At 62.0% G+C, this 46859-nt stretch carries 46 protein-coding genes and 2 pseudogenes; 21 read left to right on the top strand and 27 right to left on the bottom strand.

Features of this window, described 5'->3' with window-relative positions; translation table 11 throughout:
* The 3 genes from ACMV18_RS07375 to petA form a co-directional block, all read right to left on the bottom strand.
* Window positions 1-760 (bottom strand): cytochrome c1 (locus ACMV18_RS07375; RefSeq protein ID WP_374259017.1); only part of this gene is annotated, 760 nt, incomplete at its 3' end.
* Between the two features lie 20 nt (window positions 761-780).
* Window positions 781-2181 carry a cytochrome b gene (locus ACMV18_RS07370; RefSeq protein ID WP_420817302.1) on the bottom strand — a complete coding sequence of 467 codons (1401 nt, stop codon included), beginning with the start codon at window positions 2179-2181 and terminating at the stop codon, window positions 781-783.
* 13 nt (window positions 2182-2194) lie between these two features.
* The gene (gene petA / locus ACMV18_RS07365; protein ID WP_374259098.1) at window positions 2195-2791 is read right to left on the bottom strand and encodes a ubiquinol-cytochrome c reductase iron-sulfur subunit; all 597 of its coding nucleotides are present in this window, start codon (window positions 2789-2791) and stop codon (window positions 2195-2197) included.
* 456 nt (window positions 2792-3247) lie between these two features.
* Here petA and ACMV18_RS07360 point away from each other — a divergent pair, with 456 nt between their 5' ends.
* Window positions 3248-5770 carry a DUF1631 family protein gene (locus tag ACMV18_RS07360; protein ID WP_420817301.1) on the top strand — a complete coding sequence of 841 codons (2523 nt, stop codon included), beginning with the start codon at window positions 3248-3250 and terminating at the stop codon, window positions 5768-5770.
* Here the strand turns inward: ACMV18_RS07360 and pdxA are convergent.
* Complete coding sequence (gene pdxA / locus ACMV18_RS07355) at window positions 5743-6765, bottom strand: 4-hydroxythreonine-4-phosphate dehydrogenase PdxA (RefSeq protein WP_420817303.1); 1023 nt, start codon at window positions 6763-6765, stop codon at window positions 5743-5745. The two genes, ACMV18_RS07360 and pdxA, sit on opposite strands and share 28 nt — an antisense overlap.
* Before the next feature lie 142 nt (window positions 6766-6907).
* Here pdxA and hisI point away from each other — a divergent pair, with 142 nt between their 5' ends.
* The 6 genes and pseudogenes from hisI (at window position 6908) to tatC (ending at window position 9254) form a co-directional block, all read left to right on the top strand.
* On the top strand, window positions 6908-7297 hold the full coding sequence (hisI, locus tag ACMV18_RS07350) for a phosphoribosyl-AMP cyclohydrolase (protein WP_374259100.1): 390 nt from the start codon (window positions 6908-6910) through the stop codon (window positions 7295-7297).
* Window positions 7294-7668 (top strand): phosphoribosyl-ATP diphosphatase, encoded by a 375-nt coding sequence (locus tag ACMV18_RS07345; RefSeq protein WP_420817300.1) that lies wholly within the window; start codon window positions 7294-7296, stop codon window positions 7666-7668. Before hisI ends, ACMV18_RS07345 begins: the two co-directional genes overlap by 4 nt.
* A 43-nt stretch (window positions 7669-7711) precedes the next feature.
* Window positions 7712-7942 carry a Sec-independent protein translocase subunit TatA gene (gene tatA, locus ACMV18_RS07340; RefSeq protein WP_374259102.1) on the top strand — a complete coding sequence of 77 codons (231 nt, stop codon included), beginning with the start codon at window positions 7712-7714 and terminating at the stop codon, window positions 7940-7942.
* Window positions 7943-7978: 36 nt separating this feature from the next.
* Window positions 7979-8225 (top strand): annotated as a pseudogene (tatB, locus tag ACMV18_RS07335) (Sec-independent protein translocase protein TatB); the annotation flags it as partial.
* Between the two features lie 98 nt (window positions 8226-8323).
* Window positions 8324-8449, top strand: a pseudogene (gene tatB, locus ACMV18_RS07330) (twin-arginine translocase subunit TatB); the annotation flags it as partial.
* Between the two features lie 25 nt (window positions 8450-8474).
* Window positions 8475-9254 carry a twin-arginine translocase subunit TatC gene (tatC, locus tag ACMV18_RS07325; RefSeq protein ID WP_420817299.1) on the top strand — a complete coding sequence of 260 codons (780 nt, stop codon included), beginning with the start codon at window positions 8475-8477 and terminating at the stop codon, window positions 9252-9254.
* A gap of 20 nt (window positions 9255-9274) precedes the next feature.
* Here tatC and ACMV18_RS07320 read toward each other — a convergent pair whose 3' ends face one another.
* On the bottom strand, window positions 9275-10459 hold the full coding sequence (locus ACMV18_RS07320) for a S1C family serine protease (protein WP_374259104.1): 1185 nt from the start codon (window positions 10457-10459) through the stop codon (window positions 9275-9277).
* On the opposite strand from ACMV18_RS07320, the gene ACMV18_RS07315 reads away from it, so the two are divergent.
* Window positions 10458-11237 (top strand): Nif3-like dinuclear metal center hexameric protein, encoded by a 780-nt coding sequence (locus tag ACMV18_RS07315; RefSeq protein ID WP_420817298.1) that lies wholly within the window; start codon window positions 10458-10460, stop codon window positions 11235-11237. The genes ACMV18_RS07320 and ACMV18_RS07315 overlap by 2 nt on opposite strands.
* A gap of 26 nt (window positions 11238-11263) precedes the next feature.
* On the opposite strand, the gene ACMV18_RS07310 is transcribed toward ACMV18_RS07315, so the two are convergent.
* The 13 genes from ACMV18_RS07310 to ACMV18_RS07250 form a co-directional block, all read right to left on the bottom strand.
* Window positions 11264-11851 carry a CBS domain-containing protein gene (locus ACMV18_RS07310; RefSeq protein WP_420817297.1) on the bottom strand — a complete coding sequence of 196 codons (588 nt, stop codon included), beginning with the start codon at window positions 11849-11851 and terminating at the stop codon, window positions 11264-11266.
* Window positions 11852-12024: 173 nt separating this feature from the next.
* Window positions 12025-12804: an imidazole glycerol phosphate synthase subunit HisF gene (gene hisF / locus ACMV18_RS07305; protein WP_374259107.1), complete on the bottom strand. Its 780-nt coding sequence runs from the start codon at window positions 12802-12804 to the stop codon at window positions 12025-12027.
* 1 nt (window position 12805) lies between these two features.
* A complete protein-coding gene (gene hisA, locus ACMV18_RS07300) occupies window positions 12806-13552 on the bottom strand; it encodes a 1-(5-phosphoribosyl)-5-[(5-phosphoribosylamino)methylideneamino]imidazole-4-carboxamide isomerase (protein WP_420817296.1) in 747 nt (248 codons plus the stop codon).
* A 51-nt stretch (window positions 13553-13603) separates the two neighbouring features.
* Complete coding sequence (gene hisH, locus ACMV18_RS07295) at window positions 13604-14290, bottom strand: imidazole glycerol phosphate synthase subunit HisH (protein WP_420817295.1); 687 nt, start codon at window positions 14288-14290, stop codon at window positions 13604-13606.
* Window positions 14291-14324: 34 nt separating this feature from the next.
* Window positions 14325-14948 carry an imidazoleglycerol-phosphate dehydratase HisB gene (hisB, locus tag ACMV18_RS07290; protein WP_374259316.1) on the bottom strand — a complete coding sequence of 208 codons (624 nt, stop codon included), beginning with the start codon at window positions 14946-14948 and terminating at the stop codon, window positions 14325-14327.
* Window positions 14945-16045 carry a histidinol-phosphate transaminase gene (gene hisC, locus ACMV18_RS07285; protein WP_420817294.1) on the bottom strand — a complete coding sequence of 367 codons (1101 nt, stop codon included), beginning with the start codon at window positions 16043-16045 and terminating at the stop codon, window positions 14945-14947. Before hisC ends, hisB begins: the two co-directional genes overlap by 4 nt.
* A 6-nt stretch (window positions 16046-16051) precedes the next feature.
* Window positions 16052-17365, bottom strand: coding sequence for a histidinol dehydrogenase (hisD, locus tag ACMV18_RS07280; protein WP_420817293.1), 1314 nt, complete (start codon window positions 17363-17365; stop codon window positions 16052-16054).
* Between the two features lie 73 nt (window positions 17366-17438).
* Window positions 17439-18077, bottom strand: a complete 639-nt coding sequence (hisG, locus tag ACMV18_RS07275; RefSeq protein WP_420817292.1) for an ATP phosphoribosyltransferase — start codon at window positions 18075-18077, stop codon at window positions 17439-17441.
* A gap of 5 nt (window positions 18078-18082) precedes the next feature.
* Entirely contained in the window at window positions 18083-19381 is a 1299-nt protein-coding gene (murA, locus tag ACMV18_RS07270) for a UDP-N-acetylglucosamine 1-carboxyvinyltransferase (RefSeq protein ID WP_420817291.1), read from the bottom strand.
* 81 nt (window positions 19382-19462) lie between these two features.
* Window positions 19463-19708, bottom strand: coding sequence for a BolA family protein (locus tag ACMV18_RS07265; RefSeq protein WP_374259311.1), 246 nt, complete (start codon window positions 19706-19708; stop codon window positions 19463-19465).
* 42 nt (window positions 19709-19750) lie between these two features.
* Window positions 19751-20524, bottom strand: coding sequence for an ABC transporter permease (locus tag ACMV18_RS07260; RefSeq protein WP_420817290.1), 774 nt, complete (start codon window positions 20522-20524; stop codon window positions 19751-19753).
* Window positions 20521-21438 (bottom strand): ABC transporter ATP-binding protein, encoded by a 918-nt coding sequence (locus ACMV18_RS07255; RefSeq protein ID WP_420817289.1) that lies wholly within the window; start codon window positions 21436-21438, stop codon window positions 20521-20523. The genes ACMV18_RS07260 and ACMV18_RS07255 overlap by 4 nt, the downstream gene beginning before the upstream one ends.
* Before the next feature lie 51 nt (window positions 21439-21489).
* Window positions 21490-21798, bottom strand: coding sequence for a polyhydroxyalkanoic acid system family protein (locus ACMV18_RS07250; protein ID WP_374258805.1), 309 nt, complete (start codon window positions 21796-21798; stop codon window positions 21490-21492).
* Window positions 21799-21912: 114 nt separating this feature from the next.
* On the opposite strand from ACMV18_RS07250, the gene ACMV18_RS07245 reads away from it, so the two are divergent.
* The gene (locus ACMV18_RS07245) at window positions 21913-23130 is read left to right on the top strand and encodes a M20 aminoacylase family protein (protein ID WP_420817288.1); all 1218 of its coding nucleotides are present in this window, start codon (window positions 21913-21915) and stop codon (window positions 23128-23130) included.
* 6 nt (window positions 23131-23136) lie between these two features.
* Here ACMV18_RS07245 and ACMV18_RS07240 read toward each other — a convergent pair whose 3' ends face one another.
* Entirely contained in the window at window positions 23137-23841 is a 705-nt protein-coding gene (locus tag ACMV18_RS07240) for an RNA ligase family protein (protein WP_420817287.1), read from the bottom strand.
* A gap of 16 nt (window positions 23842-23857) precedes the next feature.
* Window positions 23858-24436, bottom strand: coding sequence for a hypothetical protein (locus ACMV18_RS07235; RefSeq protein WP_420817286.1), 579 nt, complete (start codon window positions 24434-24436; stop codon window positions 23858-23860).
* Between the two features lie 66 nt (window positions 24437-24502).
* Here ACMV18_RS07235 and ACMV18_RS07230 point away from each other — a divergent pair, with 66 nt between their 5' ends.
* Entirely contained in the window at window positions 24503-26260 is a 1758-nt protein-coding gene (locus ACMV18_RS07230; protein ID WP_420817285.1) for an AAA family ATPase, read from the top strand.
* 3 nt (window positions 26261-26263) lie between these two features.
* Window positions 26264-26926, top strand: coding sequence for a general secretion pathway protein GspB (locus ACMV18_RS07225; protein ID WP_420817284.1), 663 nt, complete (start codon window positions 26264-26266; stop codon window positions 26924-26926).
* 6 nt (window positions 26927-26932) lie between these two features.
* Here the strand turns inward: ACMV18_RS07225 and ACMV18_RS07220 are convergent, their stop codons facing one another.
* The 3 genes from ACMV18_RS07220 to cphA (ACMV18_RS07210) are packed head-to-tail and all read right to left on the bottom strand — an operon-like array spanning window position 26933 to window position 32670.
* Complete coding sequence (locus ACMV18_RS07220; protein ID WP_374258812.1) at window positions 26933-27781, bottom strand: ModD protein; 849 nt, start codon at window positions 27779-27781, stop codon at window positions 26933-26935.
* A gap of 44 nt (window positions 27782-27825) precedes the next feature.
* On the bottom strand, window positions 27826-30396 hold the full coding sequence (gene cphA, locus ACMV18_RS07215) for a cyanophycin synthetase (RefSeq protein WP_420817283.1): 2571 nt from the start codon (window positions 30394-30396) through the stop codon (window positions 27826-27828).
* Window positions 30397-30450: 54 nt separating this feature from the next.
* On the bottom strand, window positions 30451-32670 hold the full coding sequence (cphA, locus tag ACMV18_RS07210; protein ID WP_420817282.1) for a cyanophycin synthetase: 2220 nt from the start codon (window positions 32668-32670) through the stop codon (window positions 30451-30453).
* A gap of 147 nt (window positions 32671-32817) precedes the next feature.
* Here cphA (ACMV18_RS07210) and ACMV18_RS07205 point away from each other — a divergent pair, with 147 nt between their 5' ends.
* Together ACMV18_RS07205 and ACMV18_RS07200 are read left to right on the top strand one after the other, a co-directional pair.
* Window positions 32818-35088 (top strand): ABC transporter ATP-binding protein, encoded by a 2271-nt coding sequence (locus ACMV18_RS07205; RefSeq protein WP_420817281.1) that lies wholly within the window; start codon window positions 32818-32820, stop codon window positions 35086-35088.
* Window positions 35089-35103: 15 nt separating this feature from the next.
* Entirely contained in the window at window positions 35104-35574 is a 471-nt protein-coding gene (locus ACMV18_RS07200) for a DUF1854 domain-containing protein (protein ID WP_420817280.1), read from the top strand.
* Between the two features lie 85 nt (window positions 35575-35659).
* Here the strand turns inward: ACMV18_RS07200 and ACMV18_RS07195 are convergent, their stop codons facing one another.
* The gene (locus ACMV18_RS07195; RefSeq protein WP_420817279.1) at window positions 35660-36019 is read right to left on the bottom strand and encodes a hypothetical protein; all 360 of its coding nucleotides are present in this window, start codon (window positions 36017-36019) and stop codon (window positions 35660-35662) included.
* Window positions 36020-36218: 199 nt separating this feature from the next.
* Here ACMV18_RS07195 and ACMV18_RS07190 point away from each other — a divergent pair, with 199 nt between their 5' ends.
* Entirely contained in the window at window positions 36219-36773 is a 555-nt protein-coding gene (locus ACMV18_RS07190; protein ID WP_420817278.1) for a hemerythrin domain-containing protein, read from the top strand.
* Between the two features lie 87 nt (window positions 36774-36860).
* Here ACMV18_RS07190 and ACMV18_RS07185 read toward each other — a convergent pair whose 3' ends face one another.
* Entirely contained in the window at window positions 36861-37238 is a 378-nt protein-coding gene (locus tag ACMV18_RS07185; protein WP_420817277.1) for an HU family DNA-binding protein, read from the bottom strand.
* A 127-nt stretch (window positions 37239-37365) separates the two neighbouring features.
* Window positions 37366-38184: an NADPH-dependent oxidoreductase gene (locus ACMV18_RS07180; RefSeq protein WP_420817276.1), complete on the bottom strand. Its 819-nt coding sequence runs from the start codon at window positions 38182-38184 to the stop codon at window positions 37366-37368.
* 200 nt (window positions 38185-38384) lie between these two features.
* Between ACMV18_RS07180 and ACMV18_RS07175 the strand changes: the two genes are divergently transcribed.
* The 7 genes from ACMV18_RS07175 to ACMV18_RS07145 all read left to right on the top strand — a co-directional run bounded on the left by ACMV18_RS07175 (window position 38385) and on the right by ACMV18_RS07145 (window position 45490).
* Window positions 38385-39161 carry an ABC transporter substrate-binding protein gene (locus ACMV18_RS07175; protein ID WP_374258826.1) on the top strand — a complete coding sequence of 259 codons (777 nt, stop codon included), beginning with the start codon at window positions 38385-38387 and terminating at the stop codon, window positions 39159-39161.
* 18 nt (window positions 39162-39179) lie between these two features.
* A complete protein-coding gene (locus ACMV18_RS07170) occupies window positions 39180-39968 on the top strand; it encodes an amino acid ABC transporter permease (RefSeq protein ID WP_374258827.1) in 789 nt (262 codons plus the stop codon).
* The gene (locus tag ACMV18_RS07165) at window positions 39965-40705 is read left to right on the top strand and encodes an amino acid ABC transporter ATP-binding protein (RefSeq protein ID WP_420817275.1); all 741 of its coding nucleotides are present in this window, start codon (window positions 39965-39967) and stop codon (window positions 40703-40705) included. The genes ACMV18_RS07170 and ACMV18_RS07165 overlap by 4 nt, the downstream gene beginning before the upstream one ends.
* Before the next feature lie 28 nt (window positions 40706-40733).
* Window positions 40734-42221 (top strand): DcaP family trimeric outer membrane transporter, encoded by a 1488-nt coding sequence (locus ACMV18_RS07160; protein WP_420817274.1) that lies wholly within the window; start codon window positions 40734-40736, stop codon window positions 42219-42221.
* Between the two features lie 51 nt (window positions 42222-42272).
* Complete coding sequence (locus ACMV18_RS07155) at window positions 42273-43178, top strand: DMT family transporter (protein WP_420817273.1); 906 nt, start codon at window positions 42273-42275, stop codon at window positions 43176-43178.
* A 16-nt stretch (window positions 43179-43194) separates the two neighbouring features.
* Entirely contained in the window at window positions 43195-43812 is a 618-nt protein-coding gene (locus ACMV18_RS07150) for a MarC family protein (RefSeq protein ID WP_420817272.1), read from the top strand.
* 142 nt (window positions 43813-43954) lie between these two features.
* Window positions 43955-45490, top strand: coding sequence for a diguanylate cyclase domain-containing protein (locus ACMV18_RS07145; RefSeq protein WP_420817271.1), 1536 nt, complete (start codon window positions 43955-43957; stop codon window positions 45488-45490).
* A 24-nt stretch (window positions 45491-45514) separates the two neighbouring features.
* Here the strand turns inward: ACMV18_RS07145 and ACMV18_RS07140 are convergent, their stop codons facing one another.
* The gene (locus tag ACMV18_RS07140; protein ID WP_420817270.1) at window positions 45515-46735 is read right to left on the bottom strand and encodes a sensor histidine kinase; all 1221 of its coding nucleotides are present in this window, start codon (window positions 46733-46735) and stop codon (window positions 45515-45517) included.
* Window positions 46736-46859 lie beyond the last annotated feature (124 nt).

Here is a 46859-nt window from a genome sequence, read left to right as displayed (position 1 = left end):
ACTTCACGTCTTTCCAGAACGCAGCGTTCATGCGCCAGGCGATCACAAAGAAGATCGCCAGGAAAGCCAGAACGCCAACGCCCAGCTTGGTACGCTGCGTTTGAACGGGCTCACCCATCCACTGCAGGTAGGCCACCAGATCAGCCACGGCGCTGTCGTACTCCTGAGCCGACATCTTGCCGGGGGTCAGTTGCTCGAAGCCTTCGAGGTGATGGGTCTTCACGCCGTGCGAGTCGGTGACCTCTTCGAACTTGGCGGCACGCTGACCTTGCAGTTCCCACAGAGCGTGAGGCATGCCCACGTTGGGGAACACGATGTTGTTCCAACCGGTCGGACGGGTGTCGTCACGGTAGAAACCGCGCAGGTAGGTGTACAGATAGTCTGCACCGGTACCGGCGTGGCTGGCACGCGAACGCGCCACCAAAGTCAGGTCAGGAGGCACCGCACCAAACCAGTCCTTGGCGTCCTTCGTGTCAATCGCAACCTTCATGACGTCACCCACCTTGTCGGTCGGGAACAGCAGGTTGTCCTTGATCTGTTGCTCGGTCAGGCCGATGTCCTTCAGGCGATTGAAACGCATGAAAGCGGCAGCGTGACAGTTCAAGCAGTAGTTGACGAACAGCTTGGCACCGTTTTGCAAGGCAGCCAGGTCAGACACACGCTCCTTGGGGAACTTGTCCAGAACCAGGTCACCACCGGAGGCTTGGGCGCCCGTCACCAGGGTGAAGGCGGCCAGCAGGGAAGCAAGAATCTTTTTCATGTCTGTTTTTCCTGCAACGATCAGTGGGGCTTGAAGTTCACGCGCTCAGGCACTTTCTTGAAAGTACCCAGCTGGCTCCACCAGGGCATCAGCACGAAGAACCCGAAGTACAGCAGCGTACCAACTTGGCTGACCTTCTCGCCAACGGGAGAAGGAGGCTGCACACCCAGATAGCCCAGGATGCAGAAGTTGATCACGAACACCGCGTACACCAGCTTGTGCCAGTTCGGACGGTAACGGATGGACTTCACAGGGCTCTTGTCGAACCAGGGCAGGCCCGCCAGGATCACCACGGCGCCACCCATCACGGCCACGCCCCAGAACTTGGCTTCAAAAGTCTTCAGCAGACCGATGACCACAGCCGCGACCACCAGACCGGCGACCTTGGTCTTGCCATCGCCCTTGCCCTTGATCAGGTTCAGCACAGCGCCCAGACCAATGATGCCAGCCAGCACGGTGACCATCAGGTCAGTCGTGGCACGCAGCATGGAATAGAACGGGGTGAAGTACCAGACCGGCGCAATGTGAGGCGGCGTCTTGTACGGGTCGGCTGGGATGAAGTTGTTGTACTCCAGGAAGTAGCCGCCGAATTCAGGCATGAAGAAGATCACAGCCGTGAAGACGATCAGGAAGCCCACCACACCCACGATGTCGTGCACCGAGTAGTAAGGATGGAAGGGAATGCCATCCAGAGGGATGCCGTTCTCGTCCTTCTTTTCCTTGATCTCGACGCCATCAGGGTTGTTGGAACCCACTTCGTGCAGCGCGATGATGTGCGCCACGACCAAGCCCAGCAGGACCAGGGGCACGGCGATCACGTGCAGCGAGAAGAAACGGTTCAGGGTGGCATCGCCCACAACGAAGTCGCCGCGGATCAGGATCGCGAGATCAGGACCCACAAACGGAATCGCTGCGAACAAGTTGATGATCACCTGAGCGCCCCAATAGGACATCTGGCCCCAAGGCAGCAGGTAGCCCATGAAGGCTTCGGCCATCAGGCACAGGAAGATCAGGCAACCGAAGATCCACACCAGTTCACGTGGCGTACGGTACGAACCGTAGATCAGACCACGGTACATGTGGAGGTACACCACGATGAAGAACGCGGAAGCGCCCGTCGAGTGCATGTAACGGATCAACCAGCCCCAAGGCACATCACGCATGATGTACTCGACCGAGGCGAAAGCCACAGCCGCGTCGGGCTTGTAGTTCATGACCAGGAAAATACCGGTCACGATCTGGATCACCAGCACCAACATGGCCAACGAGCCAAAGAAGTACCAGAAGTTGAAGTTCTTCGGCGCGTAGTACTCGGACATGTGCTCCTTGTACATCTTCGTGGCCGGGAATCGATTGTCGATCCAGGTCATGAACTTCTCGCCTGCCGAGGCGCCCGCAGGCGCTTGCTTGAATTCAGCCATTGTTTATCTCCGATCAGGCCTTCTTGTCTTCACCAATCAGCAGCTTGGTGTCAGACAGGTACATGTGGGGAGGAACTTCAAGGTTGGTGGGCGCGGGCTTGTTCTTGAACACGCGGCCAGCCAGGTCAAAGGTCGAACCGTGGCAGGGGCACAGGAAGCCACCTTGCCAGTCGTCCGGCAGCGAAGGCTGAGGACCGGTCTGGAACTTCGACGAAGGCGAGCAACCCAGGTGCGTACAGATGCCGACCGTCACCAGGTACTCTGGCTTGATCGAGCGGTGCGCGTTGCGGGCGTACTCGGGGCACTCTTCAGGCTTCAGCTCGGACTTGGGGTCCGTCAGCTGACCTTCGATCTTGGCCAGAGCAGCCAACTGCTCGGGCGTGCGGCGCATGATCCACACGGGCTTGCCGCGCCATTCGACTGTCATCATTTCGCCCGGTTTCAGGGCGCTGATATCAGCCTCAACGGCGGCACCGGCAGCACGAGCACGCTCGGAAGGTTGGAATGTCGAAACGAAGGGGATGGCGGTGGCCACGCCGCCCACGCCACCGGCGGCGCAGGCCATGGTCACCCAGGTCCGACGGCTTTGATCCACTGGCTTGTTGCTCATGGGTATCCTCAGGGACTGATGGGACGATGACAGAGGTTTGGGGTCAACCTCGTATTCTAACGGACGCCAACAGGGTTAATTACCCAGTCTCATCAAGGTTGCTCAAACATCGCACAAAACAGCCTGCAACTTTTTCGCAACAGCCGGCACCAGACGAGACGCATCCCGAGAGGCTACCTCGTCGTCACCCCACCGCTGCCATCCTCATGCGTTTTTTCACCAATGCACACGAATTTGATGCACTCAAAAGTGAAGGGATGACCTGAAATGGTTAACCTTTACAAAGTCGGGCGCTTGGTCGGCGGACTTGCGCAGCTTTCATCATTCAAAATTGGTGACAGTTTGCAAAAGCACGAAAGCCGCAGCGCCGACGGTCGATAACCTACGATAACGGGGCTCCGCGTGGAGCGCTCCGTGCTTCTCACCTCATCAACTTTGCAGTGATTGGATGTTTGCGTGACAGACCATCGTCTCGAAACCGTTTTGCAGGCCGCCGTGGGCCGCATCAAGGTGACGGTGTCGTCCACCCTGGACAAGCTGGCCACGCAGTTGGGTCCCTTGGCCTTGTCCGCCACCAATAACGCCCAACGGCAGGTCCTGAACGAGGCTGATCGCGTCTTGCGCCTGAAGGGCAGCGCGATCAAATCATCGTTTGATCGCGCCATCGAAAGCCAGGTGACCCGAGGGGGGCGCAACAGCCAGCAAGGCACTTTGAGCAACGGCCCCGATGCAACAGACTGGGCTTCGCTCTCGCTGGTCGACAACGACGAGGTGGAACGGGGCGTGATGGCCGATCGCATGGCCCGCACCGTTCTGGCCGACTGCGACAGTGCTTTCGAGGCCGTCGGCAGCTTCATCGCCTCGTTGGTCGGCGATGCCAGCCCCGATCGCAACCCCCTGCGGCCACAGAAGATCACGCGCGCACTGCTGGATGCCATGGCCGAAGCCGGCTGCGACGAAGAATCGCTCCAGGTCCTGGCAGGACAGTTGGCACGCACACTCGGCCCGGAACTCGACGCCTGCTACAAGCAACTGGCGGCCGACATGCGGACCCAGGGCGTGCAGCCACTGGCCATGACGCTCCAGCGTACGGCGGCCCCCAACAACTCCATGTTCGCCGGACTGAGCGGTACGTCGGCCGCGGGCACCACCAACTCAGAGCAAGGCGAGTTGGGCGCGTCGTCCACTCGCAGTGGCGCTTTTGGCGAAACGCAGTCTGGCCGGACGACCTCCTCCGCCCCGCCCGAGGCCCATCTGCGCGCCGCACAGGCGCTGGGTGAGATGTTCGGCGTCAGCATGCCCAACACCACCTCTGGTGCGCAGTCCGGGCTCGCACCATTGGGCTGGGCACCCCGCACAAGCGGCGCACCTCTGCCTCCGGTGAGCGCCGACTTTCAAAACCTGCTCCGCCAGATCACGCAACAGGCAGGGCCGTCCGGTTGGGACACGCTGGCTGCTGCCGGGTACTCGACACCCGGCATCGGTTTCCCGGATGCGTCGGCTGCCGATGCCGCAGGAACTGCCGGGTTTGCCGGCCCCCTGATGGCCGCCAATCTGATCAGGGTTCACCGCGATGAACTGATCAAGGCCAGCGGCGGTGCCGCCATCGACCAGATGGTGATCGACATCGTGGCAGCGCTGTTCGATCAGGTGCTCTCTGACCCGAAGGTCGCCCCCCAGATGGCACGGCAGATTGCCCGGCTGCAAATGCCCGTGCTGCGTGTCGCGTTGGGCGACATGACATTCTTCAACTCGCGCAAGCATCCGGTTCGGCGCTTCGTCAACCGCATGGCCACACTTTCGGCGTCATTTGATGACTACGACCAGGGACCGGGCAAGGCCTGCCTCGACCGCATCACCGAATTGGTCAACGAGATCGTCGATGGCGATTTCGACCGCATGGATGTGTACGAGGCCAAGCTGAAAGAGCTGGAGTCGTTCATCGATGCCGAAAGTGCGCGCGATGCAGCGGAGCATGCGGCCGTCGCAGAGTTGCTCAGCGGCAAGGAAGCCGATTTGCGCGTTCAGCAGCGCTACATGCAGATCCTGAAGCGCGAACTGCTGGACGTGGACATGCCAGAGTTCGTGCGCGACTTCCTCTCGCAGATCTGGAGTCAGGTGCAGGTCATGGCCCTCGCGCAGGGCGGCCCCGACTCGCCTCTGGCGCAGCGCATGAAGCGTGCGGGTCATGATCTGGCGCTCAGCGTGCAGCCCAAGGGCAGCCCACAGTTGCGCAAGGAGTTTCTGCTTCGACTGCCGCAACTGATGAAGGACCTGAACGAGGGTCTGGCCATGATTCAGTGGTCAGAGTCCGCCAAGCAGCAGTTCTTCGCGCAGTTGTTGCCGGCGCACGCGGCCGGACTGAAGGCAGCACCGCCTCACGAATTGACCACACGACTGCTGGAGCAACGCCTTCATCAGGTCGAGCAGATCTCCATCCCATCCAGAGAAGAAGCGGCCAACGATCCGCTGCCCTCATCCCTGGATCAGCTGGGCGAAGCACCAACCCTGACGGTGGCCTCGGCACTCTCCCCCGAAGAGGTGCAGCAAACCGGTTTCGTCCCGGAAGCCGCATTGGGCGCAGAGGGTGATCTGGACATCAACCTGGACTTGCCTGGTGAGGCCGACCCCAGCCTGAGTGACATCGACATCAACCTAGACATCCCTCCGCCCCCCTCTGCTGGGCTGCAACTGGTGCACCACATCCAGAAGGGGACGCCTTATCACATGATGATGCAAGGCCAGTGGAAAAAAGTTCGCCTGACCTGGGTGAGCGATGGCCGCACCTTCTTCATCTTCACGCACGGACAGATGCACAAGCAGACCATTTCGCTGACGGGCCGCACGCTGGCCAAGATGTGCGAAACCGGTCGCTTCAAGGCCTTTGAGCAGTCAGAACTGATTGAGCGTGCCACCGTTCGCGCCCGCCGCCAATTGGCCGCCCTGCGCAGTCAATCGCGCGCCGCTGGCGCCGCCTGACGACCCGAAACCAGCAGGCGCGCCATGCGTGCCGCCTCAGCCAGACTGGATTCATCGGCTCGACCCGTACCGGCCAGATCAAACGCGGTTCCGTGATCCGGGCTGGTGCGGACAAACGGCAAGCCCAGGGTGACATTGACCCCCTGATCCAGCCCCAGATACTTCACCGGAATGAGTCCCTGATCGTGGTACATCGCGACCACGACATCGAACTCGCCTGGGTGCTCAGGCGGTGCGTGCCGCGCACGCATGAACACGGTGTCCGGCGCATAGGGGCCGCTGGCGTCAATGCCCATGGCGCGCGCCGCTTCGATGGCCGGGCCGATGATGCGCAACTCTTCATCACCAAACAGTCCGCCCTCCCCGGCGTGCGGATTCAAACCCGCCACGGCAATGCGTGGCGCAGGCTGCCCCCAAAGGCGCGCGCTGTCATGCGTGATCCGCAACGTTTCCAGCACGGCGTCATAGGTCACCTGTTCGATCGCCTGCCGCAGCGACACATGGATGGTGACCAGCACCGTTTTGAGCTGATCGTTGGCCAACATCATGCGCACGGGAGCGGGGGGCTGCCCGGGCGGGGCACCTTCCGCCTGCAGCAACTCGGTATGCCCCGGATAAGGCTCCCCCGCCAGCGACAAGGCCTCTTTGTGCAACGGTGCCGTCACAATGCCGGCCACCAGCCCCTGCTGCGCCAGGCGAACGGCCTCGCGAATGCTCGCCGCCGCCGCACGGCCCGCGCGCTCGTCAATCTGCCCCAAAGGCGCATCGATCACATCGACCGGCAAGCCGGTCGGCGTCAGCACGGCCATGTCACCGGCCACCAAGCCCGCCACGTCACCCACCGACGCCACAGGCACCACCCGCAGTTCAGCCCCACGACCCACGCTCAGCACGGCGCGCCGCATCACGGCCGGACAACCGATCACCAGCGCGGCCGGGCGTCCCTGCCACCACTTGGCGATGATCTCGGGGCCAATGCCGCAGGCATCCCCCATGGTGACCGCCAGCAGCGGCAAGCTTGCTTCATCCCGAGCAGACACGAACCGAATCCTTCATGAGGGTTTGAGATAAGGATATTGTGATGCCTGCTATCCCTTCGAGCGTCATCTGGCCCCTCGATTGCTACACTCCCCACCTATGACTTGGTTAGATGAAATCCGCTGGGATGAAAACGGCTTGGTGCCGGTGATTGCCCAGGAAGACAGCACGGGTGACGTGCTGATGTTTGCCTGGATGAACCGGGAGGCGCTGGCCTTGACCGCCGAACGCGGTGAGGCCGTCTATTGGAGCCGCTCGCGCAAGAAGCTGTGGCACAAGGGCGAAGAATCGGGCCACATCCAGAAAGTGCATGCCATCCGCATGGATTGTGACAACGATGTCGTGCTGTTGCGCGTGACACAACTTGGTCACGAACCTGGCATAGCCTGTCACACTGGCCGTCACAGTTGTTTCTTCCAGAAGTACGACAATGGCCAATGGGTCGCCATCGACCCTGTTCTCAAAGATCCTGAACACATTTACAAATGACCACCCCGCTGGATACCCTGGACGTGCTGAACCGTGTGGCGGCCGTCATTGAGTCGCGCAAAGGTGGCGACCCCGACAAGAGCTACGTCGCGCGCCTGTTTCACAAAGGCACGGACACCATCCTGAAAAAGGTGGGCGAGGAAGCCACGGAAACCGTGCTGGCCGCCAAGGACATGGCCGCCGAGGCCAGCCCAGAGCACCGCAAGGCCCTGGTGGGCGAGTTTGCCGACCTGTGGTTCCATTCGATGGTCGCCATGGCCCATCTGGGCATCGGTCCAAGCGATGTGGTGGCCGAGCTGGCGCGCCGCGAAGGTCTGTCTGGCCTGGAAGAATTTGCATCCCGTCAGGCCAAGCCTGGCGCTGCAGCCTGATCAACGTTTATTTGGGTCCTCTGCACCCTAACTGGAGTACATCATGGGTTCGTTCAGCATTTGGCACTGGCTGATTGTTCTGGTCATCGTGGTTCTGGTGTTTGGCACCAAGAAGCTCAAGAACGTTGGCACCGATCTGGGTGCCGCCGTCAAGGGTTTCAAGGACGGCATGCGTGACGGCACCACTTCGGCTGACGCCGCTCAGCAGCAAGTGACCAACGCCACGCGCAACGACGCCAACACGGTCGACGTCGACACCAAGACCAAGTCCTGAGCCCCCTCGCCCTCTCCGCTTGGCGGAATCTGACGCATGCTCGACTTTGGTATTGACAAAATCGCCCTCATTGGCGCCGTGGCCCTGATCGTCATCGGTCCGGAAAGGCTGCCCCGCGTCGCCCGCACAGTGGGCTTGCTGATCGGCAAGGCCCAGCGCTATGTGTCACAGGTGCAAAGCGAAGTGAACCGTTCCATCGAGCTGGAAGAGCTCAAAAAGATGAAAACGGGCATGGAGAACGCGGCACGGGACATCAATGCGTCGGTGTCCGACGGCCTGAAAGAGGCTGCCCAGGCCTTGGGCGAACAGCACCAGACCACGAGCGGCCCGGGTTACTACAACGACCTGCCTGATCTGCCTTACACAGATGACGGCAAGCGCGTCCGCAAGAATTGGCGGCTCAAGCGAGGTGCGACGCCGCTTTGGTACAAACAACGCCATGGCGTGCGCCGACACATCCAGTCGGGTGCCGCGCGCGTGGCACGCTTCCGGCCGCGTTCGCGGTGAAGCACTCAAGCATTGACTGATTCCTGTGAGCGACAACCCACGCCCTGATGAGCTCGACGGCACCGAGCAGCCTTTTGTCTCCCATCTGATCGAACTGCGCGATCGGCTGGTGCGTGCCTTGATGGCGATTGGCGTGGCCTTCATTGCGCTGGCCATCTACCCATCGCCGTCTGGTCTGTATGACCTGCTGGCTTTGCCACTGGTACAACATCTGCCCAAGGGCGCCACGCTGATCGCCACCAACCCGATTTCGCCGTTCATGGTGCCCATCAAGGTCACCATGCTGGCCGCCTTCATGCTGGCTCTGCCCGCCGTGCTGTATCAGATCTGGGCTTTTGTCGCACCAGGTCTGTACAACCACGAAAAGAAGCTGGTACTGCCACTGATCATCTCCAGCACCTTGCTGTTCTTCCTGGGGGTGGGCTTTTGCTACTTCTTCGTGTTCGGGAAGGTGTTCACCTTCATCCAGTCGTTTGCCCCAAAAAGCATCACGGCCGCCCCTGACATCGAGGCCTACCTGAGCTTCGTGCTCAACATGTTCCTCGCGTTTGGCGCCGCCTTCGAGGTGCCGGTGGTCTTGGTCATCCTCGTGCGCATGGGCATGGTGTCGGTGCAAAAGCTGCGCGAATTCCGCAGCTACTTCATCGTCATCGCCTTCGTGATTGCCGCCGTGGTGACCCCGCCTGACGTGGTGTCACAACTGGCGCTGGCCATCCCGATGTGCTTGCTTTACGAAGCCGGCATTTGGGCCGCGCAACTGTTCGTCAAGCACACACAGGCACCGGCAGAAGACAGCGCCAGCTGATCAGCCCGCTCACGGATCACTCACTGCTCGTCGCTGTCTTGGCGAGGTGACACGGCCATGTGCGGACGCTTGGCCACCACCACATCCACGTTGAGCGCCTCGCCTCCGCGTTGCACGCGCAACTTGGCCGATTGCCCCGGCCGCAGCAAGGCCACAGCGTTCAACAATTGGGCGGTGTTGGCCACCTTGGTGTCCGCCACTTGAACCACCACGTCGCCTGGACGAATGCCGCCCACCGCTGCGGGGCCGTTGTGCAAGACACCGGTGATGAGCACCCCTTCTTTCAGCGGCAGATTGAAGGTTTCTGCAATTTCAGGGGTCAGATCACGGGGCTCCACGCCGATCCAGCCACGGGTGACCTGTCCATCCTTGATCAGGCTGTCCATGACCTGCCGCGCGGTAGACACCGGGATGGCGAAGCCGATCCCCATGTTGCCGCCGGAACGGGAATAGATGGCGCTGTTGATGCCGACGAGGTTGCCGTCCACATCCACCAGCGCCCCGCCCGAGTTGCCGGGGTTGATGGCGGCATCGGTCTGGATGAAGTTCTCAAAGGTGTTGATGCCCAGCTGGTTACGCCCCAAGGCGCTGACGATCCCGGCTGTGACGGTCTGCCCCACCCCGAACGGATTGCCAATGGCCAGGACCGCATCGCCCACCAACAAGGTGTCAGAGTTGCCAAAGGTGATGGCGGGCAAGCGATCCAGATCGATCTTGAGCACAGCCAAATCGGTGTCGGGGTCGGTGCCGATGACCTTGGCACGTGCTTTGCGCCCGTCGGTCAGCATCACCTCGATGTCGTCCATGCGGTCGACCACATGGTTGTTGGTCAGCACATAGCCTTCGGGTGAAACGATGACCCCTGAGCCGACACCCGATTGGGGCTGCCCGTCCTGATCACCAAAAAAATATCGAAACCACTGATCACCACGACGCGGGTTGCGTGCCGCGGCATTACTGGTCACCACGCTCACCACGGTCGGCGCAGCACGCTGTGCAGCCAAGCGGAAGCTCGCACCCACCGTGCCACTTTTGCCGGCTGCCGCGCCACTGGCTGGCGTTGGCGCGACCGCCACCGTCGGACCAGGCAGTGCCTGACGCCAGGAAATCGACTGAATCCACTGAGGGCGGAAAGTCGACACCACGAAAACGACTGCCACAGCAACTGTCACAGTCTGCGAGAAAATCAACCAGATTCGACGCATGAATATCACCAGCCAGAAAGGGCTCACCGTGATCGAAAGAGATGCTTTGCTCAGCCACCTGCAATCGCTGCTGGAACCTGAGCGCTTCAAGGATTATGGGCCGAACGGTCTACAAGTTGAGGGCAAGACCACGATTCGCAAGGTTGTCACCGGGGTCACAGCCAGCCTGGCCCTGATTGATGCCGCGGTGGCGGCCGGGGCAGACGCGATTCTGGTGCACCACGGACTGTTTTGGCGTGGCCAGGATGGCCGCGTCACGGGTTGGATGAAACAGCGCCTGGCACAGCTGATTCGCCATGACATCAACCTGATTGCCTACCACCTGCCCCTGGATGCCCACCCGGGCTTGGGCAACAACGCACAGTGGGGCGCTTTGCTGGGCTTGAGTGCCGATGAGACCTTTGGTGAACAGTCACTGGGCTTCATCGGCGCTGCGCAAGATTTGACCCGCGTGGACTGGTTGGCCACGCGCATCCAGGAACGCATGCAGCGTACCCCAGTGCTGGTCCAGGGAGACGGACGACCGCTCAAACGGATTGCCTGGTGCAGTGGTGGTGCTCAAAGTTACTTTGAAGCCGCCATCGCCGCCGGAGCCGATGCCTTTTTGACCGGAGAGATTTCCGAGCCGCAGGCGCATTACGCACGTGAATCCGGCGTGGCCTTCATCGCGTGCGGACACCATGCCAGCGAACGCTATGGCGTGCAGGCCTTGGGTCGCCATCTGGCCAATGAACTGGGCATACAGCACCAGTTCATTGAAATCGACAACCCTGCCTGACCCGTGCCCCGGAGCGACTTGGCGCGTCAGTGATGTGCCAAGTCGTGCTCAAGCTCAGCAAAGGTGCGTGCGTGCAACCCTGGCTCGATGGTGATGTTCATCGCCATTTCCAATCGACGTGCAGAGAACAGGCCGCGCAACACTGTCTGACCGTTCTTCTGCTGGGTGACCAACAGATAGCGCAAGCCATGGTCGCGCAAGGTCGCTGCGATGTCTCCCAAACGAGAGGTACGCACCACGCTCATGTCCACCGTGGGCCACTGCGACAGCGGGACCATGACATCAGCAATGGTCAGTTCATGATGCGAGACCCGGCGTGTGGCTGCATGCAGAACGGGGCGCTCACCCTGGATGTCTTCGGCACTCACCATGCCGATGAGCGAACCATCGGCGCCGGACACGAACACCATGCGAACCCCGGCGCGCATCATCAGATGCAGGGTCTGGTCCAGTCCATCATGGTGCCCCGCGACGACGCAGGCGCTGTGATGCAGATCCGTGAACAAGGTGACCGCTGGATCCTGGGGACGCGCTGTACGCTGCACCGAAGGAAGTTGGGGGGCATGAGTCAGCCCCACCAGAGGCAAAGGCATGAAACGATAGCTATCGGGCATGAAGCGCTCCTTGAATCGTTGCCGAAGACAGCTTCAGCTTACGCCTCGCTCCCGCCGCCCGCCTAGACCTGATCTACCCTAGGGTTTTCGGGCACTTGGCGTGCCGTTTGGCGCCGCCAGATGTGAAAAAAGCCACCTTTCGGTGGCTTCGGAGGCTCAAGTTGCACGGCAGCTCAGATGCGAACCGGAATGCCGCGCTGGGCCATGAGGGCCTTGGCCTGGGCCACGGTGTACTCACCGTAGTGAAAGATGCTGGCGGCGAGCACCGCGTCGGCACCGCCTTGCTGCACACCATCGGCCAGATGGTCGAGGTTGCCCACGCCACCCGATGCGATCACAGGCACGCCCACGGCATCACTGACGGCACGGGTCAAATCCAGATCGAAACCGGACTTGGTGCCATCACGGTCCATGCTGGTCAGCAAGATTTCGCCCGCGCCATGCTCGGCCATCTGCCGGGCCCATGCCACGGCATCCAGACCGACGTTCTTGCGCCCGCCGTGGCTGTAGACATCCCAACCCGGTCCACGTGCAGCGAGGTCGTCGCCTTGACGCTTCTTGGCATCGATGGCCACGACGATGCACTGCGAGCCATAGCGCTCGGACGCATCACGGATCACCTGCGGATTGGAAATGGCCGCCGAGTTGAAGCTGACCTTGTCAGCGCCAGCATTGAGCAGGCGACGAACGTCTTCCACCGTGCGCACGCCCCCACCCACCGTCAAGGGGATGAAAACTTGCGAGGCCACGGCTTCAATGATGTGCAGGATCAGGTCACGGCCATCGCTGGTGGCCGTGATGTCCAGAAAGGTCAGTTCATCGGCGCCCTGTTCGTTGTAGCGTGCCGCGATCTCGACCGGGTCGCCCGCGTCACGCAGTTCAACGAAGTTGACGCCCTTGACCACGCGACCGCCGGTCACATCCAGGCAGGGAATGATGCGTTTGGCCAGCACGTCAGACGCCGCCGTTCAGTTCGTCGGCACGCTTTTGGCCGGCGGCAAAGTCGAGGTCGCCGGTGTAGATGGCACGACCGCAGATCACGCCTTCCACGCCTTCGGACTCGACCGCACACAGGCGCTCGATGTCTTGCAGGTTGGACAGGCCGCCCGAGGCAATCACGGGGATGCTCAGGGCTTGCGCCAGCTTGACCGTGGCATCGATGTTCACGCCCGACAGCATGCCGTCGCGGCCGATGTCGGTGTAGATCACGCCTTCGACCCCGTAGTCTTCGAACTTCTTGGCCAGGTCCACCACTTCGTGGCCGGAGAGCTTGCTCCAACCGTCGGTGGCCACTTTGCCGTCCTTGGCATCCAGGCCCACGATGATGTGACCACCAAAGGCGGTGCAGGCATCACGCAGGAAGCCGGGGTTCTTGACCGCCGCCGTGCCGATGATGACGTAGCTCAGGCCGCCGTCGAGGTAGCGCTCGATGGTGTCCAGGTCACGGATGCCGCCGCCCAACTGGACGGGGATCTCATCACCCACCTCTTTCAGGATGGCCTTGATGGCGGCCTGGTTCACAGGCTGCCCGGCAAAAGCGCCGTTGAGGTCCACCAGGTGCAGGCGACGAGCACCCGCATCCAGCCAACGGCGTGCCATCGCGGCAGGATCCTCGCCGAAGGTGGTGGAATCGTTCATATCGCCTTGCTTCAGGCGAACGCATTTGCCGTCTTTCAGGTCAATCGCAGGGATCAGCAGCATGGCTGTGGTGCGGTAGTGAGGAAAAATCGAAAAAAGATTCTGGAAGCCAGTTTAAGGTTTCCAGAGGAGGAAATTGCGGTACAGCGCCAGCCCGTGCTCAGCACTCTTTTCAGGGTGGAACTGCGTGGCAAAAATGTTATCCCGTGCCACGGCGCAGGTAAAGCGAACACCGTACTCCGTCTCCCCGGCGCTGTGCTGGGGATTGTCCACGACCGCATGGTAACTGTGGACGAAGTAGAAAAAACTGTTGTCGGGGATGCCCGCCCACACGGGATGAGGCTGTCCACCCCACACGCCGTCGTGACGCGACTGGTGAACGCGGTTCCACCCCATCTGCGGCACCTTGTATCGGCTGCCATCGGGTTGCTTGAGGCCATCCAGGCGGAACTTGATCACCTTGCCAGGGATGAGCCCCAGGCCCGGGGTGTCTTGCTCTTCGGAGTGGTTGAGCAGCATCTGCATGCCCACACACACGCCCATCAAGGGCTTGTGGGCTGCCGCATCCAGCACGGCACCGAACAGATCGCCACCGTGCGCTTCACGCAACTCGCGCATGCAGTCACGCATGGCGCCCTGACCGGGCAGGACGACGCGCTCGGCAGCCTGCACGACCTTGGGGTCGTTGGTGACCACCACCTTCAGGTTCAGGTCCTTGGCGGCATGCTCCACCGCTTGGGACACCGAACGCAAATTGCCCATGCCGTAATCGATGACGGCCACTGTCGAGGTCTGGCTCATGAGAGTCAAAAAGTTAGCAACAGAGGGGCCAGGTTCACAGAGAACCCTTGGTGGACGGGATGATGCCGGCCATGCGGGGGTCACGCTCGAGCGCACCACGCAGGGCACGCGCAAAAGCCTTGAACACGGTTTCGCACTGATGGTGGGCGTTGGCCCCCTTCAGGTTGTCGATGTGCAAGGTCACGCCAGCATGGTTGACGAAGCCTTGGAAGAATTCGTAGGTCAATTGCGTGTCGAAGCCACCGATGCTGCCCGCCGTGAACGGGATGTCGATGTGCAGACCGGGGCGACCGGAGAAGTCGATCACCACGCGCGACAGCGCTTCGTCCAGCGGCACATAGGCGTGGCCGTAGCGGCGAATGCCCTTCTTGTCGCCCACGGCCTTGGCAAAGGCCTGGCCCAGGGTGATGCCCACGTCTTCCACCGTGTGGTGTCCGTCGATGTGGAGGTCACCCACCGCGTGAATGTCCAGGTCGATCAGACCGTGACGCGCGATCTGGTCCAGCATGTGGTCAAAGAAACCGATGCCGGTGTGCAGCTTGGCCGTGCCAACGCCGTCCAGGTTCACACGAACCGTGATCTGGGTTTCAGCGGTGTTGCGGGTGACTTCAGCGACGCGTTCAGCGCAGTCGGGGGTCACCGTTTGGGGAGCGTTCATGCGGATGGAGAGATCAAAGGTTCACGCAGGATGTCGGCCAGGGCCGTCATCAAGGCGTCATTCTCGGCGGGCAAGCCCACCGTCAGACGGATGCAGTTTGCCAGCAAATGGTGCAGTCCGGACACATTCTTGATCAGGATGCCACGCGCTTTCAGGGCCGCAAAGGCCCCTGCGGCGTCGTTCACACGCACCAGAATCATGTTGGCCTGGCTGGGATAAGCCTTGGCGCCGGGCACGGTGGCGAGGAAGGCCAGCAGGCGCTCACGCTCGGACTTGATCACCTCGGCCTGGCGGGCAAACTCGTCAGCATGCTCGAGCGCAAAAATGGCCGCCTCGGTGTTGAGCACGCTGATGTTGTAGGGCGGACGCACCTTTTCAACCTGTTCGATCAGGTCGGCACGGCCCATCATGTAACCCAGACGCACCCCCGCCAGCCCAAACTTGGACAGCGTGCGCATCAACAGCACATGCGGGTGGCGACCCAATCGGTCGAGATAGGACTTGGACGCAAACGGCTGATAGGCCTCGTCCATGATGACCAGACCTTGGCCATTGGCCGCCACAGCCTCGATGATTTGCTCGATGGCTGCGTCATCCCACAGATTGGCCGTGGGGTTGTTGGGATAAGCCAGGTAGGTCAGTGCGGGTTTGTGCTCGCGGATGGCCGCCAGCATGGCCGGCACATCCAGCTCGAAATCGGCGGTCAGCGGCACGCCCACGAAGCGCATGCCGGTTTGCTTGGCAAAGGCTTCGTACATGACGAAACCAGGCAGCGGCGCCAGGGCGACCGCACCAGGCTGCGCGCACGCCACCGACAACAGCGAAATCAGTTCGTCAGACCCATTGCCCAGCACCAGGCCGCAACTGGCTGGCACCTTGGCGTAGGCACGCAAAGCCTGATGCAGGTCATTGATGCGGGGTCCAGGGTAGCGATTCAGGGCAACCTGGCCCAGACGCTCGCCCAACTGAGCTTGCAGTGCAGGCGGCAGGGCAAAGGGGTTTTCCATCGCGTCCAGCTTGATGTAGCCGGCTGCATCCTGCACGTGGTAGGCATGCATGGCCAACACGTCAGGACGGAAGACGTTGAGCAGACTCATGGCTTCTTACTTCTTCAAACGGAACTCGGCAGCCTGGGCGTGGGCCTGCAGTCCCTCGCCATAAGCCAGCACGGCGGCCGTCTTGCCCAAAATTTGCGCACCGGCCTCGCTGACCTCGATCAGGCTGGATCGCTTCTGGAAGTCGTACACCCCCAGCGGCGACGAAAAACGGGCCGTGCCGGAGGTGGGCAGGACGTGGTTGGGGCCGGCGCAGTAGTCGCCCAGCGACTCCGACGTGTACGCACCCAGGAAGATGGCCCCCGCGTGCTTGAGTAGCGGCTCCCACTTGTGCGGATCGTTGGAGGAGACCTCCAGGTGCTCAGGGGCGATGCGGTTGCTGATCTCGCACGCTTCTGCCATGTCGCGCGTGAGGATCAGGGCGCCACGCCCTTCGAGCGAGGCGCGGATGATCTCGGCGCGTGGCATGGTGGGCAGCAGACGGTCGATTTCGGCCTGCACCTTGGCGATGTAGTCGGCGTCCGGGCACAGCAGGATGCTCTGGGCCAGCTCATCGTGCTCGGCCTGGCTGAACAAGTCCATGGCAACCCAGTCGGGCGGCGTCGTGCCATCGGCCAAGACGAGGATCTCGGACGGGCCGGCGATCATGTCGATGCCCACTTGGCCGAACACGTGCTTCTTGGCACTGGCCACGTAAGCGTTGCCAGGGCCAGTGATCTTGTCCACCTTGGGCACGGTGGCGGTGCCATAGGCCAAAGCGGCCACCGCCTGCGCGCCACCGATGGTGAAGGCACGGGTCACACCGGCCACGTAGGCGGCGGCGAGCACCAGCGGGTTCTTTTCGCCGCCGGGCGTGGGCACGACCATGATGATTTCACCCACACCGGCGACGTGCGCGGGAATGGCGTTCATCAGCACGGACGAGGGGTAGGCAGCCTTGCCACCGGGCACGTAGATGCCGACGCGGTCCAGCGGCGTGACCTTTTGGCCCAGCAGGGTGCCGTCTTCATCGCGGTACGACCAGCTCAGACCGCAGGCCTGCTTCTGGCGCTCGTGGTAGCTGCGCACGCGGGCCGCGGCGCTTTCCAGCGCCTCGCGCTGCACGGCGGGCAGGCTGTCGAAAGCGGCCTTGAGTTCAGCCTGGCCCAACTCCAGCGCGGACATGTCGGCCACATCCAGGCGATCAAAACGGGCGGTGTAGTCGAGCACAGCGGCGTCACCACGTGTGCGCACATCGGCCAGGATGGCCGCCACGCGGTCTTCGATGGCCGAATCGGTCTCGGCCGACCAATGCAGCACCTGCTTGAAGGCGGCATCGAAATCGGACTGGGAGGTGGCGAGGTGGCGGATCTGGACTGTCATGGTGCCAAGGATCTCAGAAATCAGGGGCAAAGGGGACGTGACCGCGATGGGTTCTCGCGATCAGCGTCATAGATCAGGCAGGAATGGCGGACTCGAACGCCTGGATCAGCGCACGGATGGGCTCGCGCTTGAGCTTGAGCGAGGCCTGGTTGACCACCAGGCGCGAGCTGATGTGCATGATCTGCTCGACCTCGACCAGATGGTTGGCGCGCAAGGTGTTGCCGGTGGAAACCAGATCCACGATGGCATCGGCCAGACCGGTCAGCGGGGCCAGTTCCATCGAGCCATACAGCTTGATCAGGTCCACGTGCACGCCCTTGTTGGCAAAGTGCTCACGGGCAATCGTCGTGTACTTCGTGGCCACACGAATGCGCGAACCTTGTTTGACCGCCGCGGCATAGTCGAAGTCCGAACGCACGGCCACACTCATGTGGCACTTGGCGATGTTCAGGTCCAGCGGCTGGTACAGGTTTTCACCGCCATGCTCGATCAGCACGTCCTTGCCGGCCACGCCAATGTCAGCGCCGCCGTATTCCACGTAGGTGGGCACGTCGGTGGCGCGCACCAGCACCACACGCACATCCGGACGGTTGGTGGGCAAGATGAGCTTGCGGGTCTTTTCGGGATCCTCGGCCACCTCAATGCCGGCTGCCGCCAGCAAGGGCAAGGTTTCTTCAAAGATGCGGCCTTTGGAAAGAGCAAGTGTGATCATGGGCTTCAGGCCTTGACGCGTTCGATGTCTGCGCCAATGCCGCGCAGTTTGGCTTCCATGCGGTCGTAACCACGGTCGAGGTGATAGATGCGATCGACCAGGGTCTCGCCATCGGCCACCAGACCGGCAATCACCAGGCTGGCCGAGGCGCGCAGGTCGGTGGCCATGACGGTGGCACCCGACAGTTGCGGCACGCCGGTCACCACCGCGCTGTGACCGTCGACGGCGATTTTGGCGCCCAGACGGATCAGCTCGTTGACGTGCATGAAGCGGTTTTCAAAAATGGTTTCGTGAATGATGGCGGTGCCGTCGGCCACGCAGTTGAGCGCCATGAACTGGGCCTGCATGTCGGTTGGGAAAGCCGGATATTCACGGGTACGGAAGCCGACCGCCTTCGGACGGGCATCGGCGCGCACGCGGATCCAGTCGTCGCCCGACTCGATCTGCACACCGGCTTCACGCAGCTTCTCGATCACTGCATCCAGATGGCCGGCAAAAGCCTTGCGCAGCAAGACGTCGCCACCGGTAGCACCCACGGCGCACAGGAAAGTGCCGGTTTCGATGCGATCGGGAATGATCTGGTGCGCGCGCTCCGGCGTCAGGCCGTGCAGGCGATCGACACCCTGGATGCGAATGCGGCTGGTGCCCTGCCCCTCGATCTTGGCGCCCATGGCGATCAGCATCTCGGCCAGATCGACGATTTCGGGCTCTTGCGCTGCGTTCTCGAGGATGGTTTCCCCCTCGGCCAGCGCGGCGGCCATCAGGAAGTTTTCCGTGCCGGTCACCGTCACCATGTCGGTGGTGATGCGGGCGCCCTTCAGGCGCGTGGGCTGGCCGTTGGCATCAACGGGCGTACGCGCCTCGATGTAGCCGTGCTCAACCGTGATCTGCGCACCCATGGCCTGCAGGCCTTTGATGTGCTGGTCGACCGGGCGCGAGCCAATGGCACAACCGCCCGGCAAGGACACGCGGGCACGACCAAAGCGCGCCAACAGCGGACCCAGCACGAGGATGGACGCACGCATGGTCTTGACCAGTTCGTACGGCGCCTCGGGGTTGTTGACCTGCCCGGCGTCGAGCGTCACACGATCCGGATTGGCGGCATCACGCTGGGCCACCACGCCCATGTTGGCCAGCAGCTTGAACGTGGTCGACACGTCCTGCAGCTGCGGCACATTGTCGAGCGTGACCGGCTCTGCGCTGAGCAAGGTCGCGCACAGGTCGGGCAAGGCAGCATTCTTGGCGCCGGAGATCGTCACTTCGCCTTGCAGACGGCGACCACCGCGAATCAGGAGTTTGTCCATGAAGCACAAAGGGCGCGATGCCTCCGCCACAGCGGGGTCGCGCCTGAATAAATGGGATGACTAAAGTCGAGCGATGCCGGATCAGGCCTTCGTCGCCCACTCATCGGGCGTCAGGGTCTTCATCGACAGGGCATGAATCTCAGCCCGCATTCTATCGCCCAGGGCTTGGTAGACGCGCTGGTGACGCTGGATCCGGGACTTGCCTTCGAACTCGGACGAGACAATCGTCGCGAAAAAGTGCTGTCCGTCGCCCTCAACTTCGAGGTGGGCGCAATGCAGGCCGTCGGCGATGTACTGCTGGATGGCGGCGGGCGTGGGATTGGCCATGGCAAAAACTTTCACTAAGCGAAATAAGGTGCGTCGCGGTGTTCAGTTGCGGATCTTGTAGCCAGACTTGAGCAGGTGCAAGGTCCAGGCAGACACCAGCACCGTGGCCGACAGGACCACGCTGAGACTCAGCCAGGGGCTGACATCGCTGACGCCAAAGAAACCGCGACGGAATCCGTCGATCAGGTAGAAAAACGGATTGAGGTGCGACACCGTGTGCCAGAACGGCGGCAAGGAGTGCACCGAGTAGAACACGCCCGACAGGAAGGTCATGGGCACGATGATGAAGTTCTGGAACACCGCCATCTGGTCGAACTTGTCCGCCCACAGGCCGGCGATCAGCCCGAGACTGCCCAGCAGGGTGCCACCCAGCACCGCAAAAATCACGGCCCACCAGGGCTCGGCCAAGCCCGGCAACGCAAACCAGACAGTGGCCGCCAACACGCCCAGGCCCACCACCAGCCCCCGCACCAGCGAGGCGCCCACATAGGCCAGGAACCAGGCCCGGTGCGACAGCGGGGTCAGCAGAATGAACACCATGTTGCCGGTGATCTTGCTCTGGATGAGCGACGACGAGGTGTTGGCGAACGCGTTTTGCAGCAAGCTCATCATCACCAAACCAGGGATGAGGAAGCGGGTGTAGCTCACGTCCTTGAACACGTGCACATGGTCTTCGAGCACGTGCCCGAAGATGAGCAAGTACAGCACGGCGGTCAGGATGGGGGCGCCCACGGTCTGGAAACTCACTTTCCAGAATCGCAGCACTTCTTTGTAAAACAGGGGGCGAGCGCCCTCCAGGGTCTTGAGCACGCTCATGCGGCCACTCCTTGCTTGCCTTGCATGATGGCCAGGAACACGTCTTCCAGATCTGCGCGGCCCAACTCCATGTCTTCGATCGGGCAGTTTGCTTCACGCAACCGCGCCAGGATGCGCTCCACGTCCAACGCGTCTTTCGCGGGCACTTGCACGATACGGCCCGTCACGCGGGCATGCGCGGCCAGATCCGCCGGCAAGCTGGCATCCGTCTTGAAGCGCAACATGGTCGACGCGGTGCCCGCCAACAGCGCCGAGGTCCGGTCCAGCGCCACCAACTCACCTTTTTTGAGCATGCCAATGCGGTGACACAGCGCTTCGGCTTCTTCCAGATAGTGGGTGGTCAGCAAAACGGTGTGCCCGGCCTTGTTGAGGCGAGCAATGAAATGCCACAGCGTTTGACGCAACTCCACATCCACGCCGGCCGTGGGCTCGTCCAGCACGATGACGGGGGGGCGATGCACCAGGGCCTGCGCCACCAGCACGCGACGCTTCATGCCGCCCGACAGTTGACGCATGTTGGCATCGGCCTTGTCGCTCAGACCCAGATTGGCCAGCAACTCGTCGATCCAGTCATCGTTGTGACGCAGACCGAAGTAGGCGCTCTGGATGCGCAAAGTTTCGCGCACCGAGAAAAACGGGTCGAACACCAGCTCCTGCGGGACCACACCCAGGGCACGGCGCGACTCGCCATATTCGCTCACGACATCGTGCCCGAGCACGGACACACGTCCGCCCGAGGCACGGCTCAAGCCGGCCAGGATGCTGATGAGGGTGGTTTTGCCGGCCCCGTTGGGGCCCAGCAAACCAAAGAACTCCCCTTCCGCAATGTCGAAACTGACATCGTTGAGGGCGCGCACGGTGCGCCCGCCGGAAGAGAAAGTCTTGGATACGTGCTGAAAGGTGACGGCGCTCATTGAGGGGCCGATTTTAGGCCCCTGCCCCGCACCTCACAGCACGTCCGCCAATCAGGCCTCGCCGCCGGAGGCCTTTTCGATCATGCGGGTGAAGCTCTTGGTGATTTCAGCTTCGATCATGGGCTTGAAGGCCTTCATCATCAGGCCGAGCTTGATGTCGACGTTGAAGCTCTCACCGGTCACGACCATGGTGCCGTTGACGCCCGAACGTTCGAAGCTCACGACATCCTTGTCGGCGCCTTGCTCGGTCTTGCAGGTCAGGCCCATCTTGGCGCCTGCGCCTTCGACCCAGCGCTGGGCCAATTCACGTGCCTTGTCCAGGCCGAGACTGTGGGATTGCTGGAATTGCACGTCGCTCATGTCGGTTTCCTCGTACTCAATCAGGGTTTGCTATGACGGGCGCAACTATAAGGGAGCAGACGGGTAAGATGACCAACCTCGCAACATGCGACCCGCAGTCGCACTGCTTTGAACATGACGTCTGTCCACCCTGTTTCGCCCGACACTGTTTTGCCGGACATCCTCGAACAGGCCGATGCCATGCGGGCATTGCGGCGAGACCTGCACGCCCACCCCGAGTTGTGTTTTGAAGAAGTCCGCACCTCGGACATGGTGGCGCGCACCCTGCAATCGTGGGGGGTCGAGGTGCACCGCGGGCTGGGCAAAACCGGCGTGGTGGGGGTGATTCAGGGGCGCCCAGGGCCGCGTTCGGTGGGTTTGCGTGCCGACATGGACGCCCTGCCCATGACCGAGCACAACACCTTTGCGCACGCCAGCCGCCATGCGGGCCGCATGCACGCCTGCGGTCACGATGGTCACACGGCCATCTTGCTGGCAGCCGCCCAACACTTGGCGGCCACGCGTGATTTCGATGGCCGCGTCGTCCTGGTGTTCCAACCCGCCGAAGAAGGCGGCGGCGGCGCACGCGAAATGATGCGCGACGGCCTGTTTGATCGCTTCCCGATGGATGCCATTTTTGGCCTGCACAACTGGCCTGGCATTCCCGCAGGGCATGTGGCCGTGAAGCCGGGCCCCGTGTTTGCGTCCAGCAATGAATTTGTGATCACGATCAAGGGCAAAGGCTGCCATGGCGCCATGCCCCACCTGGGCATCGACCCCGTGCCCATCGCGTGTCAGCTGGTGCAGTCCTTCCAGACCATCCTGACGCGCAACATGCGCCCGTCTGAAACCGGCGTCATCTCGGTGACGATGATCCAGGCGGGCGAAGCCACCAATGTGGTGCCCGAATCGGTCACGATGCAAGGCACGGTGCGCACCTTCACCACCGACACGCTGGATCTGATCGAAAGCCGCATGCGTGAGCTCACCGAGCACCTGTGCACGGCCTTTGGCGCCACGGCCGAGTTCGAGTTCATGCGCAACTACCCGGCCACGATCAACCATCCGGACGAGACAGCGTTCGTGCGTCAGGTGATGGTAGACATGCTCGGCGCCGACCGCGTGCAGGAGTTCGAGCCCACGATGGGCGCAGAAGACTTCAGCTACTACCTGCAAGAAAAGCCGGGCACCTACTTCGTGATCGGCAATGGCGATGGCACCCATCGCGAAGGTGGCCATGGCTTGGGGCCGTGCACCCTGCACAACCCCAGCTACGATTTCAACGACAGCCTGATTCCGTTTGCGGCGACACTGTGGGTGCGGCTGGCTCAACGTTGGCTCAGCCAGCCCTGATTCGGCTTACGCTTCGCCGTCGTCGGTCCAGACGACGCGATTCCACTGGATCGCACGGTTGCGCCAGTGCTCTTCAATGGCCTGCACGAAGTCCGGACGAACGAGCTTGGCCCGCTGCAGCAACCAGTCGTCGTCTTCGTAGCGGATGACCACGCCTTCCAGGTGCCCATCACGGTAGTGGCTGCGGTGGGCCTCCACCCATTGAGTCAGCTCCGACAAACTGGTCTGCCCCTGGCTGACCCGCGGCACTTCTCGCAAGCCCAGCTTGACGGCCAATTCATGGCGGCGCCGCGTGCTCCAAAACTTCTGGGCCTGCCGGTCGTACACGTCAAAAGCCATGTACCAGTCGGGCAAGCCGTCGTAGTCCAGCGAGTGCTGGGCGGCACACCACTCGCCAAACAAAATGAGCTGATCGCCCAAGGCATCAAACAGATCGCCTTCCCGAATGGCCAACCACTCGTCGAGGCGCGCAAACTGTCCGCCGTAGGGCTTGTTGAGATACTGCCCGCGGTTTTGCACGTGCAGCACCGCCTCGCTCGAAAACGAGATGCCCATGTTGGCGCCGTCGAGCTTTTCTTCGACCACCACCGCATGTTGCAGCAAGGCCTCGGCCTCGCTCGGGGCCAGCACCTTGTCGTCACGCGGCGTGCCCTTGGACAACCAGGCAATGTGCGGCGTGTGCGGAAAACGGAAAAAATCGTGTGTGTGCATGGGCAATGAGAAAACGTCAGACACCGAACTTGTGCCGATGAAAGAGATGCAGTTCGGGCGAGCACAGAAACCGGATGCTCACCTCATGCTCGGCCAGATAGGGCGACCAATCCAGCCATTTTGAATCCGCCGCCTGCAAGATGGTGGGTCGCTCGGGGTGGGTGCGGGCCACGGCCACAAACTTGCGGTCAGACCGGTCAAACGCCGCCAGATGCGCGTCCGGCGGAAAGGCGGTGTAGCCACGAGCCTCATCCGGCACCAAGGGCACCAGGTCACAGCGTGCGCTGTCATCGAGGTGATGCAGCACCCAGCGCAAAAAGGCATCGCCCAAGCCCTGACCATCGCTGGCATGGGTCTTGTGCTGGTACTCTCGAACGATGGCGAAGTCGCTGTCCAGGGCAATGCGCCCCTCGGCCATCACCCAGGTCAACCACTGCTGACACGCGGTCACGCAGGCTGTCGTCACCCCGGGATGCTGGCCATTGGCCACCAGGATGACATTGGTGTCCACCACGTAGGTGGCCGGCCGGAACCCAGCGGGCTTCTCGACCGACTTCTCGGGATGATCTGGGGAAAACGATGAGGGGATCGACATGACTCCTTTCGATTGTGCATGAAGTGCGGCGCAGAACCAGGCACAAGCGACGGTATCCTTCAGGGCATGTACGCGTCTTACTTCGGCCTGAAGCAGTCCCCGTTTTCGATTGCGCCTGATCCACGCTATTTGTTCATGAGCGAACGCCACCGCGAGGCGCTCGCTCACCTGTTGTATGGCGTCAATGGGGGCGGTGGTTTCGTGCTGCTGACGGGTGAAATTGGCGCGGGCAAGACCACGATCTGCCGATGCCTGCTGGAGCAAATTCCCCGCCGCTGCAACGTGGCCTACATCTTCAATCCGAAGATGACGGTGCCGGAGTTGCTGCAAAGCGTGTGCGACGAGTTCCATATTCCGTTGAAACACGAGGGCAACAGTCCTGCCACCGTCAAGGAATACATTGATCCGCTCAATGAGTACCTGCTCAAGACCCACGCGGTGGGGCAGAACAACGTCCTGATCATCGACGAAGCGCAGAACCTCTCGGCCGAAGTGCTGGAGCAGTTGCGCCTGATGACCAATCTGGAAACCAATGAGCGCAAGCTGCTGCAGATCATTCTGATTGGTCAGCCTGAGTTGCGTGACATGCTGGGTCGCGCGGACATGGAACAACTGGCGCAGCGCGTGATTGCGCGCTTCCATCTGGCCGCCATGTCCGAGAAGGAAACGGCGCAGTACATCGTGCACCGCTTGACGGTGGCGGGGCTGAAAAAGGGCAGCCTGTTCGAGCCCAAGGCCATTCGGCGCATTCATCAAATCACCCGGGGCGTGCCGCGCCGCATCAACCTGCTCTGTGACCGGGCCTTGTTGGGCGCCTACGCCGAGGGCCGAACGAAGGTAGACCGCGCCATCGTGGACAAAGCGGCTGCCGAGGTCTTCCCCCCACCGACCAAGCCTGGTCATGGGAGCGTTCTCCCCCTACAAGCCCCCGTCGCAGGGCTACCGCCCTATCGCCCTTGGCTGGCCATGGGCTCAGCCGTGCTGGCTGGCGTGGTCATGGTGGGCCTGGCCGCTGTGCTGTACCAAAGACAAGCCGAGCGACTTGCCAAACAGCCGCAGCCAAAGGTGCCAGCAAGCAGCCCACCCCCTGCCATGGCAACTTCCGCATCCACCATCGCGGCCAGTGCGGCCATGGTGCCCCCCTCTGCCCCACCGTTGGTTGCGGCAGCGACCAGCACCCCCACCAACGCCGCGTTGCCCCTGGCGACTGCAGAAGAGGTTCTGGCCGCCGCATGGCACAACGAAGACCAGGCCGTGACAACCTTGGCCAAGCAATGGCAAGCCGCATTGGGCAAAGGCGATGCTTGTCAGGCGGCCACACGCCAACAACTCTTTTGCTTCCGCAATAGCGGTGGTTTGCCGCTGGTTCGCCAGCTCGAACGCCCGGTCATGCTGATGCTGCATGGGGATCGCACACCAACGCTGTATGGCGTGCTGGTGGCGCTGGACGATCAATTTGCCGTGTTGCAACTGGGTGAACAGCGCCTGCGCGTCGCACTCGGCACATTGGCCAACGTGTGGCGTGGAGATTTCGTGACCCTGTGGAAGGCGCCCGAAAGCTATCGCAGCAAGGTCTTGCTGGGCCAGAGCGGACCAGTGGTGGATTGGGTGGCGCAGCGCATGAGCCAAATCGACGGCAAGGGCACACCATCACAAAGCGAGCGCATCGTGTACGACGCTGCGCTGCAAGGACGTGTGCAGGACTTTCAACTCGCACAAGGCCTGAAGCCCGATGGTGTGGTGGGTGGTACCACCTTCATGCAGATCAACCGGCTCACGGGCATTGATGAACCCCGTCTGCCCACGCCAGCCACGTTGAGGTAAGCCATGTCCTACATCCTTGACGCACTGAAGAAGGCGGATGCCGAGCGTGAACGCGCTGCTGTGCCCGGACTGCACACGGAAGCCACACCGCTGGCAGATGACGCCCTGCCCAAAACCCTCTCGGTGACCACCCTGGCTGTGGGTGTTGCCGCCTTGGCATTGGCGGCATTGGGCGTGATGGGGTGGCAACTCTGGCAGCATGCTGCACCGCCTGCGGCTACGCCTGCACCTGTACCTGCGCCACCATCATCACCGCCCCCCATGATGATGACGCCGCCCATGCAGCCTCCGGCGTCGCAACCGATGTCAGCACCACCGCAGGCACAGGCGTCACAGCCCCTCGCCACCGACAGCGTCAAGCAAAGCCCACCTCAGCAGCCCGTGGCTTCACGCCCATCGAGCACACCAAAGAGCACGACACCCGCGACGACCGGCACGCCCATCCTGCGTTTGAACGAACTGCCTGAGGAGGTGCGTCGCACCCTGCCCAATATGGTGTTTGGCGGGGCAATGTATTCGGATGTGCCCAGCAAGCGCATGTTGATCATCAATGGCGGCGTCTTCCACGAAGGCGATCAGCCCATGTCCGGCTTGAGCCTCGATGAAATCCGCCTGAAGTCTGCCGTGTTCAGCTATCAGGGGCAGCGCTTCAGCGTGGCGTACTGACGCGCTTCAGGCGTCGCGCGAGAAGCGTACCTCGATCTCACGAGGTACGGCATGAGGCAAAGCCGAACTCACCAACATCTCGGCACCCGCGATGGCATAGGCTACCGCGTTGGCGGCCGTGACCTCACCAGACACCACCAGCATCGGATGCAGTTTGGCCGTGTGCAGGGCCAGGCGGCAGGTGCGCACGGCATCCGGTGGCATGCCTTGCAATTCCAGCACCTCGGCGCCCGCCGAGGCCATGGCCAGCGCTTCCTGCAACGACCCGACTTCGGCCACCAGTCGGCGCTCGGGATGGTGTTTGCGCAAGCGGCCCACGGTATCGTCGAGGGTCGCATCCATGAACACCCGCTGAGCCGGAGTCAGCACCAGACTGTCCGACAGGTTGAGCCGGTACATGGTCCCGCCCCCGCTGTGGACGGCCTTGGCCATGAGCGCACGGGTGCCAGGAAAGACTTGTGCGGTGCAGGCCAGCGGCAGCGTGTGTCCCGCCGCTCGCAATTCGGTGACGATGCGCGCCACTTCGCTGGCCAAACCGCTCGTGTCGGCGATGAGGGTACGCGCCAGCGGCCACACGCGCAGCAAGGTGGAGGCCGGGCCATGGGCACCCAGCAATTGCGTGCCGGCAGGCACATGGCGTCCTGACGGTGACAGCACATGGGCCTTGGCCCCACAGAGTTCGAACAGGCGCGCGGCCTCTTCGCAGCCACACACGGTCATGGGCTGCTTGGCCGCCAGCGTCACACTGCCCGGTTGATCGCCGAGCCCGAGGCTCATGGTGCTGAGGTCCCCATAAGGGGCCTCGTCACGCAAGAGCTGTTGAAGGGCTTCATCAGACAGGGCCAGTAACGACATGGTGGTCACTCCTGTTGAGAGGGGCCCTTTCGCCCCGAGAACGGTCAGCCTTCGCTGCAGCGGCGGGCCAAATGGGCCAACGCCTCTTCCACCTGATCCACCAGCACCAGGCAGAGGTCGCCCGGCTGCAGGCGATCCAGGGCCGTGTCAATGGCCAGGAACTCGCCACGGATCTCATCGACCCGTTGTGCGCGCTGGGCCTTGTTCAGACCTTCGCGCAGCAGCGCCAGCACTTCGCCGTCTTCACGGCCACGCTGACAGGCATCCTGGAACAGGATCAGGTCATCAAAGGCCTCGCCCAGAATCGCTGTTTGCTCGCGGATGTCTTCGTCACGACGGTCACCTGCACCGCTGATCACCACCGAACGACGCTTGGCGGGCAAGGCGTTCACGGCAGACACCAGCGCGCGCATGGCGTCCGGGTTGTGACCGTAGTCGGCAATGATGGTGGCGCCCTTGAAGTCCATCACGTTGAAGCGACCGGGGGCGTTGTCGGTGTCGGCCACGAAACTGGCCAAGCCACGACGGATCGTGTCCCAATCCAAGCCAGAACTCCAGGCCGCGCCCACCGAGGCCATCACGTTCTCGATCTGGAAGCCAATGGCACCGCCACGGGTGATGGGGATGTCACGCAGTGCCAGCGTTTCACGCCAGCTGCCTTCGCACACCACGATGGCGTCGCCGTCCACCGAGATGGTGCGCTTGCCTTGCGCACGATGGGCCGTGAGCACCGGGTTGTGCGGATCCAGCGCAAAGTAAATGACGCCGCCGGGACACTTGGGCGCCATGGCGGTCACGATCGGGTCAGCAGCGTTCAGGACGGCATAACCGTTCTCGGCCACGTTCATCACGATCACGCGCTTGAGCACGGCCAAGTCTTCCACCGTCGTGATGTAGTTCAGGCCCAGGTGGTCACCCGCACCGATGTTGGTCACCACAGCGGTCTGGCACCGGTCAAAGCCCAAGCCTTCACGCAGGATGCCGCCACGCGCGGTTTCAAACACGGCCGCGTCCACATCGGGGTTGAGCAGCACGTTGCGAGCGCTCTTCGGACCGGAGCAGTCGCCGCTGTCGATCTGACGGCCATTGACGTACACCCCATCGGTGTTGGTCATGCCGACGCGCAGGCCACTGGTGGCCAGCAGATGGGCGGTCAGACGGGCGGTGGTGGTCTTGCCGTTGGTCCCGGTCACGGCCACGACGGGGATGCGGCCATCCTCGCCGGGTTTGTAGAGGTTGGCCACCATGGCTTCACCCACATGGCGCCCCTTGCCGTACGACGGCGACAGGTGCATGCGCAGGCCCGGTGCGGCGTTGACTTCCACGATGCCACCGCTTTGCTCTTCCAGCGGACGGTGCACGCTTTCGGCCAGCACGTCCACACCACAGATTTCCAGACCGATGGTCTGCGCTGCAGCCACTGCACGGGCCGCCACTTCGGGGTGGACGTCGTCGGTCACATCGGTGGCGGTGCCACCGGTCGACAGGTTGGCGTTGTTGCGCAGGATGACGCGTTGACCTTGCGTGGGCACCGAATCGGGTTTCAAACCCTGAATGTCGAGGCGCGCAATGGCAATGTCGTCGAAACGGATTTTGGTCAGCGAGGTGGCATGCCCTGTGCCACGACGAGGATCGGCATTGACCTGATCGACCAGTTCGCGCACGGTGTGCACGCCATCCCCAATCACATGAGGGGGATCGCGGCGCGCAGCGGCGACCAGCTTGTCACCCACCACCAGCAGGCGGAAGTCATTGCCAGGCAGGTATTTTTCGACCATGACCTGCCCAATGTCGGCGGCGGCCTTGTAGGCAATTTCCAAATGCTCGCGGCTCTGGATGTTGACGGTCACGCCCTTGCCTTGGTTGCCGTCTTGCGGCTTGCACACCACGGGCAGACCAATTTCCTGGGCCACGACCCAAGCGTCATCCGGGTCCGAAACGGGGCGACCAATGGGCACCGGCACGCCAGCGGCCGCCAGCAGACGCTTGGTCAGGTCCTTGTCTTGCGCAATCGACTCGGCCACGGCGCTGGTGTTGTCCACCTCGGCCGCCCAGATGCGGCGCTGCTTGCTGCCCCACCCAAACTGCACCAGGCTGCCCTGAGTCAGGCGACGCCAGGGAATGCCACGCGCAGCAGCAGCCGACACGATGGCACCAGTACTGGGGCCCAAGCGAACGTCTTCGTCCAGCTCTTGCAATTCGGCCAGCACGGCGGGCAAGTCAAAGCTGCCGTTGTCCTGCAGTGCGGCGGCCACCAGCGTTTGAGCATGCCCAAACGCGAGCTTGCCCACGGCCTCTTCGGAATACTCGACAATGACCTGGTAAACGCCTTGCTCCAGCGTTTGCGCCGTACGGCTGAACGTCACCGGGCAACCCGCCTGCGCCTGCAGCGCCAGGGCAGCGGTTTCGAGCACGTGCGCCAGGGAGATGTGTCCGGGGCGACCATCCGGACGCAGCGGACCCAAGGTGGGGAACAGCTTGCGCAAACGGTCTTCGAAACCGGGCAGCTTGTCCAGGGTGCACTCATCAGGCTCACAGGCCACGACGGCCTCAATGGCCGTATGACGGCTCCAGAGATTGGGGCCACGCAGGGCCCGGATGCGAGAAACGTCCATCTGCTTGTCTCTTGGTGTTCGCGTCGAATGGATGGATTCAGGTTGGTGACGGTCTTAACGCACCGCCTTGCCCGTCGGATCGTAGGTTTCCAATCCGGCAGCGATCAGTTCGGGGGAGATGCCCATGGCCCACGCCGCCGCCACCGCGGCCAACAAGGCCTGGATGCTGGCGCCGGGCAACGGCTGCTCGGACAGACCACCGGTCATGCGGCGAGCCGCGGCACTGTTCAGATCGGCACAGCGCACCGACATCTGGCCGTTGTGCGTCAGCAAAACATGGTGCCCCTCGACCGACACGGTCCGTCCGCCCTGGGCGCGGTGCGCGACCATGGCAGGGTTGTCGTGGTGGGTGTCGTAGAAGATGACGTCGCCGTCGCACAGGTCGGCCATTTCCACCAAGCGTTCGTCGCCGGCATTCAGCACCGCCACGCCGTCGGACAGGACCACATCCACCTGCGTGCGCAGCACCTTGAACATCTGCTCGCTGGCATGGATGTCGTGGTGAGCCAAGGCCGGAGCCACCGGGGCTTCGGCGCCATGCAGATCCGTGACCACGCCCACCGTGCAGCGGTCGTAGGCCAAGCCGTCATTGAGGATGCTAACGGGGCCGTTTTCCATGACCACCGCGTTGACTTCGCGGTTCATGAGCAGGCGTTGCCCCGCAGCGAAGTTGGCGCGGTTGCCCTGCTCGACACGACGCGAACCGAGGAACAAGCCATCAGCACAGGTCAGGCCCACGTGGCGTCCGCTCAGGTGCAGGAACCAGGCGATGAGGCGGCTGACTTGCGTCACGCCATCCGAGCCCGCCACGCCAATGATGGGCACGCGGCCGGTTTCGTCTTCGTCAAACAGGTTATCGACGATCGCCTTGCCCACAGGGCGAGGCAGGCCTTCCGCCGGCTTCAGGTGCATCAGCAGACCTGGACCCGCGTTGACTTCCACCACCGCGCCACCTTGGGCGGCCAGCGGCTTGGAGATGTCTTCGACCACGAGGTCGATGCCGGCGATGTCCAGCCCAACCACGCGTGCCGCCAGGGAAGCCGCATGCGCCACATCGGGGTGCACATCATCGGTGCAGTCGATGGCCACATTGCCGTTGCGCTGCACCAGCACCTTCTGACCATCTTTGGGGATGGCTTCGCCGTGCAAGCCCTGACGCTCGAGCAGCAGGCGCATGGCCGGCTCGCGCTCCAGAATGATGGTTTCGAGCGGGAACTCTTCGGCCTCGCCGCGACGAGGGTCGCTGTTGAGTTGCTTGTCGATCAACTGGCGCACGGTGTCACGGCCGTTGCCGTGAATCCACAGGCTTTCGCCACGCGCCGCCGCCACCACCTTGCCGCCCACGACCAGCACGCGGTGCTCGTCGCCACGGATGTAGCGCTCGACGATCACATCGCTGCCCTCGGCATCGGCGATCGCATAAGCAGCCTCGACATCGGCCTGCGTCATCAGTTCCAGCGACACACCACGGCCGTGGTTGCCGTCCAGCGGCTTGACCACCACCGGCAGGCCAATGTCTTGCGCAGCTTCCCAGGCCGCAGCCGGGCTGTTCACCACTTCGCCCTCGGGCACGGGTACGCCACAGGCCTTGAGCAGGGTCTTGGTCAGGTCCTTGTCACCCGCGATGCCTTCGGCAATGGCGCTGGTCTTGTCGGTTTCAGCCGTCCAGATGCGACGTTGCGCCTTGCCGTAACCCAGTTGAACCAGGTTGCCGTCGTTGAGGCGAATGTGCGGGATGCCACGGTCAGTGGCCGCGCCCACGATGGCCGCGGTGCTGGGGCCAAGGTAGCAGTCGTCGATCTGTTCACGCACGCGCTCCACGGCGGCGGCCACATCAAACGATTCGTCATTGATGGCAGCCATCAGCAAGGCATGGCCTTCCTTGAGGGCACTGCGCGCCACTTGTTCGTCACGCGCACGGAACACCATGCGATAGACGCCACGCTGCGAGGTGCTACGCGTTTGACCAAAGCCGGTGGGCATGCCCGCCAGGTTCAGCAACTCAATGACCACGTGCTCCAGGATGTGCCCGGCCCAGGTGCCTTCTTGCAAACGCTGGATGAAGCCACCGCGCTCGCCCACGCCGCAGTGGTGCTCTTCGAGCGCGGGCAGCAGGGCCGTGAGGCGTTCGTTGAACCCGGGCAGCAGGTTGGACGGAAAGTCTTCGAGCTCTCCGAGGTCCAGCCAGACCTCCAACACCTGGCGGTAAGTCCAGATATTGGGTCCGCGCAGGTAGTTGATGCGCAACAGCTTGATGTCGTTCTTCTTGCTCATGTCCAGCGTGGATTACTGCGTCCTGACGATGATGCCGGACCAACTGGGAGGTTGAAAGAGTGACATTGTCGCCCCTTCATCGGTCAAAATGACGTTGTCCGCGCAGAGAGCGATTGATTCTTTGCTCCCGTGGATCCAGACAACACCATGCACCATCACCATCCCGCTGATGCCCCAGGGCACCTGGTCGTTCAAGACAAAGCCAGCGCCGATTTGCCGCTGGCATGTGGAGAAAACGTTTTGGTCAGCCTCTCGGTTGACCTCGACCACCAATTGCGTTTTGCTGCCAGCCAGTTGGTACTGACCGATCAGCGCCTTTTGAGCCGGGCTTCCGGCCAAACCGACTGGCAAAGCTGGCCCTTGAGCACGGTGCTCAGCCTGCATCACCACGACCATGCAGGCGTCGGCACACTGGAACTCCACTCGGCTGACACCCGCCTGGCGCTCTGGCATTTCACCCTCGATACCCAGATGCAGGTGCTGCGCCTGGCCGAACAATTCGACCGGCACATCCAAGCACTGCGTACCGGCGAACTTCAGCCAGAAGACGACAGCGCTCAGTGTCCCACATGCAAAGCCCAACTTCCGCCCGACAGTGACGAGTGTCCGGTTTGTTCGCGTGAATTGCAAACGCCGCCGTCAACCTGGGTGCTGCTGCGCCTGTGGCGGTTTGCCAAGCCTTATCAGGGCAAGCTGCTGGCCGGCTTCCTGCTGACGCTGGCGGCCACCGCCGCCACACTGGTCCCGCCCTACCTGACCATGCCGCTGATGGACGAGGTGCTGATCCCCTTCCAGAACGGTCAGGCCATCGACACCACCAAGGTGGCTTGGTTGCTGGGAGGCCTGCTGGCCTCGGCGCTGTTTGCCTGGAGCCTGGGTTGGGCCCGCACCTACTTGCTGGCCTTGGTGTCCGAGCGCATTGGCGCCGACCTGCGCACCACCACCTTCGAGCACCTGCTGCGTCTGTCACTGGACTACTACGGCAGCAAGCGCACGGGCGATTTGATGAACCGCGTGGGCTCCGAAACCGACCGCATCAACGTGTTCCTGTCGTTGCATGCCCTGGATTTCGCCACCGACGTGCTGATGATCGCGATGACGGCGGCCATCCTGGTGTCGATCAACCCATGGCTGGCTTTGGTCACGCTGGTGCCCCTGCCCTTCATCGCGTGGCTGATCCATGTCGTGCGCGACCGTCTGCGCACCGGCTTTGAAAAGATTGACCGTGTGTGGAGTGAAGTCACCAACGTGCTGGCCGACACCATCCCCGGCATCCGCGTGGTGAAGGCCTTTGCGCAGGAAAAGCGCGAGGCAGATCGTTTCCGCGCGGCCAACCAGTACAACCTGCAGGTCAACGACAAGCTCAACAAGACCTGGTCGCTGTTCTCACCCACGGTGTCGCTGCTGACCGAGATCGGGCTGCTGGTGGTGTGGGGTTTTGGCATCTGGCTGGTGGCGCACCACAGCATCACCGTGGGGGTGCTGACCGCCTTCATTGCCTACATTGGCCGCTTCTACGGCCGACTGGACTCGATGAGCCGCATCGTGTCGGTGACGCAAAAAGCCGCGGCGGGCGCCAAGCGCATTTTTGACATCCTCGACCATGTGTCGAACGTGCCGGATCCCGTCAATCCTGTGAAGATGCCCTTAGTAAAAGGGGGCATCTCGCTGGACAACATTGGTTTCCGCTATGGCAGCCGCTCGGTGATCCGTGGTGTGAGCCTGGACATCCAGCCCGGTGAAATGATTGGCCTGGTGGGCCACTCCGGCTCGGGCAAGAGCACGCTGGTCAACCTGATCTGCCGCTTCCACGACGTGAGCGATGGCGCCATCAGCATCGACGGCACCGACATCCGCCGCATTGCCGTGGCCGACTACCGCCGCAACATCGGCCTGGTGCTGCAAGAGCCCTTCCTGTTCTTTGGCACGATTGCCGAGAACATTGCCTACGGCAAGCCCGATGCCACCCGCGAGGAAATCGTGGCTGCCGCCCGCGCAGCGCACGCACACGAGTTCATCCTGCGTCTGCCGCAAGGCTACGACTCACTGGTGGGTGAACGCGGCCAGGGTCTGTCGGGCGGTGAGCGTCAGCGCATCAGCATCGCACGCGCGCTGTTGATCGACCCGCGCATCCTGATCATGGACGAGGCCACCTCGGCTGTGGACACCGAGACCGAAAAGGAAATCCAGAAGGCACTGGACAACCTGGTGCAAGGCCGCACCACCATCGCGATTGCGCACCGCCTGTCCACCCTCCGCAAGGCCGACCGCCTCGTGGTGATGGACAAGGGCAAGATCGTCGAAGTGGGGCCACACGACGAACTGATGGCCCGCCAAGGTGCCTACTGGCGCTTGTACATGGCACAACAACGCAAGGCCGAGCAAGACGCGCTCATTGACGCCGAAACTGCCCACTGACGCGAGGCCCACACCATGACTGCACTCTCTTTTCAACTGGCACGCAACGCCTTCGGCAAACTGGTTCTGACCGATGCCGAGGGCGCCACCCACGTGGGCATCACCCCTGTGCGCGCCTTCCCCATGTCGGCGCCGGATGACGGTGTCTCCCTGGTCAGCCCGGACGGCCACGAACTGGCCTGGATCGATCGACTCAGCGCCCTGCCCGCGCCGGTGCGTCAGTTGCTGGACGATGAGCTGGCTGTGCGCGAGTTCTCTCCCACTGTGCTGGCTATCCAGAAGGTGTCCACCTTCTCGACCCCATCCACCTGGACGGTGGACACCGACCGGGGACGCACCCAGTTTGTGCTCAAGAGCGAAGACGACATCCGCCGTCTGGGCAATGGCCGCCTGCTGATCAGCAGTGGCCAGGGCCTGTATTTCAGCGTGAAAGATGCCGCCGCCCTGGACAAGCATTCCAAGAAGTTGCTGGAACGCTTTCTCTGATTGCAGACAGCGCCACCAAAACAAATGGGCCGCAACGCGGCCCATTTTGCTGTACAGCGAGGTGAGCGAACTCACCCCGGCCACATCACTTTTTCTTCTTCAGCCAGTTGCAGGCGTCATTGCGCTCAGGAATGATTTCCGAGCCCTTGGCCTTGGCGCGCTCCACCATGTCGGCCTGATGCTGATCCACAAAGGCCTGGCATTCTTCGGGCGTCTTCATGCCCTTCATCTTGGCGCGGTAGTCGGCACGCTCTTGCGCCGTCATCAGCTTCCAGCCGGGGGTGTTGTACCAGTTCGCACGTGCACGCTTCGCGGCGCGAGGAGCTGGGGCAGCAGCATCCGCTGCAGCCTTGTCAGTGGACGGCGCAGGCGCATCGGCAGCAAAAACCGAACTCATGCACACCACGGCAAATGCAGACACCAGCGCTTTTTTGATGACAGACATTGATCACTCCTGAAAACGGTAAGAGATTCAAGGATAAACAGCTTGCTATCCGTTTTGGCTCAGGATACGCCCTAGCCAAGGGGCACCGCGCAAAACTCCCGCACAAAGTTGATGTGCCGCAAAGTTACAACGGCCCTTCTGCTCAGAATGAGTTGGTATTTCCACCAATCCCAGACACCGCCGGAGCGAAGGAGCCCACATGTCAGCCCTCATGCAGAACCTTCAATCGCAGTCCGCCACGCCACACGGACGCGCCATTGAGCCCTTTGACGTGCTGGATGCCTGCCATCAACAGATGGTGACCGCTTTGGCGCAGATGTCAGACTTGGTTGCCCATTTGCAAAATCACGGCGTGGATGGTCAGGCACAGACCATGGCCAAGAACATTTTCATGTTCTTCATGAACACGGCGCGACAGCATCACATTGATGAGGAGCGTCATGTGTTTCCTGCGCTGATCAACAGCGGCAACGACGATTTGGTGCAAGCCACGCTGCGCCTGCAGCAGGACCACAGCTGGATTGAAGAGGACTGGCTGGAATTGGCGCCGCAGTTCGAGTCCATCGCCGCAGGTTACAACTGGTTCAACATCGACCAACTGGCGCTGGCTGTCCCCGTGTTTCAGGTGCTCTACCAGGATCACATGGCACTGGAAGAGTCGCTGATCTATCCGGAAGCCAAGGTGCGCATTGCGGAGTGGGACCTGCAAGGCATGGGCCGCGAGATGGCCATGCGCCGCAAAGCGCGTGGTTAAAGCCGCGCCAGAAACAAAAACGCACATGCCTTGCGGTCATGTGCGTGATGCAGCAAGAGGCCCGTCGGGGCCTCTTTGCTTGGAAGATCACTTCTTCTTGGCAGCCTTCTTGGCGGCAGGCTTGGCAGCGGCCTTCTTGGCAACAGGCTTGGCAGCAGGCGCAGCCTTGGCAGCCTTGCGAGCAGCAGCCTTGGGATCCACAGCGGCCTTGAACGTGGCGCCAGGTGTGAACTTGGGCAGCTTGGCAGCGGCAATCTTGATCTTGGCGCCAGTGCTGGGGTTCACGCCATTGCGAGCGGCACGGGCGTGCTGCTTGAACGAGCCGAAACCGGGAATGGTCACGGCGTCGCCCTTCTTGACTGCGGTCACCACGGTGTCCAGCAGGGTGTCGAGGATGCGGCCTGCCTCGGCCTTGGACAGGGAATGCTTATCAGCCAGTTGCTGGATCAGATCGGTCTTGTTCATAAGTCGAAGTTCGAGTTGCACCCGCAATCGTCGGGCAAGGCCTATTGTGCCCCCGGCAAACCCCGATGGGTACTGGTTTTTGCACGAAACGTGGCCCGCAAACCCCGATCAACCCTGATTTTTTCAATTATTTGAGGGGGAAACCCAGTGTTTGCAGGGCCTCCACGAGTGCCTCGCGTCCGGTCAGGGCTTCAGGTGTCGCAATGCGCTTGGACGAATGTACCGCCCAGGTGCCTCGCACATTCATGCCTTGACTGACGTAGAAATCGGCCATGGACTGGTTGTAAGCCGCCACACCACGCAACTGCTCGGCCACAGGCTCGTATCGCTCGTTGTGCCAGACCACGGCTTGAGGCAAACGCGGCTTGATGTCGGCGGGATGCGCGGGATCCTCTTTCCCCAATGTCATCCCGAAGACCGCGAACACTTTGGGGGGCAAGCCCAGCAAGTCGGCCACCTGCGCAGCCTGATTGCGCATGCCGCCGATGAAACAACCTGACAAACCCAGCGATTCGGCTGCGGCCATGGCGTTTTGGGCGGCCAGCGAGGCGTCGATCACACCCACGAGCAGCATCTCCAGATAGTCCAGACCGTCTCGCGTCAACCCGACGGACTGCGCCACAGCCTCTAGTCTGGCCAGATCTGCCAGCCAGATCAGAACCAGCGGGGCCTGCGCAACGTGCGCCTGATCACCGGCCAATGCCGCCAGGCGAGCCTTGGTATCGGGTGACCGCACCGCGATCACGCTCCAGGGTTGCAAGTTGGACGAGGTGGACGCAGACTGAGCCGCAGTGACGATGGCGCGTAATGCATCGTCCGGGACCGGGTCTGGCAAATGGTGTCTGACGGTTCGGTGCGACAGCAACTGCTCGATCACCGCAGACATTGCCACCGATGGCATCTCTTCTCGCCCGTAGCGCTGCGCCACCAACTGATCACGGTTCATCACCCACTCCATTCAACGGACATCAAAAATGAACTGAACGATTGTCACAAAACACAAACATCCACGCTTTCCCTTGGTTTTGCAGACTCACCACGCCCCTCTATGGGGGATATTCTGCGAAAATGCGCCCCTTTTGAGTGAGCCAACTCGCCCCAAAAGCTTGGCTCGACATGGTCCATCCCCCTTCTTAGGATTCGACAATGACACAGTCCAGCACTTGGATTCGACGCGGCATGGTGTTTGCCGCAGCCTTGATCACCGCTGTGGGCATTCAGGCTCGCCCATTCGAGGACATCAAGAAGGACGGCAAGATCGTCATTGCCACCGAAGGGCAGTTCATGCCGTTCAACTACTTTCAAGGCAGCAAGCTGACTGGCTTTGAAGTGGAGTTGGCGGAATTGGTCGCCAAGAAGATGGGCGTCACCATTGAGTGGAAAGCGCTGGGGTTTGACGCCTTGCTCGCCGGCCTGCGCCAAGACCGATGGGATCTGGTGATCGCGTCGCACGGCATCAATGAAGAACGTTCGAAGGCCGTGACCTTCACCAACCCGCACTACTGCTCGGGCGGCCAAGTGGTGTCGCTAACACCGGCGATTCATTCGGGTGCAGACTTGGCTGGCAAGGTGGTGTCGGTTCAAACCGGCACCAGCTATCTTGAAAGCGTGCGCAAGCTGCCTGGCATCAAGGAAGTGAAGAACTTCCCCAAGGACACCGATGCCCGCGCTGCGCTGCTCAATCAACGTGTGGACGCTTGGGTGACCGATCGCTTCGTGGCCAAGCAAGCCATCAGCCTCGCCCCCAATGCCGGCATGAAGGCGGGTGACATGGTTTTTGTGGAGCGCGTGGCCGCTGCCGTGGCCAAGGGCAATCAGAGCCTGGCCGCTGCCTACAACACAGCTTTGGCTGAAGTGATGGCCGATGGCAGCTATGCAGCCTTGTCGAAGAAGTACTTCAACGAAGACGTTCGCTGCAAGTAAATCGAACCGAGGTCACTCATGATGTTGTCCCTGCCTCATTGGCCAACCAAATGGAGCAGAGCTGCGCGCAGCAACGCCACCATCGTGGTGGCCTCCTGCGTACTGCTCGCTGCGCTGTGGTTGCTGGCCATTCCGTTGTCCTGGGCGCCCGACCCCATTGGTCCGGCCGCTCAAGACTTCGCCGATGGCACCTGGATCACCATGGAACTCACCCTGGTGTCGGGTGTGGCAGGGCTCATCATCGGCTTGCTCGCAGCGTTGGGCAAGACCTCGCGCGTGCCGCCCGTGCGGTGGCTGGCGGGCCTGTTCATCTGGATCATCCGTGGCACGCCGCTGCTGGTGCAGGTGCTGTTCGTGTACTTCGCCTTGCCGGTGCTGGCACCGTCGCTGCGCCTGAGTGACTTCACGTCGGCCTGCATTGCCCTGGCACTCAATGTCGGCGCCTACAACGCCGAAGCGATTCGCGCGGGCCTGCAGGCCGTGCCCAAGGGCCAGCACGAAGCCGCGCGTTCACTGGGGCTGTCTGGATGGCAGACCTTTCTGGACATCATCTTCCCGCAGGCGATGAAGATTTCTCTGCCATCGTTGGTCAACAACTTTGTGTCGCTGCTGAAGGATTCGTCGCTGGCCTACGCCATTGGCGTGGTGGAACTCACGAACGTTGGCAATCGCATCCAGGCCGCCACGTTTGAACCCATTCCCACCCTGGTGACCACGGCAAGCATCTATCTGGTGATGACCACTCTGCTGACCCGCATCTCCGACGCCGTGGAACACCGCTATGACGTGGAGGGCCGCCGCTCATGAGCACCCCAGCATTCATCACCGTCGACAACGTTGAAAAGTCATTTGGTGCGCACCACGTCCTGCGCAACCTCAGCACGCATTTCGAAGCGGGCAAGGTCACCGTGATCCTGGGCTCTTCGGGTTCTGGCAAAAGCACTTTGCTGCGCATGCTCAACCGACTGGAGAAGCATGACAGCGGGCGCATTTGCGTTGACGGCATCGAAGTCAGCGACGACAGCCGCACCCTGCACGCCCTGCGCCGCGAAGTTGGCATGGTGTTCCAGCAGTTCAATTTGTTTCCGCACCTGACTGTGCTGGACAACGTCACGCTGGCACCCCGCCGGGTGCGAGGCCTGTCTCGCGCCCAAGCCGAGTCCCTGGCTTTGGATTTGTTGCGCAAGGTTGGCATGGAAGCCCACGCCCACAAACATCCGTTTGCCCTGTCGGGCGGACAGCAGCAGCGCGTGGCCATTGCCCGCGCCCTGGCCATGGAACCCAAGGTCATGCTGTTTGACGAACCCACTTCCGCACTGGACCCTGAAATGGTCAAGGAAGTGCTGGACGTGATGAAACAGCTCGCTGCCAGTGGCATGACCATGATCGTGGTGACACACGAAATGGGTTTTGCCCGCGAAGTGGCTGATCGCGTGCTGTTCCTCAACCAAGGCGAAATCCTTCAGGACCGTACGCCTGAGGAATTCTTCGACCGTCAAGACAACCCTCGCATCCGGGCCTTCCTTGGCCAAGTCGCTCATTGAGCCCCCTCACCTTTGCCTGCCCATCATCATGAAACTCCACCCTATCGCCCTGGCCCTGGTGGCCTCTTCCGTGTTGACCGTTCCGGCCCACGCTCAGTCGGCCAAGGACTTTAAGCTGCTGCGTCAGGAAGTGCAGCGTTTGCGCGCTGAACTGGAAGCCCTGAAACAGCAAAGCGCCAAGCCAGCTCCGGCGGCAGCGGCCCCTGTTGCCACAGCCCCCGTTGCCGCACCGGCTCCTGCTGAAGTGCCCGCCGTGAGCACGGCCGCGCTGGCCGAGCGTGTGGAACAGGTCGAAATGAAGCAAAAGGATGCTGTCGTGGCCGGCGACATCCCGGGCAGCTTCCGCCTGCCGGGCTCCGAGACCTCGATCAAGCTGTACGGCTATGTCGAAGTCAACGCCATCCATGACGCCAAGGGCGACAACAGCAACAACGACTACTCGACCTTCCTGCCCTATGTGCCCCTGAATGGCAGCACCCAGCGCAAGGGTCAGACCTATGTGCACGCGCGCACCTCGCGCCTGGGCATCGAGTCGGCCACCCCCACGGCGGCTGGCGTGCTGGGCGTGAAGATCGAAGGCGACTTCAACAACGATCCCCGCCTGGGCAACTCGGCCTTTGGCAAGTCGTCGGACAGCATCCTGACCCAACAAGCGCTGAACGGCTACAACTTCCGTCTGCGTCAGGCCATCGGCACCTTTGCCGGTTTCACCGTGGGTCAGACCTGGTCGACCTTCATGGACATCGACAACGCGCCTGAGACGGTGGACTTCAACGGCCCCATCGGCAACACCTTCATCCGTCAACCCGTCATCCGCTACACCTACAACGCCCCGGACATCGGTGGCCTGACGGTGGCACTGGAAAATCCGGTGAGCTATGCCTATGACAACAGTGGCTCCGTCGTCAAAGAAGGTTTTTCGCGCAGCCCCGATTTGGTCCTGCGTTGGGACCGTGCCTTTGACTGGGGCACCGCCAGCCTGCGCGGCGTGACGCAAGAGGTCAAGGTCATCCGTGATGCGGATTCGTCCGTCACCGCTTTCCGCGCCGCCAAGCGTGGCTACGGCATCGCCGGCACCAGCCTGATCAAAGTGCGTGACAGCCAGGACTCGCTCAGCCTGGGCTTCACCTACGGCCAAGGCATCGGCCGCTACCTGAACTACATCGAAGGCGCCTTTGTGGATGAAGCTAGCAACCGCATCCTGATGGAACGGGCTGTCGGCATCACCGCCGGTTACCAGTACAAGGCCAGCGACACGCTGCGCAGCAACGTCGTGCTGGGCTGGCAAGAGAACTACAGCAACGACTACACCCGCTTTGCCGTGGCCAATGGCCTGGATTCCGGCCAGTACGGCATCAACAAGAGCATGTACCAGTTGCACACCGGCGTGATCTACAACCCCGTGAAGAACGTGGACCTGGGCGCCGAGTACATCTGGGGTCAGCGCAAGACCCTGGCCGGCGAGAAGGGCGACCTGTCGCGCTTCAACCTGATGGCCCGCTATACCTTCAACTGATGAAGGTAGCCCGCGCACGCGTTTGACGGTTTGGTAGGAAGAAGGTCGTTCATGTCACTCGCGTCTGCGGGCACACGCCACCGCATGGGCCTGGGGGCCCTGCTGCTCGTCACCATGGTTTGGGGAACCACTTTCCCCGCCATGAAGGCCATGAGCGGCGACCTCCAGGCACTGGAGATCATCAGCCTGCGTTGCGCCGTGGCGCTTTGCGTGCTGTGGCCGTTCCTGCGAGGTCTGCGCCCGCAAGAATGGCGTTGGGGCCTCATCATGGGCAGTGTCATGTTCATGGCCACGGCCCTGCAGGTGAGCGGATTGGGGCTGACCAGCAGCAACCGCAACGCCTTCATCACCGGCTTGAATGTGGTGATCGTGCCCTTGCTGGCCGCGCTACTGGGTCAGCGTCTCGGCTGGCCGGTCATCGGCGGCGCCGTCCTCAGCGTGGCGGGCATGTTCGGCCTGTTCTATGAGTCTGCCCCATGGAATCTGGGGGACACCCTCACACTGGCCAGTGCCTTCGTCTACGCCATCTACGTCCTGACGTTCGAATACTGCGCCCGACAACAACCGGTTGCCCCCTGCCGTCCTGAGCGGCTGGCCGCCGTACAAACGCTCATCATGCTGAGCTTTGGCAGCGCAGGCATCTTGCTGCAAGGCGCCGACATGGCGAGCCTGCCTGCTCGGGCTGAGGCGCACATCGGGCCGCTGATCTACCTCGGCGTCATTGCAAGCGCGGCTGTCGTCTGGCTGCAGGCCTGGGGGCAAGCACGGGTGCGCGCTGTGGAAGCCGCCCTGCTATACGGACTGGAACCCGTCTTTGCTTCGCTGACCGCTGTGTGGTACATCAACGAGGTGCTGGCCGGGCGAGCTTTGGTGGGCGCCGCACTGATCGTTCTGGGCGTCATGTTGTCTCAGTGGCCTGCCTCCGCCCCGACTGCAGCCCCGGCGCGTTCTTCCTGACCCTGTTCAGATCGCCATGGACCACGACTTTCTGTCTGCCTTCATCGTCTTGCTGATCGTGATTGATCCGCTCGGTAACGTGCCGGTGGTCATCAGCTTGCTGAAAAATGTCCCCAAACCACGTCGGCTCTGGGTCATCACACGCGAATGCCTGATCGCAGCGGTCATGCTGCTGCTGTTCATGTTGGGCGGCGAACAGTTGCTCAAGGCCATGCACCTCACCAACGCATCGCTGGAAATTGCGGGCGGGGTGATTCTGTTTCTGATCGCTTTGGGCATGGCCTTCCCCAGCATGGGCGTCAGCGTCAGCGACGAAGAAGGTCAAGGCGAGCCATTCCTCGTGCCCTTGGCCATCCCCTTGATTGCCGGGCCATCGGCCTTGGCCACGGTGGTGCTGCTGGCCTCGCGCCAACCCGATCGTGCCTGGCTGTGGTCCGGTGCCATTGCCTTGGCGATGGCCGTGGCATGGGCCATCCTGGCGTCCGCTGACCGCCTGTCACGCCGACTGGGCCAGCCCGGTCTGGTGGCGCTGGAGCGCTTCATGGGGTTGTTGCTGTCGGCCATGGCCGTCGAGATGCTCATCTCGGGGCTGAACCGTGCTTTTCCGGTCCTGCATCAGACCGGTCTGCACTGAGGCCGCCCTCAGGAAATCCCTTGGCATTTGGTACCCGCCAAGGCGCCCACATCCCATGTGACTCGGTTAGATTACTTCCACCCGTATCTCGCCCTCATCGCACCCGCCCCGCATGGCCTTTCATTTGTCGTCTCTGTTTGCCGTGAACGTCCTGTCAAGCATCATCTTGACGCTGGCGTTGGCCTGGATAGGCGTGCGTGGCCGCAAGCACATGGTCTGGTGGGTGTTTGGTTTTCTGCTTCACGCCTGGAGTTACCTGCTGTTCATCGGGCGAGACGATCTGCCCGCCGTCTTGGCGATTGCGGCAGGCAACACCGCACTGTCTGCCAGCCTGGCTGCGTTTTGCCAGGGTATCTATACCTTTCAAGGACGCGCCACCCCGCGCTGGAACTGGCTACCTGTGGCCGTGATGGCCGCTGTGATGCCCTTCATCGTGCACCAGATGACGCCCCGCATTCTGGTATCGGGCGTGGTGCTCGGTGCGCAGTCCATCATGGCCGCGCAGGCCATCTGGCGTCAGCGTCATCAAACCGCTGGTCGTGGGCAATACATCCTGCTGGCCGCCGTCATGGTGCTGTGCGCCATCATGGTGATGCGCTTGCTGAGCATGCATGCCGTCAACCTGAACAGTGCCGACTCGGTGGACCACCTGCCCCTTCACGGCTTCATGTTCTTGCTCGCCACGCAGATCCCCCTGTTGCTGGCGGTCGGCATGACCTTGATGACCCAGGAACGCATTGAGCACAGCTTGAGTGATCGGGAGCAGCAATATCGCCAACTCCTGCAGTCCGCCAATGAAGGGATTGCCGTCACGCAAGATGGCATCCTGATGCTGAGCAACCCGGCCATGACCGAGTTGCTGGGACATTCCGCGCAGCAACTACAGCATCGCCATTTCGTCGAATGGGTGAGCACCGATCATCGCAAACTGGTTCAGGATCACCAGCGCCAGCATCAGTCCGGACAAAGGACAGACCAACACTACGAAGCGCAAGTGATCACGGCACACAAAGGCCTGCGGTGGTTTGAGTTCAGTGGTGGACCCTTCATCTGGCATGGCCGGCCTGCCGCGCTGACCTTTGTCACCGATGTGACCGATCGCAAAGCGCTTGCCGCCCGCATTGAGCGCATGGCTTACCACGACACCCTGACCGAGCTCCCCAACCGCAGGCTGCTCAGCGATCACATCCGTCTGGCCTTGGCGCACCAAAAGCGCAGCGGGCATCACAGCGCGCTCATTTACCTCGACCTTGACAACTTCAAGCCCCTCAACGACGAGCACGGTCACGCCATGGGCGATCTGCTGCTGATGGAGGCGGCCATGCGACTCAAGCAGAGCGTCCGTGAAGCGGATACGGTGGCACGCGTTGGCGGTGATGAATTCGTGGTGCTGCTCAGCAACCTGCCTGAGTCCACCGTCGAAGCACAGCACGATGCCATGTTCGTGGCGCACAAGATCCTCAACCAACTGTCAGAGCCTTATGTGCTGACCAGCGTGCAAGAGGATGGCCTGGAAATCACCGTCACGCACCATTGCAGCGCCAGCATCGGTGTGACCGTGTTCCAGTACCACGACGGCCCTGACGCCATCCTGTTGTCTCGCGCCGACGAAGCCATGTACCGCGCCAAGGAAGCTGGCCGTGGCACCGTGCGCCTGCATGAATCGACCTTGAGCTGATCCCGGCCACCCAGCCGTCTGGCGTCACGCCACAGGCAAGGTCCACCAGAAGAGGGCCCCGGCTCCGGGCTGAGAACGCACACCGATCTGGCCACCGTGGCACTCGACGATCTTTTTGGCCACAGACAGGCCCAAGCCTGTCCCTGCCACTTTGCTGTCCAATCGCTCGAAGGGCTGAAACAACTTGGTTGCCTGCTCAGAATCGAATCCTGGCCCGTTGTCGTGCACCTCAAAGCGCCAGCAATCGCCTTCCAGGCTGGATTTCACGCGTACCTGAAGCCCTTGCGTGCCCTGCCCAAACTTCAGCGCATTGCCCAGAAGGTTGTGCAGCACATGGCTCATCAAACCGGGATCTGCCGTGGCCACAGGCAGGGACGACACCTCGATCTTGCAGGCGGCATCCGGATAGGACAAAGACAAGGACTGAACGCAGTCCTGCGTCAGCTCATGGAAGTCCACGGGCATCTTCTTGACCGCCGCCTGCTCGGCGCGCGCCAACATCAGCAAGTCCGTCACCATTGCGACCGCACGATGCCCTTCTTTGATCAGCAGCGCCAGATAACTGGCAACCTTGGTCACATCGCCTTTGGCCAGTGACATCTTGGCCAATTCGCCAACGGTGACCACGTTGCCGAGCGGTCCGCGCAGATCGTGGGACACCATGCCTGAAAATGACTTCAGGCCCTGCACCAAGTCTTCCAACTGGCGCGTGCGGGCTTCAACCTTGATCTCCAAGGTGGCGGCCAACTCTCGCAGTTCATCTTCCGCATCCTTGCGCAACGCCAACTCCCGCTGCAAGCCCTGAGACTGATGCTGAAGCAACATGGCGGTCGCCATCACGAAGATGGCCACGCACAACGCAACCACATTGCTGCGGAACTGCTCGAGCGGGACATCGTTGGCCAAGGTCCAGGCCAACAGCAAAGGATGCAAATCAAACAACGCGGCCAGGATGAGCAGCATGCGATACCCCTTGCGCCGCCACGTCCAGACCATCCAGATCGATCCGACAAAGCAAGTCGCCGACACCACGACCGGCCCTGAAAACGGCCAGCCATGCGTCAACCATGTGAGCACGGCGGTTGCAGTCAATCCTGTGCCGAAGAGCCCCCAGAAAAACCGGCCATGCGTCACCCCGGGCTCACTGAAATAGGCCCGCAAACCCGCCACAAACAAGGATGCGGTGCCAAACGCCATCACGGCAATCAACGGCGCAACGATAACCTGATCACCCGAGTTCGACACCAAAATGCCGATTTCGCGTTTTTGGTGAAGCCGCTTCCATGTGAATCAACGACTTATGCACATTTTTGCGGAAGTTTTGTAGTGGCAACTGCATGAATGCTTTGTAGTGGCGCAATTGGGGTGT

The sequence above is a fragment of the Aquabacterium sp. genome (genome assembly GCF_048860245.1).
In the GTDB taxonomy this organism is placed as follows: Bacteria; Pseudomonadota; Gammaproteobacteria; order Burkholderiales; family Burkholderiaceae_C; genus Aquabacterium.
This window is presented reverse-complemented; position numbering and strand designations above follow the sequence as displayed.

Excerpts from the sequence above, each read along its gene's own strand:
- cphA (WP_420817282.1), bottom strand. The coding sequence starts at position 32,670 with ATGAGCAAGAAGAACGACATCAAGCTGTTGCGCATCAACTACCTGCGC.
- cphA (WP_420817283.1), bottom strand. The coding sequence starts at position 30,396 with ATGGACGTTTCTCGCATCCGGGCCCTGCGTGGCCCCAATCTCTGGAGC.
- ACMV18_RS07265 (WP_374259311.1), bottom strand. The coding sequence starts at position 19,708 with ATGGCCAATCCCACGCCCGCCGCCATCCAGCAGTACATCGCCGACGGC.
- ACMV18_RS07155 (WP_420817273.1), top strand. The coding sequence starts at position 42,273 with ATGTCACTCGCGTCTGCGGGCACACGCCACCGCATGGGCCTGGGGGCC.
- hisC (WP_420817294.1), bottom strand. The coding sequence starts at position 16,045 with ATGAGTCTGCTCAACGTCTTCCGTCCTGACGTGTTGGCCATGCATGCC.
- ACMV18_RS07320 (WP_374259104.1), bottom strand. The coding sequence starts at position 10,459 with ATGCGTCGAATCTGGTTGATTTTCTCGCAGACTGTGACAGTTGCTGTG.
- ACMV18_RS07255 (WP_420817289.1), bottom strand. The coding sequence starts at position 21,438 with ATGAGCGCCGTCACCTTTCAGCACGTATCCAAGACTTTCTCTTCCGGC.
- ACMV18_RS07190 (WP_420817278.1), top strand. The coding sequence starts at position 36,219 with ATGTCAGCCCTCATGCAGAACCTTCAATCGCAGTCCGCCACGCCACAC.
- ACMV18_RS07315 (WP_420817298.1), top strand. The coding sequence starts at position 10,458 with ATGAATATCACCAGCCAGAAAGGGCTCACCGTGATCGAAAGAGATGCT.
- ACMV18_RS07310 (WP_420817297.1), bottom strand. The coding sequence starts at position 11,851 with ATGCCCGATAGCTATCGTTTCATGCCTTTGCCTCTGGTGGGGCTGACT.
- pdxA (WP_420817303.1), bottom strand. The coding sequence starts at position 6,765 with ATGGGGGATGCCTGCGGCATTGGCCCCGAGATCATCGCCAAGTGGTGG.
- ACMV18_RS07225 (WP_420817284.1), top strand. The coding sequence starts at position 26,264 with ATGTCCTACATCCTTGACGCACTGAAGAAGGCGGATGCCGAGCGTGAA.
- ACMV18_RS07240 (WP_420817287.1), bottom strand. The coding sequence starts at position 23,841 with ATGCACACACACGATTTTTTCCGTTTTCCGCACACGCCGCACATTGCC.
- ACMV18_RS07230 (WP_420817285.1), top strand. The coding sequence starts at position 24,503 with ATGTACGCGTCTTACTTCGGCCTGAAGCAGTCCCCGTTTTCGATTGCG.
- hisA (WP_420817296.1), bottom strand. The coding sequence starts at position 13,552 with ATGCTGCTGATCCCTGCGATTGACCTGAAAGACGGCAAATGCGTTCGC.
- ACMV18_RS07250 (WP_374258805.1), bottom strand. The coding sequence starts at position 21,798 with ATGAGCGACGTGCAATTCCAGCAATCCCACAGTCTCGGCCTGGACAAG.
- ACMV18_RS07345 (WP_420817300.1), top strand. The coding sequence starts at position 7,294 with ATGACCACCCCGCTGGATACCCTGGACGTGCTGAACCGTGTGGCGGCC.
- ACMV18_RS07195 (WP_420817279.1), bottom strand. The coding sequence starts at position 36,019 with ATGTCTGTCATCAAAAAAGCGCTGGTGTCTGCATTTGCCGTGGTGTGC.
- ACMV18_RS07220 (WP_374258812.1), bottom strand. The coding sequence starts at position 27,781 with ATGTCGTTACTGGCCCTGTCTGATGAAGCCCTTCAACAGCTCTTGCGT.
- ACMV18_RS07235 (WP_420817286.1), bottom strand. The coding sequence starts at position 24,436 with ATGTCGATCCCCTCATCGTTTTCCCCAGATCATCCCGAGAAGTCGGTC.
- ACMV18_RS07180 (WP_420817276.1), bottom strand. The coding sequence starts at position 38,184 with ATGAACCGTGATCAGTTGGTGGCGCAGCGCTACGGGCGAGAAGAGATG.
- hisB (WP_374259316.1), bottom strand. The coding sequence starts at position 14,948 with ATGAACGCTCCCCAAACGGTGACCCCCGACTGCGCTGAACGCGTCGCT.
- ACMV18_RS07170 (WP_374258827.1), top strand. The coding sequence starts at position 39,180 with ATGATGTTGTCCCTGCCTCATTGGCCAACCAAATGGAGCAGAGCTGCG.
- petA (WP_374259098.1), bottom strand. The coding sequence starts at position 2,791 with ATGAGCAACAAGCCAGTGGATCAAAGCCGTCGGACCTGGGTGACCATG.
- ACMV18_RS07245 (WP_420817288.1), top strand. The coding sequence starts at position 21,913 with ATGACGTCTGTCCACCCTGTTTCGCCCGACACTGTTTTGCCGGACATC.
- ACMV18_RS07370 (WP_420817302.1), bottom strand. The coding sequence starts at position 2,181 with ATGGCTGAATTCAAGCAAGCGCCTGCGGGCGCCTCGGCAGGCGAGAAG.
- murA (WP_420817291.1), bottom strand. The coding sequence starts at position 19,381 with ATGGACAAACTCCTGATTCGCGGTGGTCGCCGTCTGCAAGGCGAAGTG.
- ACMV18_RS07205 (WP_420817281.1), top strand. The coding sequence starts at position 32,818 with ATGCACCATCACCATCCCGCTGATGCCCCAGGGCACCTGGTCGTTCAA.
- tatA (WP_374259102.1), top strand. The coding sequence starts at position 7,712 with ATGGGTTCGTTCAGCATTTGGCACTGGCTGATTGTTCTGGTCATCGTG.
- hisH (WP_420817295.1), bottom strand. The coding sequence starts at position 14,290 with ATGAGCCAGACCTCGACAGTGGCCGTCATCGATTACGGCATGGGCAAT.
- ACMV18_RS07160 (WP_420817274.1), top strand. The coding sequence starts at position 40,734 with ATGAAACTCCACCCTATCGCCCTGGCCCTGGTGGCCTCTTCCGTGTTG.
- hisI (WP_374259100.1), top strand. The coding sequence starts at position 6,908 with ATGACTTGGTTAGATGAAATCCGCTGGGATGAAAACGGCTTGGTGCCG.
- ACMV18_RS07175 (WP_374258826.1), top strand. The coding sequence starts at position 38,385 with ATGACACAGTCCAGCACTTGGATTCGACGCGGCATGGTGTTTGCCGCA.
- hisD (WP_420817293.1), bottom strand. The coding sequence starts at position 17,365 with ATGACAGTCCAGATCCGCCACCTCGCCACCTCCCAGTCCGATTTCGAT.
- ACMV18_RS07185 (WP_420817277.1), bottom strand. The coding sequence starts at position 37,238 with ATGAACAAGACCGATCTGATCCAGCAACTGGCTGATAAGCATTCCCTG.
- ACMV18_RS07150 (WP_420817272.1), top strand. The coding sequence starts at position 43,195 with ATGGACCACGACTTTCTGTCTGCCTTCATCGTCTTGCTGATCGTGATT.
- ACMV18_RS07260 (WP_420817290.1), bottom strand. The coding sequence starts at position 20,524 with ATGAGCGTGCTCAAGACCCTGGAGGGCGCTCGCCCCCTGTTTTACAAA.
- ACMV18_RS07200 (WP_420817280.1), top strand. The coding sequence starts at position 35,104 with ATGACTGCACTCTCTTTTCAACTGGCACGCAACGCCTTCGGCAAACTG.
- hisG (WP_420817292.1), bottom strand. The coding sequence starts at position 18,077 with ATGATCACACTTGCTCTTTCCAAAGGCCGCATCTTTGAAGAAACCTTG.
- ACMV18_RS07165 (WP_420817275.1), top strand. The coding sequence starts at position 39,965 with ATGAGCACCCCAGCATTCATCACCGTCGACAACGTTGAAAAGTCATTT.